Here is a 42,923-nt window from a genome sequence, read left to right as displayed (position 1 = left end):
GGACGCCGACGGCGAAGCCGAGGCGACCGAGGACACCGACGCGCCGCAGGCCGAGGCGGACGCGAAGCCTGACACCGCCTCCGACACGGACGCGGACGCGGAGGCCGCCGAGGGCGAGGACGCCCCACAGGGGCCACCCGCGGCCGACGACGAGACCCGCACGGGTGGTGCGGGCGGGAAGGACACGGACGCCGACGGCGAAGCCGAGGCGACCGAGGACACCGACGCGCCGCAGGCCGAGGCGGACGCGAAGCCTGACACCGCCTCCGACACGGACGCGGACACGGAGACCGCCGACGGCGAGGACGCCCCGCAGGAGCCCCCCGCGGCCGACGACGCCGACGCGCCGCAGGCCAAGACGCACGTCGACCAGCCGACCGCCGTCTTCAAGGCCGTACGCCCGAAGAAGCCCGAGGTCGACCAGCCCACGACCATGCTCAAGCTGGGCGGCACCCCGAAGACCCCCGAGTCCGACAGCGAACGCACCAGCAAATTCGTCGCGCTGAAGAACGACCTGCGGCCGGCCGCGAAGTCACAGCCCGCCACCACGCCGGACGCCACCACGCCGGACGCCGGCGGGCCGGACACCGCCAAGCCCGACGCCACCACCCCCGTCCCCCAGGTCGGCCCCGAGCGCACCACCCAGCAGCCCCTCCCGCCCAAGCCCCCGCTGGACCTGCTGGCGGAGCTGACGAACACGCCCCCGCCCCCGGAGACGCCGGTCCGCACGATCGTGCGCCGGGTCAAGATCTGGACGCCCCTGGTCCTGCTCCTGGTGATCGTCCTCGCGGTCGTACAGGCCTTCCGCCCGCTGCCGTCCCCCGCCCTCGCGCTCACCGCCGAGGACAGCTACACGTTCGACGGCGACCCGCTGAAGCTGCCCTGGCCGGGCGAGGGCCAGGGCTGGATCGACGGCGACGGCATCGGCACGATGGGCCGGTTCGGCAAGCAGACGCCCGTGGCCATCGGCTCGGTCGCCAAGACCATGACCGCGTACATCATCCTCAGGGACCACCCGCTGAAGCCGGGAGACGAAGGCCCGAAGATCAAGATCGACGCGACGGCGGAGAAGGAGGGCGGCTACAACAAGGTCGGCGAGTCCACGCTCAACACCGTCAAGGCCGGCGAGTACCTCACCGAGAAGCAGGCTCTCTCCGCCGTCCTGATCCCCTCCGCCAACAACATCGCGCGGCTGCTCGCGCGCTGGGACGCGGGCTCGGAGGCCGCGTTCGTCGAGAAGATGAACGCCACCGCCAAGGAACTGGGGATGGCCGGCACGACGTACACCGACCCCTCGGGCCTGAAGGAGACCACCGTCTCCACCGCCGAGGACCAGGTGAAGCTCGGCCGCGCGTTCGTCAAGGTCCCGGCCCTGGTCGCCATCAGCAGCGCGGCCAGCTGGACCGACCCCACCGGCAAGTTCTGGCCCAACTACAACGAGCTGCCGTACCACATCGGCGCGATCGGCATCAAAACCGGCAGCACCACCAAGGCCGGCGGCAACCTGCTCTTCGCCTCCCGCAAGCAGGTCGGCGGGCAGACGGTCACCATTGTCGGCGCGATCCTCGGCCAGCACGAGCCGGAGATCCTCAAAACGGTCAACCGGGTCAGCCAGACCGCGCTGCTCGCCGCCCAGGACGCGCTGACCTCGTCGAAGATCCTGAAGAAGGGTGACGTGGTCGGCTACGTGGACGACCAGGTCGGCGGCCACACCCCGATCGTGATCACCAAGGACGTCACCGCCGTCGGCTGGGCGGGCCTGAAGGTGAAGCTGTCCTTCGCCTCCGGCACCGTGCCGCACACCGCGAAGGCCGGCACCAAGGTCGGCACGCTCACCGTGGGTGACGGTACGGCCGGTGCGGTGAAGGTTCCGGTGGCCCTGCAGAAGGATCTGGCCGAGCCCGGTCTCGGCGCCAGGCTGACCCGGCTGGGCTGACGGCACCGCCCCTCGCCCCGCCCGCGCACCCCGTCGACGGAGCCCCACCCGGGAGCCCCGCGGCGGGGTGCGTGCTAGCGTCACGAATCGGGGCAGGTGGCCGGTCACGGGACACGGCCGCGAACTGGACGAGAAGCGGCCGGGAACACCGAGGGACACGGCCGAGAACAGAAGACGGGACACGGGGAGTGCCTTCAGGTGGCCACAGCGGAGCCGACACGCGCCGACGACGCAGATCCGGGCCCGGGATCCGGCCCGCGAATACGCCTGCCCAGAACCGCCGCAGGGACTGACGTGCCTGCCGCCCCAGCGACCGGTACGGCGGCCGGATCGGACGGTCCTGGCAGCGGCGCGGGCCGCCCTGGCACACGCGCCCGCCTGCTCACCGCCCTCGAACCGCTCCGGCAGCGGCTGCTGCGGCATCCCGTGCTGTCCGTGACCGCGCTGTCGGGCGTGCTGCACATCATCTGGTTCTTCACGTTCGCGAACAGCGGTGGCGATCTCGCGGCTCAGGACGCCTGGGCGGAGTTCGTCGGGCGGCACCCCGACTCGGCGTACAACCTCGCCTGGTACGGCGGTATGCACCCGGTGTCGTACAGCGTGGTGTCGCCGTATCTGATGTCGGTCCTCGGCGTCCGTACCACGATGATGATCGCCGGGACGGTGTCGGCGGGCCTGCTGACCCTGGTCCTGATCCGCAGCCGGGCGGTGAAGAACCCGCTGTGGGCCGCGCTCGCCGGCGTCTTCGCGCTCCTGTGCAACGCGGTGTCCGGGCGGGTGACCTTCGGGCTCGGCACGATGTTCGCGCTCGGCGCGGTCGCGGTCGTCTTCTGCTGGCCGTACCGGTGGCGGTACAAACGCTGGGCGAAGGCCCTGGCCGCCGCTCCGCTGGCCGCGCTCGCCACGATGGGATCGCCGGTCGCGGGACTGTTCGTGGGTCTGGTCGCGGTCGCGCTGTTCCTGCAGAAGCGGCGGCCGGGCGCCTGGGCGCTGGGCCTCGCGCCGACGGCCGTGGTCGCCGTGTCGGCCTGGCTGTTCCCGTTCTCCGGCACCCAGCCGATGGGGATCGGCTCGGTGATACTCCCCCTGCTGTACGGCCTGCTGTGCCTGTTCCTCGTCCCCGAGGAATGGAAGACCGTCCGGCTGACGGCCGCCGTCTACAGCCTCGGCGTCGTCCTGGTGTGGCTGATCAGCTCGCAGATCGGCTCGAACATCTCGCGGCTGCCGATGCTGTTCGCGGGTGCGACGCTGATAGCCGCGCTGCCGTACACGGTGCCGAAGTCGCGCAAGTGGTATCTGACCGTGCTGGCGTTCCTCGGCTTCGTCGGCTGGCTCGGCTTCAAGTCGGTGGACGACATCATCCACACCAACCCGACCGCGTCCTGGGCGCGGGAACTCGCCCCGCTGGTCAACGAGCTGCAGAAGGTCGGCGCCGAGAAGGGCCGCGTCGAGGTGGTCCCGGTGCGCTCACACCGGGAGGCCTCCGCGCTCGCGCCGTACGTGAACCTGGCGCGCGGCTGGAACCGGCAGGCCGACATGGAGCGCAACCCGCTCTTCTACGACGACACGCTCAACTCGGCGAACTACCACGAGTGGCTCCAGCGCTGGGCCGTGCACTACGTGGTGCTGCCCAAGGACAATCCGGACGGGGACGGCGGCCAGCGCGAGCGGGAGCTGCTGCGGCGCGGGATGCCGTATCTGACGCAGGTCTGGGGCGACGCCAACTGGCAGCTGTTCAAGATGACCGATCCGGCGCCGCTCGCCGAGCCCAACGCGGTGGTGGACCGCGCCGAGCAGGGCGAGATGACCCTCCAGGTCAGCAAGGCCGGGCGGATCCTGATCCGGATCCCGTACTCGCCGTGGCTGAGCGTGGTCGACGAGCACGGCAAGAGCCTGAAGGGTCCGCAGGAGACCGAGGCCTCGAAGCACCGGGACGCCGGGACGCCGAAGTCCTACGACAACGTCAACGGGTGTCTGATGGAGACGCCGGAGGACGGCAACGGGGACAGGTGGACGATGCTGCTCGCCCCGAAGGCCGGGACGTACCGGCTGGCCGCGCCGTATCAGCTGCCGCGCGGTACGCCGTGCCCCGACGAGCTGAAATGACGGCCGGCGCGCGCTAGTCCGTGCCCCTCAGCTCGCTCACGTACGTGTCCGTGCCGGGGATCGTCGGGATGAACGGGGCCACCAGCTCCACCCGTCCCAGCCCCGGGCCGGAGATGTCCGTGTCCAGGCCCGTGAAGTGCTCCTGCCAGCACTCGCGCGGGTCCGCCTCCAGGAACCACAGCAGCGTCAGGCGGGTGTCCACGCCCTCCACCTGCTTGACGTAGGTCATGCGGTCGCCCGGCAGCGGGGTCGGCCGGAAGACCGTGACCATGGCGGCCGGGGAGCCCGCGAGGCGACGCGGCAGGTACCGGGCGCCCAGCCGGTCCAGCAGTTCGGCCCGCCGCTGCGGGGTCTCGGCGTCGATCACCTCCAGCACCAGCCCCGCGTAGGGATGGTCGAGGGCGTGGATGTCCCGCGGCCCCGCCGCGCCGTCGCGGTAGACCGTCGTCTCGTGGTCCTGGAAGGCCGTGAAGACGTGGGTGCGGGCGTGGTGGACGCGGGCGTCGCGGTTGAGGCGCTTGTTGACGGCGACCGTCCACTTCATGTGCTCGGCGTAGCGGCCGGCGGTGATCCAGTAGGTGGACAGGTAGCAGCCGGTGGTGACCGGCTGGGCGACCGCCGACTTCTCCGGGTAGCGCAGGAGCTGCAGGTCCCGGGTCGCGACCCAGCGGCGGCCGGCGTACATCCACGGCATGGCCATCGCACCGGCGTAGTAGTGGTCGTCCTCGTACCAGCGGTTGTAGGCGTACTCGTGGCCGGGGTGCGGTTCGACCATGGTGATCAGGGCGTGGCCGGGCCGCACGCCGTACGGGCCCACGGCGGCCAGCTCGGCGTACAGGTCGCTGCGGGTGTCCTCGCTCATGCGGTTCCCCTTCCGTCCTCCCGCGGTCGCCCATACTCTGACGCTCCGTCAGATAGAACGCCATACCCCGGGAGGCACCGATGTCCCTGCTCACCGGCAAGACCGTCGTCGTCTCGGGTGTCGGAGCCGGACTCGGCCACCAGGTCGCCGCGGCCGTCGTACGGGACGGCGGGAACGCGGTGCTCGGGGCGCGCACCGAGGCGAACCTCGCCAGGAGCGCGGCCGGTGTGGACCCGGACGGCACGCACACGGCGTACCGGGCGACCGACATCACCGACGAGGGACAGTGCGAGGCGCTGGCCGCGCTGGCGCGGGAGCGGTTCGGCGGGATCGACGCCGTGGTGCACGTGGCGGCCTGGGACTCCTGCTTCGGCGGGATCGAGGACGCCGACTTCGCGACCTGGCAGTCGGTCGTCGACGTGAATCTGCTGGGGACGCTGCGGATGACGCGGGCCTGCCTGCCGGCGCTGAAGGCGGGCGGGGGCGGGTCGGTGGTCTTCGTCGGGACGCAGTCGGCCGTCGCGGCCCCCTCGCAGGTGCGGCAGGCCGCGTACGCCGCCTCCAAGGGGGCGCTGACCAGCGCGATGTATTCGCTGGCGCGGGAACTCGGGCCGTACCGGATCCGGGTCAACACCGTGCTGCCGGGCTGGATGTGGGGGCCGCCGGTGCAGGCGTACGTGCGGTTCACGGCGCAGACGGAGGGGGTGCCCGAGGACGAGGTGCTGGCCCGTCTGAGCGAGCGGATGGCGCTGCCGGAGCTGGCCACCGACGGGGACGTGGCGGACGCGACGGTGTTCCTCGCCTCGGAGCGGGCGCGGGCGATCACGGGGCAGTCGCTGCTCGTGAACGCCGGGGAGCTGATGCGGTAGACGGGACCCCTCGATGTGTTCACGCATGTGAACTAGAGTCATCAAAGCGAACAATTTTACGTCTTCTTGACCTTCCCCTTCCTTGCCGTGCGTACACGTTCGAAACCAGAGTTCACATGCCTGACCTTGGCTGCGAACCCTGGAAGGGGACACATGAACGGTCTCGACTGGGCCGTGCTGATCGGCTACTTCGGTGTGATGGTCGCGATCGGCGTCTGGTCGCACAAGCGCGTGGACAACGTCTCCGACTTCTTCACGGCCGGCGGCAAGATGCCCTGGTGGCTCTCCGGCATCTCGCACCACATGTCGGGCTACAGCGCGGTGATGTTCACGGGGTACGCGGGGATCGCCTACACCTACGGCGTCACCTCCTTCATCACCTGGTCCTTCCCCATCGCGCTCGGCATCGCCATCGGCTCGAAGCTGTTCGCGCCGCGCATCAACCGGCTGCGTTCCCGGCTCCATGTGGCCTCCCCGCTGGAGTACCTGAAGAACCGCTACAACCTCCCCACGCAGCAGGCGCTCGCCTGGTCCGGCATGCTGCTGAAGATCGTGGACGTGGGCGCCAAGTGGGCGGCGATCGCCACCCTGCTGTCGGTGTTCACGGGTGTGTCCCTGAACCAGGGCATCCTCATCACCGGCGCGATCACCGCCGTCTACTGCACGATCGGCGGCCTGTGGGCGGACGCGCTGACCGAACTCGGGCAGTTCGTCATCCAGTTGCTGGCCGGCATCTCGATGTTCGTCGCGGTCGTGGTGAAGCTGAGCGACAAGAACATCGGCTTCTTCGGCGCCTGGGACGAGCCCGCGCTGCACGGCCACGGCAAGCCGCTGGTCGGCCCCTACGGCACCGTGTTCCTCCTCGCCTTCCTCTTCATCAAGCTCTTCGAGTACAACGGCGGCATGCTCAACCAGGCCCAGCGCTACATGGCGACGAGCAGCGCCCACGAGGCCGAGCGCTCGGCCCGGCTGTCGGCGATCCTGTGGCTGGTCTGGCCGGTGGTCCTCTTCTTCCCCATGTGGATGTCCCCGCTCCTGGTCCACGCGCAGAAGCCGGACGGCTCGGACTCCTACGCGCTGATGACCGAACAGCTCCTTCCGCACGGGCTGCTGGGACTGGTCATCGTCGGCTTCTTCTCGCACACCATGGCCATGTGCTCCTCCGACGCCAACGCGATCGCGGCGGTGTTCACCCGGGACGTGGCGCCGGTGCTGTCGGCGAAGGCACGGGCATGGGGCGAGCGCTCGGGCCTGATCGCGGCCCGGGTGACCACGGTCGTCTTCCTCGGCCTGTCCATGGCGGTCGCGACCCAGGTCAACTCCCCCGCGTTCAAGGACATCATCACGGTCGTCATCAAGTGGGTGGCCGGTCTGATGGGCCCGATCGCGATCCCGATGATGCTGGGCCTGCTCCGCCCGTTCCGCCGCTCCGGCCCGACGGCGGCGCTCACCAGCTGGGCGGCCGGCCTGCTGGCCTTCTGGCTGGTCAACTACCCGATCAACTGGGCCGTCGACGGCGGAGTCCCGCTCCAGTACCAGGTCTCGGTGCCGCTCGCGGTCTCCCTGGTCCTGTACATCCTCATCGGCTACCTGAAGCCGGAGGACACCCCCGAGCGGCTGGCCGTCATCGAGCGGGTCAACACGGACGGTGACGCGGCGGCGGTTCCCGTGCCGGCCGCGGCGGGGGACGGCGTGGTGGGAGCGCCGTAGGAGCTGCGGCCGGCGGCCCGGTGCGGGTGCGCGGGGGCTGGTCGCGCAGGCCCCCGCGCCCCTTCGGGGCGCGGACGGCTCACCCCCGCGGATACCGGGCCAGCCAGCCCGGGGAGGAGCCGGCCGGACCGTGCAGCGCCGGGCCCTGGGTCATCTCCATCGCGAAGTCGTCGGCGAGTTCCAGAACCGTCGCGCGGCCCTCCAACTCGGCCAGCCAGGCCGGCGGGAGGGCCGTTTCGCCGTGCAGGGCGCCGAGGAGGCCACCGGTGAGGGCGCCCGCCGCGGCCGAGGGCCCGCTCTGGTTCACCGCCAGGCACAGCCCGTGCCGTACGTCCTCCCCCACCAGCGCGCAGTACACGGAAGCCGCCAGCAGGCCGTCCGCCGTGCCGTCACCCGCCAGCTCCTCCACCCGCGTCGGAGTGGGCATCCCCTGCCGCACCGCGCCCAGGGCGTGCTGCAGGGCGTCGGAGACGGGCTGGTGGCCGGGGCGGACGGCGAGCAGTGCGAGGGCCCGCTGCACGGCGCCGTCCAGGCTCTCCCCGCGGGCCAGCGCGTGCACGATCACGGCGTACGCGCCCGCCGACAGGTAGGCGAGGGGGTGCCCGTGGGTCTGGGCGGCGCACTCCACCGCCAGCTGGACGACGAGCTGTGGCTCCCAGCCGACCAGCAGCCCGAACGGCGCCGAACGGGCGACGGCCTCGGGGCCCAGTTCACCGGGGTTCTTGGGCTGCTCCGGCGTGCCCATGGTCTCGTCGCCGAGGCCGACGAGCAGCGCGCGGGTCGGCTCGCGGCGGGCGTACAGCCACTCCTCGCGCGCCAGCCAGCCGTCGTCCTTGCGACGCTCGTCCGGCCCCCAGTCCCGCTGGGTGGCCGCCCAGCGCAGGTAGGCCCGGTGCAGATCGGTCGGCGGATGCCAGGCGCCGGTGTCGCGGCGCACCTGGGCGCGGATCAGCCCGTCCACGGTGAACAGGGTCAGCTGGGTGTGGTGGGTGACCGTGCCCCGCCGCCCGTGCCCGAAGGCGAGGTCCAGCAACCCCTCGGGGCCGTAGGCCGCCCGGATCTCCTCCAGGGACAGCGCGTCCGCCGGGCCGCCCAGGGCGTCGCCCACGGCGGCCCCGAGCAGGGCGCCGCGCACCCGGCTACGGAAGTCCTGCTGTTCCGCACGGCCCCAGACGGCGCCGGATGTCGCACCCACCAGACCTCCCACGACACCGACCGTCCGTACGACGCTAGGCACTGTAATCGACCGGGATCGGTCCGTTCAGTGGGGCAAACCGGCCCCGACGGTTCATTCCCGCCCAGCGCCTCCCTGTCACTTCTGTGCGGGATCGACGAGCGGCCCGAGGGCACCACACGCGGTCCGCCCCTTCATTCTGGCTCAATGCGCGTGGGAGAGGGCGGTGTTCGTCGGGGAGAATCCAGCCATGACCACCACCCCCACGCGCCACACCGGGCTCCGGCTCGCCGCCGGTGTGCTCACCGGCATACTCGCCCTCTACATCGCCCTCGTCGCCCTCGGGAACATCACCGACTTCGGGACGAACCAGCAGTTCGTCCGGCATGTACTGGCGATGGACACGACGTTCAGGGACGAGGACCTGATGGGGCGGGCCATCACCAGTACCGGCCTGCAGGACACCGCCTACGTCGCGATCATCGTGTGGGAGACCGTGGCGGCCCTGGTGCTGATCTGGGGAACGTGCCTCTGGGCGCGGCGGAAGGACGACGTCGCCCGCCGCTTCTCCACCTACGGGCTGCTGATGCTGCTGCTCCTCTTCGGTGCCGGGTTCATCGCGATCGGCGGTGAGTGGTTCGCGATGTGGCAGTCGAAGACGTGGAACGGGCTGGACGCGGCGAACCGGGTGTTCCTGCTCAGCGGGGTGGCGTTGATCGTCAACCTGCTGCCGGGGCAGCGCGCGCAGGACGAGGCTAGTTGACCACCGCGACCTTGGTGCCCTGGTCGCCGAACGACCACAGCGCGGCTCCGTCCTCCTTGTGGAGGCGGATGCCGCCCAGCTTCTTGCCGTTCGCGGGCGGCGGCGAGGCGCCGTCGAGGGCGTTGGAGAAGGCCACGTCCACACCGGAAGTCCTGGTGAAGTACATGATGTGCTCGATCTGGACGCCGTCCGAGCCCTTGATGGACTGGAGCCGACGAGTGATCGAGTAGCGGCCCGGCTCCGGGCTCACCGTGCCCGGCCAGACGGTGAACGTACGGCTCGCCCTGCCGGTCGCGTCGACCAGCCAGACCCGCTTCCCGCCGAGCGAGTAGACGATCCGGCGGCCCGAGCCCGACTCGTCGGGCAGCGCGGGTGCCGCCGGTGTCCTCGGTGTCGCGGACGGGTGGACGCCCGCCGACGCCGAGGCGCTGGGCTTGGTCGCCGCGGCCGTGGGTTGCGGCCCGCGGTCCGCCTGAACGGCAAGGGCGAGCACGGCCGCGGTCGCTCCCGCCGTCAGACCGGTGACCCAGGCCCACGAGGGCAGTCGGGCAGCCACGGGTACGCATCTCCTCCGCTACGGGGCCCCCCGTACGGGATCGGGGGTCGGATCATCGTACTCAGTCCAGGACCGGCAGCAGATCCGGCAGGTGCCCGTCGGACGCCTCGGCCGCCCGCTGCCGCTCGGCGGAGACCTCGCCGTAGAGCGTGGTGCGCGGCCGCGCCGGACGGCCGGCGGCCTCGGCCACCGCGACCAGGTCCCGGATCGACTTGTACGAGCCGTAGGAGGAGCCCGCCATGCGGGAGATCGTCTCCTCCATCAGGGTTCCGCCCAGGTCGTTCGCGCCGGAGCGGAGCATCTCCGCCGCACCCTCCGTGCCCAGTTTGACCCAGCTTGTCTGGATGTTCGGGATCCAGGGGTGCAGCAGCAGCCGTGCCATCGCCGTGACCGCGCGGTTGTCCCTCGTCGTCGGACCGGGACGGGCGATCCCCGCCAGATAGACCGGCGCGTTGGTGTGGATGAACGGGAGCGTGACGAACTCCGTGAAACCGCCCGTCTCTTGCTGGATCCCGGCGAGCGTACGCAGGTGGCCGAGCCAGTGGCGGGGCTGGTCCACGTGCCCGTACATCATCGTCGAGGACGAGCGGATGCCCAGCTCGTGGGCCGTCCTGATCACCTCGATCCAGGTGGCCGTGGGCAGCTTGCCCTTGGTCAGCACCCAGCGGACCTCGTCGTCCAGGATCTCCGCCGCCGTACCCGGGATGGAGTCCAGGCCGGCCTCCTTCGCCGCGGCCAGCCATTCGCGGATCGACATGCCCGCCCTGGTCGCGCCGTTCACCACCTCCATCGGCGAGAAGGCGTGGACGTGCATGCCGGGGACGCGCTTCTTGACCGCCTCGGCGATGTCGAAGTACGCCGTGCCCGGCAGGTCGGGGTGGATACCGCCCTGCATGCAGACCTCGACCGCGCCCACGTCCCAGGCCTGCTGGGCGCGGTCCGCCACCTGCTCCAGCGAGAGCGTGTAGGCGTCGGCGTCCGTGCGGCGCTGGGCGAAGGCGCAGAAGCGGCATCCGGTGTAGCAGACGTTGGTGAAGTTGATGTTGCGGGTGACGATGTAGGTGACGTCCTCGCCGACCGCCGACCTGCGCACGTCGTCGGCCACCCGGCACAGCGCGTCCAGCGCCGGGCCGTCCGCGTGGAGGAGGGCCAGCGCCTCGGTGTCCGACAGCTTCGTCGGGTCGTCGGCCGCGGTGCGCAGGGCCTGCCGTACGTCGGTGTCGATGCGCTCCGGTGCCATGCCCGGGGCGGCCGCCTCGCGCAGCGCCTCCCAGTCGCCGTACACCTCGTCGAAGTCGTCACGCCGGTCGGCGGTGCGGCCCTCGGTGTCGATCGTGCGGTGCAGGTCCGTGCGGCCGGCCGGTACGAAGGCCTCCTCCGGCTCCTGCCACGGCAGGCCTTCCGGGAGCACCCCGGGGCGGGCCAGGCCCGTCTCGGGGTCGGCCAGCGCGCTCACGTGCGGGCGCAGCCGGGGGTCCAGCCAGGGTTCGCCGCGCCGGACGAACTCCGGGTAGACACAGAGGCGTTCACGCAAGGAGAAGCCCGCCGCCGCCGACTTCCGGGCCAGCTCCTCGATCCGCGGCCAGGGGCGCTCGGGGTTGACGTGGTCGATGGTGAGCGGCGAGACCCCGCCCCAGTCGTCGATGCCGGCGCCGATCAGCCGCGCGTACTCGCTGTCGACCAGGTTGGGCGGGGCCTGCAGGCAGGCGGAGGGTCCCATGATGTGCCGGGCCACGGCCACCGTGGCGACCAGGTCGTCCAGTTCGGCGTCCGGCATGCCGCGCATCGCCGTGTCCGGCTTGGCGCGGAAGTTCTGGATGATCAGCTCCTGGATGCCGTGGTAGGCCCGGGAGACCCTGCGCAGGGCGAAGAGGGACTCCGCGCGCTCCTCGTACGTCTCGCCGATGCCGATGAGGAGACCGGAGGTGAAGGGCACGGAGGAGCGGCCCGCGTCCTCCAGCACCCGCAGCCGCACGGCCGGTTCCTTGTCCGGAGAGCCGTGGTGCGGGCCGCCGGGCTCGGACCAGAGCCGGGTCGCGGTCGTCTCCAGCATCATGCCCATGGACGGGGCGACCGGCTTCAGACGCTGGAAGTCCGTCCAGGTCATCACGCCCGGGTTGAGGTGGGGCAGCAGGCCCGTCTCCTCCAGGATGCGGATGGAGACGGCGCGGACATAGGCGATGGTGTCGTCGTAGCCGTGCGCGTCCAGCCACTCCCGCGCCTCCGGCCAGCGGTCCTCCGGCTTGTCGCCGAGGGTGATCAGCGCTTCCTTGCAGCCGAGGGCGGCGCCCTTGCGGGCGATGTCGAGCACCTCGTCCGGGGACATGAACATCCCGTGGCCCGCCCGGCGCAGCTTGCCGGGGACGGTGACGAACGTGCAGTAGTGGCACTTGTCCCGGCACAGCCGGGTGAGGGGGATGAAGACGCTCTTCGAGTAGGTGATGACGCCGGGCCTGCCCGCCGCGTCGAGGCCCGCGTCCCGCACCCGGGCGGCGGAGGCGGCGAGGTCGGTGAGGGCCTCACCGCGGGCCTGGAGCAGCACCGCCGCCTCGCCGGCGTCGAGGGCGACGCCGTCCCGGGCGCGTTTGAGCGCGCGACGCATGGCGTTCTCGGTCGGCCCGGTTCCGGAGGTCGCGGAAGTCGTCATTCCTTGAGCATACGTTCGGGGTGATCAGGGACGATGGCTCCGCCCTCCTCCAGGAAGCCCTCGTAGCCGTCGAGCGCCCGCAGCACCTCCGCCTCGCCGGCGGGCGGCAGCTGGAGGACGACCTCCTCGATGCCCAGCTCGGCGTAGTGGGCGAGCTTGCCCGGCGTGGGCAGGACCGCGTACGGGACCACCTGGAGCGCGGCGGGGTCGCGGCCCGCGTCCGCCCACGTTGAGCGCAGCACGGGGAGCGACTCGCTCAGGCCCCGGCCGCCGATCGGCAGCCAGCCGTCGGCGTACTCGGCGATGTGCGCGAACAGCTTGGGTCCGGCGGCCCCGCCGACGAGCGTGCGCGGGCCGACCGCCGGGCCGCGCGGCTTCCCCACCGGCTTGGGGTACGCGAGGCTGGCCCGCACGCTCCCGAACCCGCCCTCGTAGGCGGCCGGTTCCGCGGACCACAGCGCCTGCATGAGACGCACCCGGTCCCGGACCAGCTCCCGCCGGGTGCGCCACCGCACCCCGTGGTCGGCGGCCTCCTCCACGTTCCAGCCGAAGCCGAGGCCGAAGGTGAAGCGCCCGCCGGACAGGTGGTCGAGGGTGGCGATCTGTTTGGCGAGGGCGATCGGGTCGTGCTGGGCCGGCAGGGTGATCCCGGTGCCGAGCGCCAGCCGCTCGGTGACGGCCGCGGCCTGGCCCAGGGCGACGAAGGGGTCGAGGGTGCGGCCGTACTCACGGGGGAGTTCGCCGCCGGCGGGGTAGGGGGTGGTCCGCTCGACCGGGATGTGGGTGTGCTCGGGGAGGTAGAGGCCGGCGAAGCCGCGCTGTTCCAGTTCGCGGGCGAGACGGGTGGGGGTCACTGTCTCGTCTGTGAGGAAGATCGTGACGGCGATACGCATGGGGCATCTGTACCGGGTGCCGTCCCCTATGTCCATACCGATCGGTCGGGACTTGGGGCGCGTGGTTCCCCGCTCCCCCGGGTGGGCTTACGTTGGTCGTGTGACGACGTTGCGCGGCACCATCGCCCCGGGCTCGCCGGATTACGTCCACCTTCCCTTCGACGTTCCCCCCGGGATGCGGGAGTTGCACGTCTCCTACACCTACGACCGGCCCGCGGTTCCGGCCGGTACCCCCGGCAACGCCCTCGACATCGGGCTCTTCGATGCGCGCGGTGCCGAGCTGGGCGGGCGGGGGTTTCGGGGGTGGTCGGGTGGGGCTCGTACGGAGTTCTTCGTGCGGGCGGACGAGGCGACGCCCGGCTACCTTCCCGGGCCGCTGCATCCCGGGACCTGGTACATCGTGCTCGGTCCGTACACGGTGGCGCCGCAGGGGCTGTCGTACGAGGTGACGGTCACCCTCACGGAAGGGGAGCCCGGAAAGACGCCCCGGCCGGTCCACCCGCCGTCCCGCGCCCGGGGCCGGGGGCGGGCCTGGTATCGCGGTGACTGCCACCTCCACTCCTGGCACTCCGACGGGCGCCGCACCCCGGCCGAGATCGGGGCGCTGGCCCGGGCGGCCGGGCTGGACTTCATCAACAGCTCCGACCACAACACGACGTCCTCCCACGCCCATTGGGCCGGCGTGGCGGGCGACGACCTGCTGGTCATGCTGGGCGAGGAGGTCACCACGCGGAACGGGCACGTGCTGGCCCTCGGGACCGAGCCGGGCACCTTCGTGGACTGGCGGTACCGGGCCCGGGACGGCCGCTTCGGGCACTTCGCGCGGCGCATCCGGGAGGCCGGCGGGCTGGTCGTACCGGCCCATCCGCACGCCACCTGCGTCGGGTGCGGCTGGAGGTTCGGGTTCGGGGAGGCGGACGCGGTCGAGGTGTGGAACGGGCCGTACACGCCCGACGACGAGGTGACGCTGGCCGCCTGGGACGCCCGGCTCGTCGCGTCCGTGCGGCAGGGGCGGCGGTGGCTGCCGGCCATGGGCAACAGCGACGCCCACCGTGACCCGGACGCGGTCGGCACGCCCCAGACGGTCGTCCTCGCCGAGGACCTCACACGCGCGGCGATCCAGCGGGGCCTGCGCGCGGGCCGCTCGTACGTGGCCGAGTCGCGGCACGTGACGCTCGCCCTCACCGCTGTGGGTGACGGCCAGGAGGCCGGCATCGGCGAGCGGCTGGCGGTGCCGGACGACACCCCGGTGACCGTCCGCCTGGAGGTGTCCGGCGCCCCGCGCTGCTCCGTCCGCTTCGTCACCGACCAGGGCACGCTGTTCACCGGCGAGCCGCTGCCGGTGTCCGGGCAGGGCGTGGTCGAGTGGCGTACGACCCCTGCGCACGCGGCCTACGTCCGGGCGGAGTTGCGCCACGAGACGGCCCTCGGCCCGCTGCCGGGGGCGATGGCCGCCTTCACCAATCCCGCCTTCCTCGGTACTGCTTGACGCGCCTAGGGGGTGCCCCCACGGGTGGCGCGGCGCAGGGCGATGATCTCGGCCACGGCGTCCAGCCAGCGGGCGGCCCAGGTCTCGGCCTCCGGTGTGGTGGCGGTCTGCGCGGCGCCGCTCAGCCAGTCGCGCAGCACGGCCGCCGGCTCCGGGGACGGCAGCGGCTCGGGCAGCTCCGCGGCGTACGCCAGGCCGCCGGCCCGGACGATCTCGGCGACGAACACCACCGAGCGCGGCAGCACGCCGAGCCGGTCGAGGGTGACGGCGGCCGCGACGGCGCCGTCCCCGAACAGGGCGGTGCGAAAGGAGTCCTGGGTCAGGCCGTAGCGGAGCAGCATGGTGACGTCGGTGGCGGCCAGGACCTCGTCGTCGGTGCGGCTGTCGGGAGCAGGGGGCATGAGGGCCTCGGTTCCGGTCCGGGTCAGCGGACGGTGATCGTGAAGACGTAGAAGCCGGCGTGCGCGTCCGGGGTGCCGGTCGCGGTGGGGTAGGGGGACGGGGACGCCGTGCCCTTGGAGGTGGGGGACAGGGTGGACCGGTCGCCGGGGCCGGGGCCGGTGCACGTGTGCAGGGGGCAGTACAGCAGTCGCACCGTGGCCCTGCCCCTGGCCCGGGCGGTGAAGTCGAAGGACCGGGTGCCGCCGGTGCTGCCGTCGGCGTCGCCGCCGTCGTTGTTCTGCCGCTCGCCCCGGTACCTCAGCACGGCCGGGTCCGGCTCCGGGTCGGCGAGGTACCAGTTCTGGCCCAGGGTCGGGGCCGCGGGGACGGTGAGGGAGAACCGCTTGCCCGGCGCGACGGTGATGTCCCGGTTCCCGGTGCCGTACTCGGCGCCGGTCCCGCCGCGATCGGCTGCGGCCGTACCGGGGGCAGCACTCGCGCCGGTTCCGGCGGTGCCGCTCGTCCCTGCGCCCTCGCCGCAGCCGGTGAGGGCGAGCAGGCAGACGAGGGCGGCCGAACGAAGGAGAGGTGCGCGTGAAGTCATGGTCAGTCGCCGGTTCCTGGGTCTGTCAGTCCTGGGGCAGGTGAACGGCGTACGCGCCGGGCAGTCCGTTGTTGCTGGCCTTCGCCATGCCGCCGTTGACGAAGTCGTCCTCGCTGACCCAGGTCGTCTGGCCCCACGGATTGTAGATCTGCAGCTTGTCGCCCTCCTGGCCGACGATCATCATGGCGTGGCCGGACCGCTTGCCGTCCGCGTCGTACCCCTCGACACCGATGGGCACCGGCTTGCCCTCCGCCACCGCCTTCTCGATGTCCGGCAGGACGTTGCGCCGCGCGTCCGCGTCACGGACCTCGTGCAGTTCGTAGGAGCTACCGGTCTCCGGGCTGATCTCCTTGTTGACCACCTCGGTCTTGCCCTCGAGCCCCATGCCGTTGTAGTTGGCGCCGCCGTGACCCTCCTGGTGCACCCGGTGCTGTTCGTCCACCAGGCGCCGCCGGAAGGCGGCCGGGTCGTTCTCCTGCCCGGTGGGCCCGCCGGTGAGCGAGAGGGCGTAGACGGGGTCGACCATGGCACGGGCGGTGACCGTGGACGAGGCCACACACGTGCCCTCACTGCCGTCGCCGCCCTGGGACCACTGCTGGGAGCCGAAGCTCTGCAGGTCGGTGTTGACGTTGGCGCCGCTGCCGGGGTCCGTCCCCTCGTTCTTGAGGCTGTCCCCCTGGGTGACGATCGGCGTCAGGTGCTGCTGGAGCCACGCCGGGTCCTTGCCGTGGATCTTCCCGCCGAACGCCTCGATGTCGTCGACGCCGTGGCCCGCGGCGAGGGCCTTCATGAGGTACGCCTTCTCCTGCGGGGACGACGCCTTCGCCAGGATCTGCTCCATCCGGGCCCGGTCGGCCGGCGAGAGCTTCTCCATGACCCGGCCCGAGCGTTCCAGGTCGTTGGCGGTGAGGATCTCGTTGTAGTCGGCGGCGCCGGCCGGTCCGCTGCTGTCGGCGAGCATCAGCCGGTCGACCGCGGACAGGTCGTCGGTGTGCATCTTCCCGGCGCGCGCCTCGGCCGCCCACTTGTTCAGGTCCCGGGCCGCGGTACGGACGGCGTCGTCCGCGGCGACGGCCGCCTTGTGCATCAGGTCGACCCCGGCGGCGGCGACGGTCCGGGCCGCCGCGAGGTCCGCCTTCTCCTCGTCGGTCTCGACCATCCGGTCGAAGAAGCCGTCCTTGCCACCGAGCCGCTGCTTGGCCTGCTCCATCTTGGCGCGGCCGTCGGCGTCCTGCTTCTGCGCGTGCCCGAGCGCGTCGGCCAGCGTGAGCAGCGCCTTCGCGCCGCCCTGGAAGGCCTCGGCCATCTTCGTCGCGGCCCGTCCGGCGGCGCCCACCGCGTCGGAGGCGAGGACGCTCGTGTCGCCGGCCCAGACCTCCGGCAGCCCCTTGCGGGCCACCTTGTTCACCCGGTCGTGCAGGTCACCGGCCTTGTCGACCTGGCCGCGGTAGCGCTTGCTCAGCGATTCGAGTGTCGCCTTGTCGCCGTCCGGCGCGGACACGAAGAGCGCGCCGTCGATCTGGTTCAGCAGATCGTCCTTGGACCCGGCCTTGGGAATGCTCTCGCACAGTCCGGACAGCCAGGAGCGGCGAGCCGCCGGGGAGTCCAGCGGACTGAAGAATCCCGTCATCGGGCCGCCCTCAGTAGTTCGACAGGGCCGACGGGCGGTCGGCGTACGCCGGCATCGTGGAGACGCCGTTCTCGGCGGGTGTCGGCATCGTGGTGAGGCCGCCGCCGACGGACACGGACGCGGCCCGGGTCCCGACGGCGTGGTCGCTGCCCCCGTAGGCGCCCTTGGCCAGGCGGACCTTGCCCGCCAGTTCGTGCAGCGCCGACTCCAGTGTGGAGGCGTCCGCCTCCCAGGCCGAGGCGAACGCGTTGAACGCCGCCGCCGTCTCCGAGCCGCCCAGCGCGTCCTGCGTGTAGCACATGGCGGGGCTGATCGCCTCGCGGATGTGTCCCGCGTCGTCGCCCGCGCCGTCCAGTTCCTTCGCCTGCCCGGACATGCCGGACCTGACCGTGTAGCCGTCCGAAGACGTGCCCATCACGTTCCCCCGTTGCGCTAGTTCGTGACCGCGGGGAGGCTAACACGCGGCTACCGTACGGGCGTCCGCGTATCACACGCCCCGCACGGGGCCGCCACAGCATCCGCGCCGGGCTGCGTACGCGCCGGGAGAGCAGGGGAGTCACCGACATGTCAGGCCGCGCCGACCTCAAGCACCGCATCGTGACCCGCTTCCAGCGGCATCTGGCCAACCCGCTCAACCGGCGCCTGCCCTTCCAGACCCTCCTGGAGACCACCGGCCGCGTCTCCGGTGAGCCGCGGCAGACACCGGTGGGCGGGCGCCGGGCCGGGGACTCCTTCTGGCTCGTCTCGGAGTTCGGCCACAAGTCGCAGTACGTGCGCAACATCCAGGCCGATCCCGCGGTCCGCGTCCGTATCGCCGGCCGCTGGCACCACGGCACCGCCCACCTCCTCCCCGACGACGACGCCCGGGCCCGGCTGCGCGCCCTGCCCCGCTTCAACAGCGCGGCGGTACGGGCGTTCGGCACGGACCTGCTGACGGTACGGGTGGACCTGACGGACTGAGCCCGCCGCGGTGCCGGACGCTCAGCCCGGCCACACCAGGGCCTGCACCTCGCTGTAGGCGTGCAGGGCGTACACGCCGACGTCCCGGCCGACCCCGCTCTTGCCGAACCCGCCGAACGGGGCCTCCATGTTGCGGCCGACCGTGTTGATGCCCACGCCGCCCGCCCGCAGCCGCCGCGCCACCCGGAAGGCCCTGGCCACGTCACCGGACCAGACGTAGTCGATGAGCCCGTAGTCGGAGTCGTTGGCGAGGGCCACCCCCTCCTCCTCGTCGTCGAAGGGGATCACCACCACCACGGGCCCGAAGATCTCCTCCCGGGCCACCCGCATGTCGTTGCCGCAGTCGGCGAGAAGAGTGGGCCGGACGTAGAACCCGCGCTCCTGCGGCGGCCGTTCCCCGCCGGTCACGACCACGGCGCCCTCCTTCCGCCCGAGTGCGACGTACGACTCCACGCGCGCCCGGTGCTCGGCCGAGATCACCGGCCCCACGACGGTGTCCGGCTCCCTCGGGTCCCCCACCTTCAGCCGCCCGGCGTATGCGCCCAGTTGCTCCACCAGCCGGTCGTACACCGCCCGCTGGGCCAGCACCCGGGTCGGGGCGGTGCAGATCTGCCCGCTGTAGAAGGAGAAGGTGGTGCCGATGCCGGCGACGGCCGAGCCGAGGTCGGCGTCGTCGAGGACCACGGCCGCCCCCTTCCCGCCCAGCTCCATCAACTGGCGTTTCATGTCCCGCCCGCACACCTCGGCGATGCGCCGGCCGACGGCCGTGGAACCGGTGAAGCTGACCATGTCGACGTCGCCGGAGGCCACCGCCGCCTCCCCCACCGCCACGTCCCGCCCCGAGACGACGTTCACCACGCCCGGCGGCACCCCGGCCGCCTCCAGCGCCTCCGCCATCCGGTACACGGAGAGGGGGTCCTGCGGGGCGGGCTTGACCACCACCGTGTTGCCCATGGCCAGGGCCGGTGCGACCTTGCCGGCCGGGTTGGCCCACGGGTTGTTGTAGGAGGTGATGCAGGTGACGACCCCGACGGGCTGCCGTATCGCGAGCGCGCCCATCACACCGGCCCTGCCCATCGGGCCCGCCTCGTTGATCTGCGGGGGTATCGCCCACTCGGCGGGCTCGACCGTGGCGTACCGGCGGAAGCGGGCGGCGGCCACCCCGACCTGCAGGGCGCGGGCCGTCCCGGTCGTCGCCCCGGTCTCGGCGCGGGCGAGGTCGGCGTACGGCTCCAGGGAGCCGCGGATGATCTCCGCGGCCCGTCCCAGTACCGCCGCCCGCTCCTCCGGCCGGGTCCGCGACCACGGCCCGAACGCCTCCCGGGCCGCCGCGCAGGCCGCCCGCACCTGCTCCGGCGACGCCTCCGGCGCCCAGCCCACCAGCCCCTCGGTGGCCGGGTCGGTCACCGGATAGTGCCCCCCATCCGGCTCGACCCACTCCCCGCCGACGAACAGCGGCTGTCCCTCGCTCACCGTGTGCTCACCGTCCGCGTGTCCCGCCCGGACCGCAGCACCCTGCCCGGCACGGCCCCGGTCACCACGTCGTCCCGGATCGCCTCGACCCCGTTGACCCACACGGCCCGCACCCCGAGCGCCCTGGAGTCCAGGCGGGGGCTGTCACCCGGCAGGTCGTGCACCAGCCGGGCCCGGCCCGCGTCGATCCGCTCCGGGTCGAAGAGCACCAGGTCGGCGTGGAAGCCCTCCGTGACCCGGCCCCGCTCGCGCAGCCCGAAGAGCCGCGCCGGATCGTCGGTCAGCATGCGCACCGCCTGCTCCAGGCCGACCAGCTTCCGCCCGCGCAGACAGTCCCCGAGGAACCGGGTGGTGTACGGCGCCCCGCACATCCGGTCCAGATGGGCGCCCGCGTCCGAACCGCCGAGCAGGACGTCCTCGTGCTGCCAGGCATCGGCGCGCAGCGCCCAGGAGGCGGGGTCGTTGTCGCTCGGCATCGGCCACAGCACCGTACGCAGCCCGTCCTCGGCGCAGATGTCCACCAGGCAGCCGAACGGGTCCTGCCCGCGCTCGGCGGCGATGTCCCGCACCACCCGGCCGGTCAGGCCGCGGTTGGCCTCGCTGTAGGTGTCGCCGATGACGTACCGGCCGAAGTCCGCGAGCCGCCGGAAGACGCCCGCCTCCTTCGACCCGGCCCGCCGCAGCATCTCCGCTCTGACGTCCGGGTCGCGGAGCCGGGAGATGCGCTCGGCGACGGGCAGCCCGAGGACCGGCCCCCAGCCGGGGATGAGGTTCAGGGCGCAGAACGTGCCCAGGGACATGTTCATCGGGGTGAGGATGGGCATGGTGAGGGCCACCACCCGGCCGCCCGCCTTGCGGGCCCGCTCGCTCGCGCTCAGCTGCCGGGGCACGCGTTCCGGCACGGCCGCGTCGATGGTGAGGACGTTCCAGTTCAGGGGCCGCCCGGCGGCCGCGCTCATCTCCACGAGCAGATCGATCTCGGCATCGCTGAACTGGTCCAGGCACCCGGCGACGATCGCCTCGATCTGGGTGCCCTCGTGCTCGCCGACGGCGCCCGAGAGGGCGAGCAGTTCCGCGGGCCTGGCGTGCCGTGAGGCGACCGGCTGCCCGTCCCCGTCGGTGTGGGTGCCGGACTGGGTGGTGGACAGCCCCCAGGCTCCGGCGTCCATGGCCTCGTGCAGCAGCCGGAGCATGTGCCGCAGCTGCTCCGCGTCCGGCTGCCCGCCGACCGCCTCCGGCCCCATCACATGACGCCGCAGCGCGCAGTGCCCGACCATGAAGCCCGCGTTGACGGCGATCCGTCCCTCGAGGGCGTCCAGGTAGTCGCCGAAGGAGTGCCAGTTCCAGGGCGCCCCTTCCTCCAGCGCCACCAGGGACATGCCCTCCACCTTGGACATCATCCGCCGGGTGTAGTCGGCGTCCTCGGGGCGGTCGGGGTTGAGCGGGGCGAGGGTGAACCCGCAGTTGCCGGCGGCGACGGTGGTCACCCCGTGGTTCAGCGAGGGAGTGGCGTACGGGTCCCAGAAGAGCTGGGCGTCGTAGTGGGTGTGGGGGTCGACGAAGCCGGGGGCGAGGACGAGCCCGGAGGCGTCCTCCGCCGTGCGGGATTCCGCGGTGACGGTACCCAGCACGGCGATACGGCCGTCCCGTATGCCGACGTCGGCGACGACCGCGGGCGCCCCGGTCCCGTCGACGACCGTCGCTCCTTTGATGACGTGATCAAGCATGAACCCGGTCTCCTTACGAGGCAGCCCGGAACCGGCTCGTCCGGTGCACGGGATCCGTGTCGATCTTCGGGACCACGTGCTCCCCGATCAGCCGGATCGTCTGCAGCGTCTCCTCCTTCGGCACCCCCACCGGCAGCCCGAAGCTCAGCTGGTCGGCCCCTGCCTGCTCCCACCGCTTGCACTGCCGCAGCACCTCGTCCGGGTCGCCGCAGATCAGCAGCTCCTCCTCGATCAGCAGCTCCACGAACTCCGGCGTGTACTCGGGCAGCGTCTCCGGCCAGACCGGGAAGCCCTCGGGCCGCGGGAAGGTGTCGTGGTACCGGAAGACCAGCGAGGGCAGATAGTGCAGGCCGCCGTGCACGGCGATGTCGATCGCCTCCGCGTGCGTCGGCGCGCAGATGGCCGTGGTCGTCACCATCACGTTGTCGTTCACGAAGTCCCCGACGGGTTCCGCGTCCACGATCGCCGTCTTGTACTGCTCCAGCACCCACTCCATGTCGGAGACCTTCTGGATGCTGAAGCCGAGCACCCCGAGCCCCTTCTTCGCCGCCATGGCGTACGAGGGCGGCGACCCGGCGGCGTACCACATCGCCGGGTGCGACTTCCCGTACGGCTTCGGCAGGATCTTCCGCGGCGGCAGCTGCCAGTGCTTGCCCTGGAAGCCCGCGTACTCGTCCTGGAGCCACATCTTCGGGAACTCGGCGATCGTCTCCTCCCAGATCTCCTTCGTGTGGTTCATGTCGGTGATGCCGGGCAGGAAGCCGAGGATCTCGTGGCTGCCGGCGCCCCGCCCGCTGCCGAACTCGAAGCGGCCTTCACTGAGGTGGTCGAGCATGGCGACCTTCTCGGCCACCTTCACGGGGTGGTTGACCTGGGCCAGCGGGTTGAAGATCCCGGAGCCCAGGTGGATCCGCCCGGTCGCGTGGGCGAGGTAGCCGAGGAAGACGTCGTTGGCGGAGAGGTGCGAGTACTCCTCCAGGAAGTGGTGCTCGGAGGCCCACGCGTACTTGAAGCCGGACTGGTCCGCCTGGATGACGTACTCGGTCTCCTCCATCAGCGCCTTGTGCTCGGCCAGCGGGTCGGTCTCGGCGCGCTTGCCCACGTATCCCTGTACAAAGAGCCCGAATTCCACGGCGGTCCACCGTCCCTCGGTTCTTCTGACGCTCCGTCAGAAAGCGTATGTCGGCCGACTGTCGCACCGGCCGCTTCGACCGTCAATAGCTGATGGTGTGTCAGATAAGGGCTCAGAGGACGCTGACCCCGGCCAGCCAGCCGCCGTCGATCACGAACGGCTGCCCGGTGATGTACGAGGAGTCGTCCGACGTGAGGAAGAGGGCGAGGCGGGCCACCTCCGCCGGCTGCCCGACCCGGCCGAGCGGCACGAGCTTGCGGTACAGCTCGTCCAGGGCCCGGCTCATCTCCTCCGGGTCCGCGTCGGGGTCCAGCCGGGCCGGGTTGGACATCGCGGTGTCGACGGCGCCCGGGCAGATGGCGTTGACCCGGATCCGCCTGCCCGCCAGCTCCAGCGCGGCCACCCGGGTGAGCCCGAGCACGGCGTGCTTGGTCGCCGCGTACGTGCCCACGGCCGCCATCCCGGTGAGCGCCGTGTAGGAGGCGGTGTTGACGATGGTCCCCCCGTCGGCCAGCTCCGGCGCCACCGTCTTCATCCCCAGGAAGCAGCCGACCTGGTTCACCTGCACGACCTGCATGAACTCCTCCAGCGGAGTGTCCACGAGGGCGTTGAAACGCAGGATCCCGGCGTTGTTGACCAGCCCGTCGATGCGCCCGTACGCCCGTTTGGCGGCCGCGACGGCCTCCTGCCACCCCTCCTGCGTGCCCACGTCGAGGTGGACGTACAGCGCGCCTATCTCCTCGGCCAGCGCCTTGCCCTGCTCGTCCAGCACATCGGCGACGACCACCCGTGCGCCCTCCGCCCGGAAGAGCCGCGCCTCCTGCTCGCCCTGTCCGCGGGCCGCCCCGGTGACGATGACGACCCGCCCGTCCAGCTTGCCCATGCCGGTTCCTCCTGCTCAGTCCAGCCGGGGCGCGACCTCCGCCCCGAACATGTCGATCTGCTCGATGAGTTCGGCCCGGCTCCGGCTGCGGAACCGCACCTGGATCTGGTCCACGCCCATCGCCCGGTACGCCCGCAGCGACTCGGCGATCTCCTCGGGCGCCCCGGTGAGGGTGCGCCTGCCGACGTCCCAGCCGGCCCGGCCGACGTACAGCGGCTCGGTGATGGCGCCGACGGTGAAGGGCCCCTCGACGCCGTGTTCGTCCCGGAGCCGCCGGATCCGCGCGATCTGCGCGGGCAGCCGCTCCCGGGGGTCCCCCTGCGGCAGCCACCCGTCGCCCTTGAGCGCGGCCCGGCGAACGGCGGCGGGCGAGGAGCCGCCGACCCACACGGGCAGGGCCGGCTGGGCGGGCCGGGGCCGCTGCCCGAGGCCGGCGAAGTCGTACAGCTTGCCGTGGTGCTCGGGGAACTCCTCGGGCCCGAGAGCGGCCCGCAGGGCGTCGATGCCCTCGTCGAGCACGGCTCCCCGCCGCTCGAAGTCCGCCCCGAGGACCTCGAACTCCTCCCGCACGTGCCCCGCACCCACGCCGAGGATCAGCCGGCCGCCGGAGAGATGGTCGAGGGTGGCGTACTGCTTGGCGGTGAGCAGCGGGTGCCGCAGCCCGACGACGGCCACATGGCTGAGCAGCCGGACGCGCTCGGTCACGGCGGCGAGATGGGCGAGGGTGGCGACGGGGTCGTACCAGACCGTGCTCATCGCGGGGGCCAGCCGCCGCGGGATCGCCACATGGTCGCAGCAGGCCAGGTAGCCGAACCCGGCACGGTCCACGGCCCGGGCGACCGCGACCAGGTCCTTCGGCCCGGCCCCGGCCTCCCACGCCTCCGCGTAGAGGGTGCTCTGGGACTGGACGGGCAGCTGGATGCCGTGGGCGAGGGTCACGCGGCACCCCTCCACAGCCCGTCCTCCGTCAGCCCGAGCAGCTCGATGGCGTTGCCGCGCACGATCCGCTCGACCACGTCCGGCGCCAGATGCCCCATCTGCGCCTCGCCGACCTCGCGGGACTTGGGCCAGGTGGAGTCGGAGTGCGGGTAGTCGGTCTCGTACAGGACGTTCCCGACGCCGATGGAGTCCAGGTTCCTCAGCCCGAAGGCGTCGTCGAAGAAGCAGCCGTAGACGTGCTCGGCGAACAGCTCGGACGGCGGCCGGCGCACCTTGTCGGCGACCCCGCCCCATCCGCGGTTCTCCTCCCACACCACATCCGCGCGCTCGAGGATGTACGGGATCCACCCGATCTGCCCCTCCGCGTACATGACCTTCAGGTTCGAAAACCGCTCGAACTTGCCGCTCATCAGCCAGTCGACCATCGAGAAGCAGCAGTTGGCGAAGGTGATGGTGGAGCCGACGGCGGGCGGGGCGTCGGCGGAGGTGGAGGGCATCCGGCTACTGGAGCCGATGTGCATGGCGACGACCGTGCCGGTCTCGTCGCAGGCCTCGAGGAACGGGTCCCACTCCTCGGTGTGGACCGACGGCAGACCGAGGTGCGGGGGTATCTCGGAGAAGGCCACGGCCCGTACGCCCCGCGCGGCGTTGCGCCGCACCTCCTCGGCCGCCAGCCGGGCGTCCCACAGGGGGATGAGCGTGAGCGGTATCAGCCGCCCCCGCGCCGTCGCCCCGCACCACTCCTCCACCATCCAGTCGTTGTAGGCACGGACACAGAGCAGGGCGAGGTCACGGTCCCGGGCCTCGGTGAAGGTCTGCCCGCAGAAGCGGGGGAAGGTCGGGAAGCACAGGGCGGACCGGACGTGGTTGACGTCCATGTCGGCGAGGCGGGCGGGTACGTCGTACGACCCGGCCCGCATCTGCTCGTAGGTGATGACCTCGAGGCGGATCTCGTCCCGGTCGTAGCCGACGGCGGTGTCGAGACGGGTGAGGGGGCGATGCAGGTCCTCGTAGACCCACCAGTCGCCGAGGGGGCCGTCCGTGCTGCCGGGCTCGCCCATGACGGGCTTGAAGCGTCCGCCCAGGAAGGTCATCTCCTTCAGCGGCGCGCGCACGATCCGGGGTCCGACGTCCAGGTACTTCTTCGGCAGCCGGTCCTGCCAGACGGTGGCGGGCTCCACGGTGTGGTCGTCGACGGAGATGATCAGCGGGAACTGTGTGGTCTCCATGGCGCTCACCGTAGCGCCGATCTGACGGGCCGTCAGCTCCTGGGGCCGGGGCAGCGGATGCGAAGAGGGTGTGAGGACCTTGTGCACCGTGCATGCCACCCTGTGATCGGCGTCTCCCACGGCTGACGCAACTGCCCGGAACAAGGCAAACTGACGGGGTTGTTCGTGATGCCGAGGGGGACGAACCCATGGACGGTGGGCCGCGAGTGCCTGAGCAGCGGCGTCCCGGCTCCGAGACCATGGCCGGGACCGGCTCCGTCGCGGAGCCGGAGGCGCTGCGCTTCAGCGTGCTCGGTCCGGTGCGGGCCTGGCGCGGCGCGGACGCGCTGAACACGGGCTCCCCCCAGCAGCGCGCCCTGCTGGCCGCCCTGCTGCTGCGGGAGGGCCGTACGGCCACGGCGGCGGAACTGATCGACGCGCTGTGGGGCACCGAACCGCCGTCCCAGGCCCTGGCGGCACTGCGCACCTACGCCTCCCGGCTCCGCAAGGTCCTCGACCCCGGCGTCCTGGTGAGCGAGTCCGGCGGCTACGCGGTACGCGGCCTGCGCGAGGGCGCCCTGGACCTGTCGGTCGCCCAGGAACTGGCCACGGAGGCCGAGAAGGCGCGCGGCGCCGGGGACCTGCCCCAGGCCCGCGAGGTCCTGAACCGGGCCCTGGCCCTGTGGGACGGCGAGCCCCTGGCCGGCGTACCCGGCCCCTACGCCGAGGCCCAGCGGGCCAGGCTGGAGGAGTGGCGCCTGGGCCTGCTCGAGTCCCGCCTGGACATGGACCTGGAACAGGGCTGCCACGCGGAGGCGGTCTCGGAACTGACGGCGCTGACGGCGGCACACCCGCTGCGCGAACGCCTGCGCGAGCTGCTGATGCTGGCCCTGTACCGCAGCGGGCGCCAGGCGGAAGCCCTCGCGGTCTACGCCGACACCCGCCGCCTCCTGGCCGAGGAGCTGGGCGTCGATCCGCGCCCGGGTCTCAGCGAACTCCAGCAGCGCATCCTCCAGGCGGACCCGGCGCTGGCGGAGCCCTCCGCCCCGGCGGCCGAGCCCGCCTCGGCCCCCGTCCGCCCGGCCCAGCTGCCCGCCTCGGTCCCCGACTTCACGGGCCGTACGGGCTTCGTGACCGAGCTGAGCGAGGTGCTGGCCTCGGCGTCCGAGACGGAGGGCCGGGTGATGGCGGTCTCGGCACTGGCCGGCATCGGCGGCGTGGGCAAGACGACCCTGGCGGTCCACGTGGCCCACCGGGCGCGGCCCGCGTTCCCCGACGGCCAGCTGTACGTGGACCTGCAGGGTGCCGGACCCCGCCCCGCGGAACCGGAGACGGTCCTGGGCTCGTTCCTGCGCGCGCTGGGCACGGCGGACTCGGCGGTCCCGGACAGCCTGGAGGAGCGGGCGGCCCTGTACCGCTCGGTCCTGGACGGCCGCCGGGTCCTGGTCCTGCTGGACAACGCGAAGGACGCGGCCCAGGTACGCCCCCTCCTGCCCGGCACGGAGGGCTGCGCGGCCCTGGTCACGTCCCGGGTCCGCATGCTCGACCTCGCCGGCGCCCACCTGATCGACCTCGACGTCATGTCCCCCGACGAGGCGCTGTCCCTCTTCACGAGGATCGTGGGCGAGGAGCGGGTGGCCGCGGAACGGGAGGCGGCCCTGGACGTGGTGGCCGCCTGTGGCTTCCTGCCGCTGGCCATCCGTATCGCCGCGTCCCGCCTGGCGGCCCGCCGCACCTGGACGGTGTCGGTCCTCGCCGCCAAGCTGGCGGACGAACGCCGCCGGCTGGACGAGCTGCAGGCCGGCGACCTCGCGGTCAAGGCCACCTTCGAACTGGGCTACGGCCAGCTGGAGCCGCCCCAGGCCCGCGCCTTCCGCCTCCTCGGCCTGGCCGACGGCCCGGACATCTCCCTCGCCGCCGCGGCGGCGGTCCTGGACCTCCCCGCGGAGGAGACGGAGGACCTCCTGGAATCCCTCGTCGACACCTCCCTCCTGGAGTCGGCGGCCCCCGGCCGCTACCGCTTCCACGACCTGGTCCGCCTCTACGCCCGCGCCTGCGCAGAACGAGACGAACAGCCACCGAGCGAACGCGATTCGGCCATGTCGCGGTTGCTGGACTTCTATCTGGGGACGGCGGCGCGGGTGTACGCCATAGAGCGCCCGGGTGATCGCACGGTGGACCACCTCGAACGGACGGAACATCCCGGTCAGGAGTTCGTGGACGACGCCAAGGCTCTGGACTGGCTGCACGGCGAAGCCGCCTGCATCCTTGCCTGCGTCCAGCAGTCACTCGCCGCCCCCACCCTGCGCAAGGCTGTCGATCTGCTCCTCGCCTCGAAGGACCTGGCCGAGTCCGGCGCAAGCGCACTGCGCTACGGCGCGGCGACGCAGGCCGCTCGCGACGCCGCGGCCGCCCTCGGTGACGCCTTTGCCGAGGGCCGGGCCCGTACGACACTGGCTCAAGTTCTCAGTCATGCGGGCCGGTTCGAGGAAGCGGGCGCCGAAACAGAGCGCGCCATCACACTCGGCCGCACCACGGGTGACCCCTGGACCTGCGGCAACGCCCACAACGAACAGGGCATCATCGCCAACTGCCTCAACCAACGCGCCGTCAGCGAAGCTCACCTGCTCGAAGCGATCAAGGCGTTCAGGGCCGACGGCAACCGCCCGGGGGAAGCCAGCGCCCTGTGCAACCTCTCCCGCGTCCTGGTCTCCTTGGGGCGCGTCTCCACTGCCATCGACCTGGTTCGCGAAGGCATCGCGATCTACGACGAACTCGGACTCACGTTCCGCCTGGCCAACGCGCGATATGCACTGGGCATCGCACTCGGGCACGGAGGACGCCACGACGAGGCCCTGGAGGAACTCGGCGCGGCGTTGTCCACCTTCACGGTGAACAGGCAGCGCCTTTGGGAGGGCACCACCCATTTCCGTATCGCGCAGGTCCACATGTCCGCGGGGCGCCCCGCACGAGCCGCACAGCATGCCGAGCAGGCGCTGACGACCGGCTGCATCGGTGGCGAGTGGATGAGTGCCAACATCCTGACCTTGCTGGGACACTCGCTCAAGAGTCTGGGACAGACGGACCGGGCAACGGCCTGTTGGCGCGAAGCCCTCGCCATCTACGAATGCGCAGGCTCACCCGAAGCCGACGAACTACGCCGTCTGCTCCCCACGGTCGCCCTGCTGTGACCACGCCCGTCGCCACGTTCATCGAACGTTTATGGGCGACTGCCATGCTCAAGTCATCGATCCGTCGGACGACGGGGGGAGCGGGCGGATCGCGATGGGGCGTCCGGATAAAGTAACCGCCCCGGAACGCCCGTTCGACAGCCCGCGGGGGAGTTGCCGAGCGGGCGTTCCCATCAGCTCTGCCACACGGGAGTTTTCATCATGAGCAACAACGAAGAGGCAAAGAACACGGACGAGGTCACGACCCTCGACAGCCACATGCCCGCCCCGCCGAAGGACGGCACCGTCACGACGCTCGACAGCCACATGCCGACGCCGCCGAAGGACGAGACGATCACGACGCTGGACAGCCACATGCCGGCCCCGCCGGCTCTGGACCTCGACGGCAAGTAAGCCACCATCCAGACGGGGATCGGCCGCGGCGGCGCGGAGGGGGAGCCGCCGCGGCCGAGGCGTGTCCGGGGTGAGAGCGAGCGTGCCCGCGGGGCCGGTGGTGGTCAGACGTCCCGCTTCCCCGCGGTCACTCGGCGGCGCCGCCCGCCCGCCCCCGCAGCTCTCCCTTCGTCACCTTTCCGCTCGCGTTCCTGGGGAGTTCCGGTAGGAACTCCACCGTTCTGGGGACCTTGTAGTTCGCCATCTCGCGGCGGGACCAGGCGATCAGGTCGTCGGCGGTGAGGACCGAGTCGGGGCGGCGGACGACGAAGGCCTTGCCGACCTCTCCCAGCCGGGCGTCGGGGACGCCGATGACGGCCACGTCCGCCACGTCGGGGTGGACGCCGAGCAGCTGCTCTATCTCCGCCGGGTAGGCGTTGAAGCCGCCGACGATGAACATGTCCTTGATCCGGTCGGTGATGCGCAGGTTGCCCGCCGCGTCCAGGACGCCGACGTCGCCCGTGCGCAGCCAGCCGTCGGGGGTCACCACCTCCGCCGTGGCCGTCGGGTCGGCGTAGTAGCCGCGCATGACGTTGAAGCCGCTGACCAGCACCTCCCCGGGGCTGCCCGCGGGCACCGGCGCGCCCGTGGCGTCCACCACGCGGACCCGCGCGCCGGGGATCGCCCGGCCGGACGTGGAGGCGATCACGGAGGGGTCGTCGCCGCGCCGGCACATCGTGACGATGCCGCTCGCCTCCGAGAGGCCGTAGGCCGTGAGGACCGTGCCGACGCCGAGTTCGGCGCGCAGGCGTTCCACCAGGCGGAGGGGGACGACGGCCGCGCCCGTGACGACGAGCCTCAGCGCCGAGAGGTCGTGGGCGCCGCGGGCCGGGTGGTCCAGCAGGGACTGGTGCAGGGTCGGGGGGCCGGGGAGGACCGAGATCCGTTCCGCCGCGATGTTCGCCAGCGCGGTGTCCACGGTGAACACCGGCTGCGGAACCATCGTCGCCCCGCGCATGAGGCAGGCGATCACGCCCGCCTTGTAGCCGAAGGTGTGGAAGAAGGGGTTGACGATGAGGTAGCGGTCCGTGCCGCGCAGGCCGGCCAGGTCCGCCCAGATCCCGTACGCCCGCAGGGTCTGGGCGTGGGTGATCACCGCGCCCTTGGGGCGGCCCGTCGTGCCCGAGGTGAAGACGATGTCCGAGACGGCCGCGCCCGTCACCTCGCTCGCGCGTGCGCGTGCCTCGGCCGCCGCCACGCCCTCCCCCGCCGCCAGGAAGTCCTTCCACGTGCGGAAGTCGGCCGGCGCGTCGTCCGAGAGGACCACCACCTGTTCCAGCGCCGGCAGGCCCGGCAGCGGGCCCCGGCCGTCGGGCACCCCCTCGCCCGCCGCCCGCCGCAGTGACGCCACGTAGGACGTGCCGAGGAACGTGCCCGTCACGAAGAGGAGCCGGGCTCCGCTGCGGCGCAGCACGTCCGCCGCCTCCGCGCCCTTGAAGCGGGTGTTCAGCGGCACCAGCACCGCGCCCGCCGACACGGCGCCCAGGGCCGCGACGATCCAGTCCAGTGAGTTGGGCGCCCACACCGCCACCCGGTCGCCGACCCGTACGCCGCTCGCGATGCAGGCCGCCGCCGCGCGCTCCACCCGGGCGCCCAGTTCCGCGTACGTGATCCTCGTACGGCCCTCGACCACGGCCTCGGCGTCCGCGTACCGCTCGGCCGCCGACCACACCAGTTCCGGGATGGTGTCCCAGTCACCCACAGCAGGCCTCCCCGAAGCACGCACGCTCAGCTGACTGACCGTCAGATTAGCGGTAACCTGACGAACTGTCAGGACAGGGGGTTCACATGACAGGTCCGGGACTCAAGGACGCCACCGCCATCGTCGGCATCGGGCAGACCGCCTTCGCCAAGCACCTGCCGGAGGACGAGAAGACGCTCGCCTGCCGGGCCGTGCTCGCCGCGCTCGACGACGCCGGCATCGCGCCCGGCGAGGTCGACGCCCTGGCCTCCTACACCATGGAGGAGACCGACGAGGTGGAGCTGGCGAAGGCCGTCGGATTCGGGGACCTCACCTTCTTCAGCAAGGTGGGGTACGGAGGGGGCGGCTCCTGTGCGACCGTCGCCCACCTCGCCGCCGCCATCGCCGCCGGGCAGGCCTCGGTGGGGGTGGCGTGGCGCTCTCGGAAGCGGGGCAGCGGGCCCCGGCCGTGGACCAGCACCGCCGTCCAACTGCCCACACCGGCCCAGTGGACCCGCCCCTTCGGCCTCCTGCGGCCCGCCGACGAGATCGCCATGCTGGCCAGGCGGTACATGCACGAGTACGGCGCCACGCGGGACCACCTCTTCAACGTCGCCCTGGCCTGCCGGAACCGCGCCAACCAGAATCCGGCGGCCGTCATGTACGACCGGCCCCTCACCCGCGAGATGTACATGACCTCCCGGTGGATCAGCGAGCCGCTGTGCCTCTTCGACAACTGCCTGGAGACGGACGGGGCGTTGGCCTGCGTGATCGTCGGCCGCGAGCGGGCACGGGACTGCGCGAAGAAACCCGTGTACGTCCACTCCGCCGCCCAGGGACTGCCCGCCCAGCACCACGGCATGGTCAACTACTGGAACGACGACCCGCTCACCGGCCCGGCGTGGACCGCGGCCCGGCACCTGTGGAAGCACGCCGACTTCACACCGGACGACGTGGACGTGGCCCAGATCTACGACGCGTTCACGGCCCTGGTCCCCCTCTCCCTGGAGGGCTACGGCTTCTGCGGGCGGGGGGAAGGCGGCGCCTTCACCGAGCAGGGCGCCCTGGAGATCGGCGGGCGGCTGCCCGTCAACACCGGCGGGGGCGGGCTCAGCGAGGCCTACGTGCACGGCTTCAACCTCGTCAACGAAGGGGTGAAGCAGCTGCGCGGGACCAGTACCGCGCAGGTCCCCGGCGCCGCCACCTGCCTGGTCACGGCGGGCGAGGGCGTCCCCACCTCCGCGCTGCTCCTGAGGAGTTGACCCAGCATGCTGACTCCCGTCACCGACGCCGACGGCGCGCCCTTCTGGGAGTACGCCGCCCGTGGCGAACTGCGCGTCCAGGTCTGCGCCGACTGCGCCGAGCCCCGCTTCCCGCCCCGCCCCTGCTGCCCGCACTGCCAGTCCTTCGAGGGCGAGTGGCGGCCGGTGTCGGGCCGTGGGCGCGTGTGGTCGTACGTCGTGCCGCATCCGCCGCTGCTGCCCGACTACGCGGAGCAGGCGCCGTACAACGTGATCGTCGTGGAGCTGGAGGACGCCCCGCGGATACGGCTGGTCGGGAATCTGGTCACCGGTCCCGGGGCGCCGCTCGGCTCCCTCGACCCCGGCGGCCTGCGGATCGGGGCGCGGGTGCGGGTGGTCTTCTCCGGCGGGCTGCCGCAGTGGGTACCGGCGTGAACACCGTGCGCCTGGACGTCGACAAGGACACCAAGGTCGCCGTCGTCACCCTGGACCGGCCCGCGCGGCTCAACGCCATCGACCTGGAGATGGTGGAGGACCTGCGGGCCGTGTGGCGTCAGGTGCGGTTCGACGACGGGGTACGGGCGGTCGTGCTCACCGGGGCCGGGGAGCGGGCGTTCTGCACCGGGATCGACCGGGACGCCGTCGTACCGCAGCCGTCGTCGCCGTACATGCAGGACGATCCGCTGCTGGGCGTCGGGCCGAAGGCGAACGACCTGTGGAAGCCGGTCGTCGCCGCCGTGCGCGGCATGGCCTGCGGGGGTGCCTTCTACCTGCTGGGCGAGAGCGAGTTCGTGGTCGCCGACACGACGGCCGTCTTCTTCGATCCGCATACGACGTACGGCATGGTCAGCGCGTACGAGTCCGTGCTGATGGCGCATCGGATGCCGTACGGGGAGGTCGCGCGGATGATGCTGATGGGCTCGGCCGAGCGGATCTCCGCGCGGCGGGCGCACGACATCGGCCTGGTGTCGGAGGTGACGGAGGCCGGTGGGGCGCTGGCGGCCGCCGTGCGCTGTGCCGCCCTCGTCGCCGGGTTTCCGGCCGCCGGGGTGCAGGGGACCGTGCGGGCGTTGTGGGCGGCCAAGGAGGCGGCGCGTGCGCAGGCGTTCGCGCAGGCGCCGCATCTCATCGCGCTGGGCAACCTGCCGGCGGAGCGGCAGGCGGAGCTGTTCGCGGGACGGCGCGGCGGGGAGTTCCGGACGCGGTGAGACGCGGACGCCGGGCAGGGCGCCGGGCTCCTCGCGGCGTCCCTCAGCCCACCAGCTCCGCCACCGGGTCCACCGTGCAGTGGTCGACCTCGAAGATGAGTCCGTCGTCGGGGTGTCCGAAGCTGCCGACGAGCTTCACCTGGACCTGCGCCGTGCCCTTGGCGGGCACGGTGACCGTCGCGGAGTTGTCGGCGACGGCCGTGTCCTGCTCGTCGTCGAACTCGACGCGCACCTCGAAGTCGATCTCGCGGCCGTTGGGGTTGCTGACCTCGACGGTCGCGTACTGCGCCTTCTCCGTGGCGCACCTGACCAGTCTCGCCTTGCCGTCCTTCAGCGCCCCTCCGCTTCCGGAAGAGCCGGAGCTGGGCGTGGAACGGTACCTGGGGCGGCGCTGGTAGGAGCCGCCGCCGGTGCCGCCCGTGGTGCTCGTGCCGCTGCTGCTGTAGCTGTCGTCGTCCGAGTCGCCGTAGGAGTCGTCGGAGGAGTCGTCGTACGAGCCGCCGCCGGAGGTGGACGAGGACGACGTGTCGTGGTCCGAGTGGGAGCTGCTGCATCCGCCCCCGCCGCCGCTGCCGTGGTGGCCTCCGTGCCGGCCCGACGAGAAACCGGTGAGGCCGAGGACCACGAAGGTCAGCACGGCCGTGAACTTGAGCGTACGCGTCCGTTCATGCATGGGCATGTCATCACCATAGCGACCGGGCCACACCGTCTGGCGGCTGCCCGGTGGCGGAGGTAGCGTCAGCCCTGGGACGGCCGCCGTCCGAAGCCCTTCCGTGTAACCGGTACGACGGCCGTCACCTACGTGGTCCGTGCCGTGCCCGTGCCCTTCTCCGCGTCCAGTGCGTACACGCACCGGTCCTTGCTGCACGCGTACACCACGCCGTCCTTGACCACCGGGGAGCCGGTGATCTCGCCGCCGGTGGCCAGCTTCCAGCGCAGCCGGCCGTCGTCGGCCTTCAGGGTGTACAGCAGGTGGTCGGTGGAGCCGAAGTGGATGCGGCCCTCCGCCACGGCGGGAGCGCCCACGACGTCGCCGCCCGCCTGGAAGCGCCACTTGGGCGTGCCCGTGACCGCGTCCAGGGTGTAGAGGCCCTTGCCGCTGCCGACGTGGACATGGCCGGCGGCCACCAGGACCGGTTCGACGGACGAGCGGGCCTCGGTCGCGATGCGCCAGCGGTCGCGGCCGTCGGTGGCGTCGAGGGCGTAGACCGTGCCGAGGTAGTCGGCGAGATAGACGCCGCCGCCGGTGACGGCCGGGCCGGGGGCGAAGGTCGGCGGGCTCAGGAAGACCGCCGGGGCCTCGAAGTGCCAGCGCACCATGCCGCTGGCCACCTCGACGGCGAGGACGCGGCTGCCGGCGGAGACGTAGACGTAGCCGTCGGACGCCGGGGCCAGGCGCAGCGGGACGCCGCCGCAGGAGGCCGCGTCGCCGATGGGGTACGACCAGCGCTCCTCGCCGGTGCGGGCCTCCAGGGCGCGCAGCCGGGCGTCCTGCCAGACGTAGACCGTGCCGTCGTGGACGAGGGGGCCGGCCTCGGGGGACTCGAAGTCGGTCTGGCAGCCGCTGATCTCCCACAGCTTCTGCCCGCCCGTGGCCTCCCAGGCCTGGACGCCGCCGCCGCGGGTGCCGGTGACGACCGTGCCCCGGTCGGCGTGCAGGGAGTACACCCAGGCGTCCGTGGACAGCCGCCACAGGTCGGTGCCCTCGCGGGCGTCCAGGGCGAAGAGGGTGGGACCGTCGGAGGCGTGGACACGGCCGTCCGCCACCGCCATCGACCAGGCGACGTCCCGCGTCTTGAAGCGGCGGCGGCCGGTGCCCACGTCCAGGGCGTGCACCTCGAAGGAGGTGACGTAGACGAGGTCGCCGTCGACCGACGGGGTGCCCCAGACGTCGTTGGACATGCGGAAACGCCAGGGGCGCCAGCCGCTGGCCGCCTCCGGGGCCGGGGGCGGGGCGGCCGACACGACGGAGTCGGCGCCGGTGACGCCGGGGCGCGGGCGGGACCAGCTGGCGACCAGGCCGGCCTCCGGCGGGGGTGCCTTGACGGCGGCGGCGCGGGCGTCGGCGACCCGGGGGCCGGGGCCGATGGGCACCGGGGCGCCGGCCAGCCGGACCGGGCCGGTGTCGGGCGCGCCGGCCGGTACGGGAGCGGCCGGGACCGGGGGGTCGTACGGGGGCGGCGGCGGAACCGCCGCACGGCCGCCGCTGCGGGGACCGGACGCGGTGGGGGCGGGCTTGGCCGCGGGGCGGCCGCCGCGGCGGGACTCGATGAGGCCGACGGCCTTCTCGGGCAGCCAGGCGGAGGCGGTGCCGCTGTCGTCGGAGCCGGAGCCGAAGAGGTGCGGGGCGAGCTGGGCCTGGAGGTCGGCCGGGCTGGGGCGGCCGGACGCCTCCATCTGCATACAGACCTCGATGAGCGGGCGCAGCTCGTCCGGCAGGCCGGTGAGGTCCGGGCCCTCGCGCAGCAGCATGAAGACCGTCTCGACCGGGTTGGCGCCGTGGAAGGGCGGGTGGCCGGTGGCCGCGAAGACCAGCATGGAGCCGAGGGAGAAGACGTCGCTGGCGCCGGTGACGCTGCGGGAGTCCTTGGCCTGCTCGGGGGACATGTAGGCGGGGGTGCCGACGGCGACGTTCGTCATCGTCAGACGGGTGTTCGAGACACCGGAGGCGATGCCGAAGTCGATCACCCGGGGTCCGTCCTCGACCACGAGCACGTTGGAGGGCTTGAGGTCGCGGTGGACCAGCCCGGCGCCGTGGATGGACTGCAGGGCCTCGGCGACGCCCGCCGCGAGCCAGCGCACGGCCTGGGCCGGGAGCGGCCCGCACTCGTTCACTATCTCCTCGAGCGAGGGCGCGGGCACGTAGGCGGTGGCGAGCCAGGGCACGGCGGCGCGCGGGTCGGCGTCGACCACGGCGGCCGTGTAGAACCCGGAGACCGCGCGGGCCGCCTCCACCTCACGGGTGAAGCGGACCCGGAAGAGCTGGTCCTCGGCCAGCTCGGTGCGCACCGTCTTGATCGCCACGCGCCGGCCGGACGCCGAGCGCGCGAGATAGACCAGCCCCATGCCGCCGGCGCCCAGCCGGCCCAGCACCTCGAACGGCCCGATCCGCCGCGGATCGTGCTGCGTCAGCTGATCCACCACTTGCCTGCCACCTCCCCGTACGAGCCGCGCCACCACCTGTGTACGCGACCGAAGTGCAGCGTCTCACCACCGCACCGCCATGGCGGCACGCACCCCGATTCTTCCTGGCCGGACGGCTGGCTGCGAACCCGGCGACAAATCGGGGTGTCTTCCGTCAAAGCGGACGGATCACCGCTGCAGTAGTGCGAACGACGCCCCCTGATTGTCGGTGACGACGGCCACTCGTCCGTACGACGTCTCGAAGGGTGGCGCCTGGACCCGTCCGCCGAGCCGACGCACGGCCTCGAGCGCGTCGTCCAGGTCCGCGACCCGGAAGTGGGTGAGGAAGTGCGGGGGCATCTCGGCGGGGAAGACGTCGGTGACGTCGGCGCGCCCGAAGTCGGGCTCGGCGCCGGTGCCGAACAGGGCGTCGTGGAAGAGGTCGCCGTAGAAGGCGTTGGCGGCGGCGGTGTCCCGGGTGTACAGCTCGGCCCAGACGAAGGTGCCGGGTGCGCGCCGGCGCCCGAAGCCGGGGTGGGTGCCCGCCTGCCACAGGCCGAACACCGCACCCTCGGGATCGGCGGCCAGGGCGGCGGTGCCGAGGTCGCCCACCGGGAAGGGGGCCATGACCACCTGACCGCCGGCCGCGGTGATCCGCCGGGCGAGGGCCACGGCGTCCGAGGCCGCGAACGAGACCGTCCAGACGGTGGGCATGCGGCCGTCCGTCTTGGGGGCCAGCGAGGCGACGAGGTCGTCGTCCAGCCGGGCCCACACCGAGGAGCCGTACGCCTCCCCGAAGGACCACCCGAAAAGCTCACCGTAGAACCGCTTGCCCGCCTCGACGTCGGGCAGCTGGGCGTCCACCCAGCAGGGGACGCCCTCCCTGTACGCCTCTTCGTGCCCGGATGCCCTGTTTTCGGCCATGTCGTCAAAGTAACCGGGCCGCGCGCACCGCGCAGACCAGGCACACCACCCCCAGAGCACCCGTGCACCCCATTTGCAGTCGGCCGAATCGCGCTCCGATCACCCCTCGGTAAGCTGACGGCATGACAGGACAAGTGCGTACCGTCGACGGCCGCGTGGCCGGCCGGCGTGGGCAGGCGACCCGGCAGAAGCTGCTCGACTGCCTCAGCGAGATGCTCAGCTCCTCCCCCTACCGGGACGTCAAGGTCATCGATGTCGCCCGGAAGGCGGGCACTTCGCCCGCGACCTTCTACCAGTACTTCCCGGATGTCGAGGGCGCCGTCCTGGAGGTCGCCGAGCAAATGGCGGCCGAGGGCGCCGGGTTGACCGAACTCCTCGAGGGGCGCAGCTGGGCCGGCAAGGCGGGCTGGCAGACGGCGCAGGAACTCGTCGACGGATTCCTGGAGTTCTGGCGGAAGAACGACGCGATCCTGCGCGTGGTCGACCTCGGCGCGGCCGAGGGGGACAAACGCTTCTACAAGCTCCGCATGAAGATCCTGAACTCGGTCAACAACTCCCTCGCGGACGCCATCACGGAACTGCAGGCCAAGGGCAGGGTCGACAAGGACGTGAACCCGGCGGCGGTGGCCGGCTCGCTGGTCGCGATGCTCGCGGCGGTGGCGGCGCACCAGAAGGGCTTCTCGTCCTGGGGTGTGAAGCAGGCCGAACTCAAGCCGAACCTGGCGCTGTTGGTCCACCTGGGCGTGACCGGCAAGAAGCCGAGCAAGTAGCGCCCGCCCTTTTTCCAGGTCCCAAGTCCTGTCTGGCAGGCGGTGGTTCACCGGACGTGAACCGCCGCCTGCGCTGCTATGCGGGCAGCGGCCGGTCCCGGACGACGTGCTTCATCACCAGCGTCGAGGTCAGCCGCTGCACCCCCGGCAGGGTCGCGAGGCGCTCGTCGTACAGCCGCTGGAAAGCGGCGAGGTCGGCGGTGGCGATCCGCAGCAGATAGTCCGGCTCGCCGAACAGCCGCTGCGCGTCCAGCACATGATCCAGTTCGCTGACCGCCCGCTCGAACTCGGCGACCGTGTCCCGGTCCTCCTGCCGCATGGACACGAAGACCAGCGCCTCGAAGGTCAGGCCGAGCGCCGCCGCGTCCACCACCGCCCGGTAGCCCTGGATGGCACCGGAGCGCTCCAGCTCGCGCAGCCGCCGGTGGCAGGGCGAGACGCTCAGGCGCACCCGGGCGGCCAGCTCCGTCACGGTCAGCCGCCCGTCCTGCTGCAGCTCGGCAAGGATTTTTCGGTCCACGTCGTCCATGAGAAAGATATTTGCTCAAAATCCGTGATCATGGGCAAACTTCAGGAACACTTTCGGGCCAATCGCGCCTAATGTCCCCAGCATGGACTCGGGACTGCTCTTCTCCTTCCTCGCCGTGGACCTGCTGCTGGTGTGCGTACCGGGCGCCGACTGGGCGTACGTCATCGCCACCACCCTGCGCGGCAGCTCCGTGGTGCGCGCGGTGGCGGGACTGGTCTGCGGGTACGCGCTGCACACGGTCCTGGCGACGGCGGGCCTGGCGGTCCTGGTGGCGGGGTCGCCCCGGCTGCTGACGGCCCTGACGGTGGCGGGTGCGGGATACCTGCTGTGGCTGGGCTGGTCGGTGCTGCGCCGCCCGGCCGTCCCCGGGGCGGCGGACGCGCCCCCGCCCGCCGGGCGGCTCTTCCTGCGCGGGGCGACGATCAGCGGCCTGAACCCCAAGGGCCTGCTGCTCTACCTCTCCGTGCTTCCCCAGTTCCTCACCCTGCGGGGCGCCCACCTGCCCGTACCCGCCCAGACGGCGGCCCTCGGCCTGCTCCACATGGCGGCTTGCGCGGCCGTCTACCTCACCGTCGGCGTCCTGGCCCGCGCCCTGCTCGCGGCCCGCCCGGCGGCGGCCCGGGCGGTGACCCGCACCTCGGGCGCGGCGATGCTGGGAATCGGCGCGTTTCTGCTGGTGGAACGGCTGGCGACGCTTTAGCTCCGCCGGGCGAGGAGAGGCCGGGCAGCCGCGGGTCCGTCGGCCCGGGTGCGGCGTCGCGGTGGCCGGCCGCGCAGCTCCCCGCGCCCCTTTCAGGGCACGGCGGTGAGCCGGAAGAGGCGGATCTCCCGCGTCACCCGGGCCTGGTACGTGGCATACGGCGGCCAGAACGCCAGCAGGGCCCGCCAGGCCGCGGCCCGCTCCTCCCCGGTGAGCAACAGGGCGGTGACGGGGATGTCCTCGCCCTTCCAGCTGATCGACGCCTCCGGTCGGGCGAGCAGGTTGTGGGTCCAGGCGGGGTGGCCCGTCCGGCCGAAGTTGGAGCCGACGAGGAGCCAGCTCCGCCCGCCCTCCTCGGGCATGCACGCCAGCGGGGTCCGGCGGGGCAGCCCGCTGCGGGCTCCGGTGGAGGTGAGGATCACCCCCGGCAGCAGCTGGGCGCTGAGCAGCACCTTTCCCCGGGTGAGCCGGTGCACGCCCCGGTCGAGGGCCGGGATCACATGCGGGGCCACCTTCGCGAAGAGCCGGGTGGACGACACCTTCTGCACGAGCCGGACGCCGGCGGCGGGGGCCATCAGACCGCCACCTCACCGCGCACGAAGAGCCCCGCCGTCTCGGCGGCCCGGTCCCGCAGCCGGTGCACCGGCCCGAACAGCAGCTCGTCCCCGGCCGCCCGCTTGAAGTACAGGTGGGCGTCGTGCTCCCAGGTGAACCCGATCCCGCCGTGCAGCTGGACGCCCTCGGCGGCGGCACCGCGCAACGCCTCCAGCGCCTGTGCGAGCGCGAGTCCGCCCACCCCTTCGCCCCGGGTCGTCGCCCAGGCGGCGTAGTAGGCGGCCGACCGTGCCGCCCGCACCGCCACGTACACATCCGCCAGCCGGTGCTTCACCGCCTGGAAGGACCCGACGGGCCGTCCGAACTGCACCCGCTGCCCGACGTACTCCACGGTCCGCTCCAGCACCCGGCCGGCGGCCCCCACGGCCTCGGCGGCGAGGACGGCGGCGACGAAGTCCCCGAGCGCGGCGAGCGCGGGCAGCACGTCCGTGCCGTCCTCTCCGAGCAACTCGGCATGAACGTCCCGCAGTTGCACGCGCCCCTGCGGCCGGGTGGCGTCGAGTGCGGTCTGCCGGTCCCGGACGAGTCCCGCGGCGTCCCCCGCCACCAGGAACAGGCGCGTGCGGGACCGGGCGAACCCGCCGGTGTGCGCGGCGACGAGCAGCAGTCCCGCGCTGTGCCCGTCCAGCACCTGGTCGGCCTGGCCGTACAGGATCCACCCGGTGCCGGCCCGCCGGGCCTGTACGCCGCCCGCCCGCCCCCCGCCCGCGGCGTACCCGGCGTTCGCGCCGGTCAGGGCGAGGGCCGTGGCGAGGGCGGGCCCGGGGACGGCGAGGGCGGCGGTCAGGCGCCCGGCGGCCAGCTCGGGCAACAGCTCGGCGCGCTGGGCCGCAGATCCGAGCCCGAGGATCAGCGGGGCGGTGAGGACGGAGGTGGCCAGCAGCGGCGAGGGCGCCAGGGCGCGCCCCGTCTCCTCGCAGGCCAGGGCCAGCTCCGTCGGCGAGCAGCCGACACCGCCGTACCGCTCGGGGAGGGCGAGCCCCGGCAGGCCGAGCCGGTCGGCGAGGGCGGACCACAGGAGGGGGTCGTACCCGGCCGGGCTGTCGAGGGCGGTCCGCAGCTCGGGGGAGCCGCAGCGTTTGCGCAGCAGCTCGCGCAGGGTTCGGCGGATCTCGTCCTGCTCGGCGGTGAGACGCGTGTCCATGGCTGATCCCTCCGGACCGGATCTGACGGTGCGTCATATTAGAGCGGCCCCGCGGCGATGCCCAGAGACACGGCCCTGCCGCCGCCCGCGATATCTGATGTACCGTCAGATCCATGAAGCCAGGGAGCAGGAAAGTCGCCGTGGTGGGCGTGGCCCTCTCCGACTGCGGCCGTGTGGACGACGCGACCCCGTACACCCTGCACGCCCAGGCGGCCCGCCGCGCTCTCGCGGACGCCGGCCTGGACCGCGCCCGGGTGGACGGGTTCGCCTCGGCGGGCCTCGGCACGCTGGCCCCGGTGGAGGTCGCCGAGTACCTGGGCCTGCGTCCCACCTGGGTGGACTCCACCTCGGTGGGCGGCTCGACCTGGGAGGTCATGGCGGCGCACGCGGCGGACGCGATAGCGGCAGGCCACGCGAACGCGGTCCTCCTCGCCTACGGCTCGACGGCGCGGGCGGACATCAAGGCGGGCCGCCGAACGGGCGACCTCTCCTTCGGGGCCCGGGGCCCCCTCCAGTTCGAGGTCCCCTACGGCCACACACTGATCGCCAAGTACGCGATGGCGGCCCGCCGCCACATGATCGAGTACGGCACGACGATCGAGCAGCTGGCGGAGGTGGCGGTCCAGGCGCGGGCGAACGCGTCCCTGAACCCGGAAGCGATGTTCCGCGCCCCGGTCACCGTCGACGACGTCCTCTCCGGCCCGATGATCGCCGATCCCTTCACCAAGCTGCACTGCTGCCTGCGCTCGGACGGCGGGGCGGCGGTCCTGCTGGCGGCCGAGGAGTACGTCCGGGACTGCCGTACCGCCCCCGTCTGGATCCTCGGCACCGGCGAGCACGTCTCCCACGCCACGATGTCCGAGTGGCCGGACTTCACGGTCTCCCCGGCGGCGGTCAGCGGCCGCCTGGCCTTCCGGCGGGCCGGCGTCCGCCCCCACGACATCGACTTCGCCGAGATCTACGACGCCTTCACCTACATGACCCTGGTGACCCTGGAGGACCTGGGCTTCTGCGCCAAGGGCGAGGGCGGGGCGTTCGTGGCGAAGGGACGCCTGCTGGTGCGGGGCGGGGACCTGCCGGTGAACACGGACGGCGGCGGCCTGTCCGCCCAACACCCCGGAATGCGCGGTCTCTTCCTCCTGGTGGAGGCGGTGCGCCAGCTGCGCGGCGAGGCCGGTGACCGCCAAGTCCGCGCCCGGGACGGGGAACTGCCACGACTGGGGGTCGCGTCGGGGACGGGGGGCTGGTTCTGCTCGACGGGGACGGTGGTGCTGGGGCGGGAGTGAGGAGGGGAAGGGCGCGGAGGGGGCCGGGGCGGCACGGCGCGCAGGGGACGCAGGCCGGTCCGGGCCGCCCGGGAGGCCGGGGCGATACTCGCCCCATGGCACGACACGATCTCCACGAGCTGCTCCGGTCACTGCGG

The 42,923-nt window shown here is 72.5% G+C and carries 38 protein-coding genes (1 of these 38 only partly in view); 16 read left to right on the top strand and 22 right to left on the bottom strand.

Translation table 11 applies throughout. The features are described 5' to 3' along the window. Both ACZ5CW_RS01510 and ACZ5CW_RS01505 read left to right on the top strand, forming a co-directional pair. Positions 1-1,936: D-alanyl-D-alanine carboxypeptidase (locus ACZ5CW_RS01510; RefSeq protein WP_468597349.1), on the top strand; the 1,936-nt coding region annotated here is incomplete at its 5' end. A 198-nt stretch (positions 1,937-2,134) separates the two neighbouring features. Continuing rightward, a complete protein-coding gene (locus ACZ5CW_RS01505) occupies positions 2,135-4,042 on the top strand; it encodes an MFS transporter (RefSeq protein WP_468597347.1) in 1,908 nt (635 codons plus the stop codon). Positions 4,043-4,055: 13 nt separating this feature from the next. On the opposite strand, the gene ACZ5CW_RS01500 is transcribed toward ACZ5CW_RS01505, so the two are convergent. Further along, positions 4,056-4,904, bottom strand: a complete 849-nt coding sequence (locus ACZ5CW_RS01500) for a hypothetical protein (protein WP_468597345.1) — start codon at positions 4,902-4,904, stop codon at positions 4,056-4,058. Between the two features lie 80 nt (positions 4,905-4,984). Here ACZ5CW_RS01500 and ACZ5CW_RS01495 point away from each other — a divergent pair, with 80 nt between their 5' ends. After that, positions 4,985-5,773 carry an SDR family oxidoreductase gene (locus ACZ5CW_RS01495; protein WP_468597343.1) on the top strand — a complete coding sequence of 263 codons (789 nt, stop codon included), beginning with the start codon at positions 4,985-4,987 and terminating at the stop codon, positions 5,771-5,773. A 153-nt stretch (positions 5,774-5,926) separates the two neighbouring features. Continuing rightward, positions 5,927-7,483 (top strand): sodium:solute symporter family protein, encoded by a 1,557-nt coding sequence (locus tag ACZ5CW_RS01490; protein WP_468597341.1) that lies wholly within the window; start codon positions 5,927-5,929, stop codon positions 7,481-7,483. A 79-nt stretch (positions 7,484-7,562) separates the two neighbouring features. On the opposite strand, the gene ACZ5CW_RS01485 is transcribed toward ACZ5CW_RS01490, so the two are convergent. After that, on the bottom strand, positions 7,563-8,678 hold the full coding sequence (locus ACZ5CW_RS01485) for an ADP-ribosylglycohydrolase family protein (RefSeq protein WP_468597339.1): 1,116 nt from the start codon (positions 8,676-8,678) through the stop codon (positions 7,563-7,565). A 229-nt stretch (positions 8,679-8,907) separates the two neighbouring features. Between ACZ5CW_RS01485 and ACZ5CW_RS01480 the strand changes: the two genes are divergently transcribed. Next, positions 8,908-9,420 carry a DUF2165 domain-containing protein gene (locus ACZ5CW_RS01480; RefSeq protein WP_468597337.1) on the top strand — a complete coding sequence of 171 codons (513 nt, stop codon included), beginning with the start codon at positions 8,908-8,910 and terminating at the stop codon, positions 9,418-9,420. Here ACZ5CW_RS01480 and ACZ5CW_RS01475 read toward each other — a convergent pair. From ACZ5CW_RS01475 to ACZ5CW_RS01465, 3 genes are all read right to left on the bottom strand, one after another. Further along, positions 9,413-9,976 carry a hypothetical protein gene (locus tag ACZ5CW_RS01475; protein WP_468597335.1) on the bottom strand — a complete coding sequence of 188 codons (564 nt, stop codon included), beginning with the start codon at positions 9,974-9,976 and terminating at the stop codon, positions 9,413-9,415. The two genes, ACZ5CW_RS01480 and ACZ5CW_RS01475, sit on opposite strands and share 8 nt — an antisense overlap. 61 nt (positions 9,977-10,037) lie before the next feature. Next, a complete protein-coding gene (locus ACZ5CW_RS01470; RefSeq protein WP_468597334.1) occupies positions 10,038-12,623 on the bottom strand; it encodes a bifunctional FO biosynthesis protein CofGH in 2,586 nt (861 codons plus the stop codon). Beyond that, positions 12,620-13,516, bottom strand: coding sequence for an LLM class F420-dependent oxidoreductase (locus tag ACZ5CW_RS01465; protein ID WP_468597332.1), 897 nt, complete (start codon positions 13,514-13,516; stop codon positions 12,620-12,622). The genes ACZ5CW_RS01470 and ACZ5CW_RS01465 overlap by 4 nt, the downstream gene beginning before the upstream one ends. Before the next feature lie 100 nt (positions 13,517-13,616). On the opposite strand from ACZ5CW_RS01465, the gene ACZ5CW_RS01460 reads away from it, so the two are divergent. After that, complete coding sequence (locus tag ACZ5CW_RS01460) at positions 13,617-15,005, top strand: CehA/McbA family metallohydrolase (protein ID WP_468597330.1); 1,389 nt, start codon at positions 13,617-13,619, stop codon at positions 15,003-15,005. Between the two features lie 5 nt (positions 15,006-15,010). On the opposite strand, the gene ACZ5CW_RS01455 is transcribed toward ACZ5CW_RS01460, so the two are convergent. Genes ACZ5CW_RS01455 through ACZ5CW_RS01440 form a run of 4 tightly spaced genes read right to left on the bottom strand, consistent with a single transcriptional unit; the run spans position 15,011 to position 18,035 of the window. After that, entirely contained in the window at positions 15,011-15,406 is a 396-nt protein-coding gene (locus tag ACZ5CW_RS01455) for a hypothetical protein (RefSeq protein WP_468597328.1), read from the bottom strand. Positions 15,407-15,429: 23 nt separating this feature from the next. After that, on the bottom strand, positions 15,430-15,990 hold the full coding sequence (locus ACZ5CW_RS01450; RefSeq protein WP_468597326.1) for a protease inhibitor I42 family protein: 561 nt from the start codon (positions 15,988-15,990) through the stop codon (positions 15,430-15,432). A 25-nt stretch (positions 15,991-16,015) separates the two neighbouring features. Next, positions 16,016-17,620 (bottom strand): peptidoglycan-binding protein, encoded by a 1,605-nt coding sequence (locus tag ACZ5CW_RS01445; RefSeq protein ID WP_468597324.1) that lies wholly within the window; start codon positions 17,618-17,620, stop codon positions 16,016-16,018. 10 nt (positions 17,621-17,630) lie between these two features. Continuing rightward, entirely contained in the window at positions 17,631-18,035 is a 405-nt protein-coding gene (locus tag ACZ5CW_RS01440; protein ID WP_468597322.1) for a hypothetical protein, read from the bottom strand. Between the two features lie 149 nt (positions 18,036-18,184). On the opposite strand from ACZ5CW_RS01440, the gene ACZ5CW_RS01435 reads away from it, so the two are divergent. Beyond that, a complete protein-coding gene (locus tag ACZ5CW_RS01435; RefSeq protein WP_468597321.1) occupies positions 18,185-18,580 on the top strand; it encodes a nitroreductase family deazaflavin-dependent oxidoreductase in 396 nt (131 codons plus the stop codon). Between the two features lie 21 nt (positions 18,581-18,601). Here ACZ5CW_RS01435 and ACZ5CW_RS01430 read toward each other — a convergent pair whose 3' ends face one another. From ACZ5CW_RS01430 to ACZ5CW_RS01405, 6 genes are all read right to left on the bottom strand, one after another. Continuing rightward, entirely contained in the window at positions 18,602-20,053 is a 1,452-nt protein-coding gene (locus ACZ5CW_RS01430) for an aldehyde dehydrogenase family protein (RefSeq protein WP_468597320.1), read from the bottom strand. Next, on the bottom strand, positions 20,050-21,780 hold the full coding sequence (locus ACZ5CW_RS01425; RefSeq protein WP_468597318.1) for an N-acyl-D-amino-acid deacylase family protein: 1,731 nt from the start codon (positions 21,778-21,780) through the stop codon (positions 20,050-20,052). Before ACZ5CW_RS01425 ends, ACZ5CW_RS01430 begins: the two co-directional genes overlap by 4 nt. Before the next feature lie 13 nt (positions 21,781-21,793). Continuing rightward, complete coding sequence (locus tag ACZ5CW_RS01420; RefSeq protein WP_468597317.1) at positions 21,794-22,912, bottom strand: LLM class flavin-dependent oxidoreductase; 1,119 nt, start codon at positions 22,910-22,912, stop codon at positions 21,794-21,796. A gap of 112 nt (positions 22,913-23,024) precedes the next feature. Then, positions 23,025-23,795, bottom strand: a complete 771-nt coding sequence (locus ACZ5CW_RS01415) for an SDR family NAD(P)-dependent oxidoreductase (RefSeq protein ID WP_468597315.1) — start codon at positions 23,793-23,795, stop codon at positions 23,025-23,027. 15 nt (positions 23,796-23,810) lie between these two features. Then, on the bottom strand, positions 23,811-24,734 hold the full coding sequence (locus tag ACZ5CW_RS01410; RefSeq protein WP_468597313.1) for an LLM class F420-dependent oxidoreductase: 924 nt from the start codon (positions 24,732-24,734) through the stop codon (positions 23,811-23,813). Continuing rightward, positions 24,731-25,963 carry an amidohydrolase family protein gene (locus tag ACZ5CW_RS01405; protein ID WP_468597312.1) on the bottom strand — a complete coding sequence of 411 codons (1,233 nt, stop codon included), beginning with the start codon at positions 25,961-25,963 and terminating at the stop codon, positions 24,731-24,733. The genes ACZ5CW_RS01410 and ACZ5CW_RS01405 overlap by 4 nt, the downstream gene beginning before the upstream one ends. A 188-nt stretch (positions 25,964-26,151) precedes the next feature. Here ACZ5CW_RS01405 and afsR point away from each other — a divergent pair, with 188 nt between their 5' ends. After that, a complete protein-coding gene (afsR, locus tag ACZ5CW_RS01400) occupies positions 26,152-29,133 on the top strand; it encodes an SARP-family global regulator AfsR (protein WP_468597311.1) in 2,982 nt (993 codons plus the stop codon). 201 nt (positions 29,134-29,334) lie between these two features. After that, the gene (afsS, locus tag ACZ5CW_RS01395; protein ID WP_468597309.1) at positions 29,335-29,526 is read left to right on the top strand and encodes a regulatory protein AfsS; all 192 of its coding nucleotides are present in this window, start codon (positions 29,335-29,337) and stop codon (positions 29,524-29,526) included. Between the two features lie 127 nt (positions 29,527-29,653). Here the strand turns inward: afsS and ACZ5CW_RS01390 are convergent, their stop codons facing one another. Next, on the bottom strand, positions 29,654-31,267 hold the full coding sequence (locus ACZ5CW_RS01390) for a FadD3 family acyl-CoA ligase (protein WP_468597307.1): 1,614 nt from the start codon (positions 31,265-31,267) through the stop codon (positions 29,654-29,656). A gap of 86 nt (positions 31,268-31,353) precedes the next feature. Between ACZ5CW_RS01390 and ACZ5CW_RS01385 the strand changes: the two genes are divergently transcribed. Genes ACZ5CW_RS01385 through ACZ5CW_RS01375 form a run of 3 tightly spaced genes read left to right on the top strand, consistent with a single transcriptional unit; the run spans position 31,354 to position 33,695 of the window. Continuing rightward, positions 31,354-32,508 carry a lipid-transfer protein gene (locus ACZ5CW_RS01385; RefSeq protein ID WP_468597306.1) on the top strand — a complete coding sequence of 385 codons (1,155 nt, stop codon included), beginning with the start codon at positions 31,354-31,356 and terminating at the stop codon, positions 32,506-32,508. A gap of 6 nt (positions 32,509-32,514) precedes the next feature. Next, a complete protein-coding gene (locus tag ACZ5CW_RS01380) occupies positions 32,515-32,922 on the top strand; it encodes a Zn-ribbon domain-containing OB-fold protein (protein WP_468597304.1) in 408 nt (135 codons plus the stop codon). Continuing rightward, the gene (locus ACZ5CW_RS01375) at positions 32,919-33,695 is read left to right on the top strand and encodes an enoyl-CoA hydratase/isomerase family protein (protein WP_468597302.1); all 777 of its coding nucleotides are present in this window, start codon (positions 32,919-32,921) and stop codon (positions 33,693-33,695) included. Before ACZ5CW_RS01380 ends, ACZ5CW_RS01375 begins: the two co-directional genes overlap by 4 nt. A gap of 43 nt (positions 33,696-33,738) precedes the next feature. Here the strand turns inward: ACZ5CW_RS01375 and ACZ5CW_RS01370 are convergent, their stop codons facing one another. The 3 genes from ACZ5CW_RS01370 to kbpA form a co-directional block, all read right to left on the bottom strand. Further along, complete coding sequence (locus ACZ5CW_RS01370; RefSeq protein WP_468597300.1) at positions 33,739-34,374, bottom strand: hypothetical protein; 636 nt, start codon at positions 34,372-34,374, stop codon at positions 33,739-33,741. A gap of 119 nt (positions 34,375-34,493) precedes the next feature. Beyond that, complete coding sequence (gene afsK, locus ACZ5CW_RS01365; RefSeq protein WP_468597298.1) at positions 34,494-36,839, bottom strand: protein serine/threonine kinase AfsK; 2,346 nt, start codon at positions 36,837-36,839, stop codon at positions 34,494-34,496. Positions 36,840-37,007: 168 nt separating this feature from the next. Beyond that, the gene (kbpA, locus tag ACZ5CW_RS01360; protein ID WP_468597296.1) at positions 37,008-37,742 is read right to left on the bottom strand and encodes an AfsK-binding protein KbpA; all 735 of its coding nucleotides are present in this window, start codon (positions 37,740-37,742) and stop codon (positions 37,008-37,010) included. A 122-nt stretch (positions 37,743-37,864) separates the two neighbouring features. On the opposite strand from kbpA, the gene ACZ5CW_RS01355 reads away from it, so the two are divergent. Next, positions 37,865-38,512 (top strand): TetR family transcriptional regulator, encoded by a 648-nt coding sequence (locus tag ACZ5CW_RS01355; RefSeq protein ID WP_468597295.1) that lies wholly within the window; start codon positions 37,865-37,867, stop codon positions 38,510-38,512. A 76-nt stretch (positions 38,513-38,588) separates the two neighbouring features. Here the strand turns inward: ACZ5CW_RS01355 and ACZ5CW_RS01350 are convergent, their stop codons facing one another. Further along, positions 38,589-39,041 (bottom strand): Lrp/AsnC family transcriptional regulator, encoded by a 453-nt coding sequence (locus ACZ5CW_RS01350; RefSeq protein WP_468597293.1) that lies wholly within the window; start codon positions 39,039-39,041, stop codon positions 38,589-38,591. An 82-nt stretch (positions 39,042-39,123) separates the two neighbouring features. Here ACZ5CW_RS01350 and ACZ5CW_RS01345 point away from each other — a divergent pair, with 82 nt between their 5' ends. Continuing rightward, positions 39,124-39,741, top strand: coding sequence for a LysE family translocator (locus ACZ5CW_RS01345; RefSeq protein ID WP_468597291.1), 618 nt, complete (start codon positions 39,124-39,126; stop codon positions 39,739-39,741). 92 nt (positions 39,742-39,833) lie between these two features. Here the strand turns inward: ACZ5CW_RS01345 and ACZ5CW_RS01340 are convergent, their stop codons facing one another. Together ACZ5CW_RS01340 and ACZ5CW_RS01335 are read right to left on the bottom strand one after the other, a co-directional pair. Then, on the bottom strand, positions 39,834-40,316 hold the full coding sequence (locus ACZ5CW_RS01340) for a nitroreductase family deazaflavin-dependent oxidoreductase (protein ID WP_468597289.1): 483 nt from the start codon (positions 40,314-40,316) through the stop codon (positions 39,834-39,836). Further along, positions 40,316-41,500: an acyl-CoA dehydrogenase family protein gene (locus tag ACZ5CW_RS01335; RefSeq protein ID WP_468597287.1), complete on the bottom strand. Its 1,185-nt coding sequence runs from the start codon at positions 41,498-41,500 to the stop codon at positions 40,316-40,318. Before ACZ5CW_RS01335 ends, ACZ5CW_RS01340 begins: the two co-directional genes overlap by 1 nt. Positions 41,501-41,613: 113 nt before the next feature. Between ACZ5CW_RS01335 and ACZ5CW_RS01330 the strand changes: the two genes are divergently transcribed. Both ACZ5CW_RS01330 and ACZ5CW_RS01325 read left to right on the top strand, forming a co-directional pair. After that, positions 41,614-42,786, top strand: coding sequence for a thiolase C-terminal domain-containing protein (locus ACZ5CW_RS01330; RefSeq protein WP_468597285.1), 1,173 nt, complete (start codon positions 41,614-41,616; stop codon positions 42,784-42,786). Positions 42,787-42,881: 95 nt separating this feature from the next. Further along, on the top strand, positions 42,882-42,923 hold the start of the coding sequence (locus tag ACZ5CW_RS01325) for a pyridoxine/pyridoxamine 5'-phosphate oxidase (protein ID WP_468597284.1). It continues 627 nt past the right edge of the window; 42 of the gene's 669 nt are visible here — the first part of the coding sequence; the start codon lies at positions 42,882-42,884; its stop codon lies beyond the right edge, outside the window.

It is taken from the genome of Streptomyces sp. NPDC031379, assembly GCF_055569615.1.
Note: the sequence above shows the minus strand (reverse complement) of the source record. Positions and strands in the feature narration are given on the sequence as shown.

Bases quoted from the DNA above. Each gene is read 5' to 3' on its own strand.
- kbpA (WP_468597296.1), bottom strand. From the start codon at position 37,742: ATGGCCGAAAACAGGGCATCCGGGCACGAAGAGGCGTACAGGGAGGGC.
- ACZ5CW_RS01450 (WP_468597326.1), bottom strand. From the start codon at position 15,990: ATGACTTCACGCGCACCTCTCCTTCGTTCGGCCGCCCTCGTCTGCCTG.
- ACZ5CW_RS01345 (WP_468597291.1), top strand. From the start codon at position 39,124: ATGGACTCGGGACTGCTCTTCTCCTTCCTCGCCGTGGACCTGCTGCTG.
- ACZ5CW_RS01480 (WP_468597337.1), top strand. From the start codon at position 8,908: ATGACCACCACCCCCACGCGCCACACCGGGCTCCGGCTCGCCGCCGGT.
- ACZ5CW_RS01435 (WP_468597321.1), top strand. From the start codon at position 18,185: ATGTCAGGCCGCGCCGACCTCAAGCACCGCATCGTGACCCGCTTCCAG.
- ACZ5CW_RS01455 (WP_468597328.1), bottom strand. From the start codon at position 15,406: ATGCCCCCTGCTCCCGACAGCCGCACCGACGACGAGGTCCTGGCCGCC.
- ACZ5CW_RS01380 (WP_468597304.1), top strand. From the start codon at position 32,515: ATGCTGACTCCCGTCACCGACGCCGACGGCGCGCCCTTCTGGGAGTAC.
- ACZ5CW_RS01465 (WP_468597332.1), bottom strand. From the start codon at position 13,516: ATGCGTATCGCCGTCACGATCTTCCTCACAGACGAGACAGTGACCCCC.
- ACZ5CW_RS01440 (WP_468597322.1), bottom strand. From the start codon at position 18,035: ATGGGCACGTCTTCGGACGGCTACACGGTCAGGTCCGGCATGTCCGGG.
- ACZ5CW_RS01425 (WP_468597318.1), bottom strand. From the start codon at position 21,780: ATGCTTGATCACGTCATCAAAGGAGCGACGGTCGTCGACGGGACCGGG.
- ACZ5CW_RS01330 (WP_468597285.1), top strand. From the start codon at position 41,614: ATGAAGCCAGGGAGCAGGAAAGTCGCCGTGGTGGGCGTGGCCCTCTCC.
- ACZ5CW_RS01500 (WP_468597345.1), bottom strand. From the start codon at position 4,904: ATGAGCGAGGACACCCGCAGCGACCTGTACGCCGAGCTGGCCGCCGTG.
- ACZ5CW_RS01490 (WP_468597341.1), top strand. From the start codon at position 5,927: ATGAACGGTCTCGACTGGGCCGTGCTGATCGGCTACTTCGGTGTGATG.
- ACZ5CW_RS01405 (WP_468597312.1), bottom strand. From the start codon at position 25,963: ATGGAGACCACACAGTTCCCGCTGATCATCTCCGTCGACGACCACACC.
- ACZ5CW_RS01445 (WP_468597324.1), bottom strand. From the start codon at position 17,620: ATGACGGGATTCTTCAGTCCGCTGGACTCCCCGGCGGCTCGCCGCTCC.
- ACZ5CW_RS01340 (WP_468597289.1), bottom strand. From the start codon at position 40,316: ATGGCCCCCGCCGCCGGCGTCCGGCTCGTGCAGAAGGTGTCGTCCACC.
- ACZ5CW_RS01470 (WP_468597334.1), bottom strand. From the start codon at position 12,623: ATGACGACTTCCGCGACCTCCGGAACCGGGCCGACCGAGAACGCCATG.
- afsS (WP_468597309.1), top strand. From the start codon at position 29,335: ATGAGCAACAACGAAGAGGCAAAGAACACGGACGAGGTCACGACCCTC.
- ACZ5CW_RS01370 (WP_468597300.1), bottom strand. From the start codon at position 34,374: ATGCCCATGCATGAACGGACGCGTACGCTCAAGTTCACGGCCGTGCTG.
- ACZ5CW_RS01385 (WP_468597306.1), top strand. From the start codon at position 31,354: ATGACAGGTCCGGGACTCAAGGACGCCACCGCCATCGTCGGCATCGGG.
- ACZ5CW_RS01355 (WP_468597295.1), top strand. From the start codon at position 37,865: ATGACAGGACAAGTGCGTACCGTCGACGGCCGCGTGGCCGGCCGGCGT.
- ACZ5CW_RS01335 (WP_468597287.1), bottom strand. From the start codon at position 41,500: ATGGACACGCGTCTCACCGCCGAGCAGGACGAGATCCGCCGAACCCTG.
- ACZ5CW_RS01350 (WP_468597293.1), bottom strand. From the start codon at position 39,041: ATGGACGACGTGGACCGAAAAATCCTTGCCGAGCTGCAGCAGGACGGG.
- ACZ5CW_RS01495 (WP_468597343.1), top strand. From the start codon at position 4,985: ATGTCCCTGCTCACCGGCAAGACCGTCGTCGTCTCGGGTGTCGGAGCC.
- afsR (WP_468597311.1), top strand. From the start codon at position 26,152: ATGGACGGTGGGCCGCGAGTGCCTGAGCAGCGGCGTCCCGGCTCCGAG.
- ACZ5CW_RS01415 (WP_468597315.1), bottom strand. From the start codon at position 23,795: ATGGGCAAGCTGGACGGGCGGGTCGTCATCGTCACCGGGGCGGCCCGC.